We start from the raw sequence: 57,671 nt of genomic DNA on the forward strand, positions 1-57,671 counted from the left end.
TGTCCTCTTTCCATTTCTCCTCTTGTCCGTCAAAGGCGGTCAGAATCGATATTTTCAACTGAGGATACCGCTCCCTCAGCTCGATGGCCGTCTCGCAAGCCCACAGATCGACGCCGTATTGACCGGGGGTCACGATCCATTCCAGCCCTTCCTCGATCAGAGGGATCAGCCTCGTCTCGATCGCCCGGCGGATATACGGAATTCCTTTGTGCTTCTGGTCGAAGATGCCCAGCTCGTGCGCCCGATACCCGGTAATTAGCAAGTTTTTCATCCGTTCTCCTTCGTCTATCGCTTCGTTGCCAACAGTGTACCAGAAATCTCTCCAGGGATCATCGAAAAAAAGATCGGATTCGTCCGGTTCGCGCCTGCTTGATCTATTGAGAGTTGACGCGCTCTGCGCAATAATGGGAGCAAGTCATGCTGACGGTAAAGGAGGATTCTCTTGCGCAAAGCCGTCGCAGGACGGAACTGATCAGGGGCATCTATCTGAATTTCGGAGCATTCTAACCAGAAGGAGCGTGCAACCGATGTTTCCATTTCGAGCGGCGCTTAACGCGTCCACCTTGTTCCCGTACGAGCTTGGCATCCGGGAGCAAATCCGAGTCGCGGCCGAGGCCGGCTACGACGGAATCGAAATCTGGGTCAAAGATCTGCAGCAGTACGTCGCGGACGGAGGCACCGCGGCCGAGCTGCGCGAGGAAGCCGCCGCCGAAGGCATCGAGATCGCGAATGCGATCTCGTTCATTCCCTGGGCCGACGAAGACGAGGACGTCCGTCTCCGCGCTGCGGCGCAGACCGACCAGGAGCTGGCGCTGCTGGCCGAGCTGGGCTGCCCTTCGTTCGCCGCGCCGCCGTTCGGCAACGTCGCCGCCGCCACCCTGGACCGCATCGCGGTCCGCTTCGGAGAGCTGGCCAAGCAGGCGAGCGGTTACGGCGTCACGCCGATCGCCGAGTTCTGGGGCAGGTCCCCCAAGCTGTCCCGCCTGAGCGAAGCGGTCTACGTTGCGATGCAAAGCCGCGTACCGGGCGCCGCGATTTTGCTCGATCCGTTCCATATGTATACGGGCGGCAGCGATCTCGCCGATCTTGACTTCCTCTCCGGATCGCGCATCGGCATCGTGCATGCCAACGATTATCCCGAGCTTCCTCCGCGGGAGACGATCGGAGACGAGCACCGTCTATTTCCCGGGGACGGAATCGCCCCCTCCGGCGAATTCGCGCGGCGTCTGCACCGGCTCGGCTACCAAGGCTTCCTGTCGCTGGAGCTGTTCCTGCCGGACGTCGGGGGCTCGTCCCCACTGGAGCTGGCCAGACACGGCCTGGACAAAATGAAGCGGGCCTACTCCATCTAGAAGCTCCCGCGCAGAGAGGCAGGGAAGAGCGGCTTGCCGGCCCGGCTTCGGACCTTTAAGCCGCTCCGCGCCGACGCTCGCGGCAACCCCTCGCCTCTCTTCGTTGCGCCGGACCCTCCCGATGAGAGTCGGGGCTCGCCGCCTGTTCGACTTAGTACAGATCGAACATATTGATCTCGTACCCCAGAGTCTTCATGTAATTGAACAGCTGCCCGCGATGATGCTGGGCGTGCGTGACGATCTCGATCAGCCATTTGGCCTGCGTCACGCCGTGATCCAGGTAGAACGGCTTCGTTTTTTTGCGCAGAAAATCCTCGTTCGACAAGCTCTCCATATACCGCTTCAAATCCGCCTGACCCGACGCCATCCATGCCGCAAGCTTGTCCGCATCGCCGCCGTCGGCCTCGATGCGGGCTTCGAGCTCCCGGACTTCCTCCTGGATCTTTTCCTGCAAAATCAGCAAATCCACGGCAGGCACTCCCGCCAGATGCTGTGCAAGCTCCAGCAAGCTTCTCATATTGGCCGCCGGTCTGTACGCCCAATGCTCGGCCTTGATTTTGCCGAACAGATTGGAGGAAGTTCTGACGATCAGTTCCAGCTCCTCGAACAGCAATTGCTTCATTTCTTTCAGTTCGCTCACGATCATCTCTCCTTTATTCTGTGGACAACGTCTGCTGCGTTGGTCCTGCTCCCTACTATAGCTTATAATAGTGACAGCCTCTGTCATCATCCTAGCCGGAAAAACAGGAGAATAACCGATGCCGAAATCGAAGCGTTTGATGGAACTCATGATGACCGTGAACCGAATGCGCAAATTTACGGTAAAAGAACTGGCCGCCGAGTTCGGCGTCTCTCCCAGAACGATTCTGAGAGATTTGCAGGAGCTTGGCGAGCTCGGCGTCCCCCTCTATTCCGAAGTCGGACCGCATGGCGGATACCAGGTGCTGAAGGAGAGAATCCTCCCGCCGATCGCTTTCAGCGAGGACGAGGCGGTCGCCATGTTTTTCGCCAGTCATGCGCTGCGCCACTATCTGTCGCTTCCATTCGAGGCCGAAGCTTCCTCGGCGCTTCAGAAATTTTACTTCTACATGCCGGGAGACGTCAGAGACCGCATCGACGAGATAAAAAACCGGGTCGACTTCCACGCCCACGACCGGCACCAGAAGATCGAAGGACTCAGCCTTCTGCTTGAGGCGTCCGTCCGGCAGCGGGTCGTGACGATTCGCTACGAGAGCGTGCGCGATGACTCGGAGCGAAGCATCCAGCCCGTCGGCATCTATGCGAGCAACGGCTTCTGGTACTGCGTCGCCTACTGCTTCCTGCGCAAGGGCTTCCGCCTGTTCCGCTGCGACCGGATGCTCTCGGTCGCCTTCGACGAGACCGGCATCGAGCCGCTCGACCACCGTCATATTCATCTGGGCAACTGGGAGAAGCTCTGCGGCGAAAAGCGGGGCGAGGTCCGGATGATCGCCGAGCTGAGCCGGGAAGGCGTATCGAGATGTCAGGGAGAACTGTGGCCGGTTCCGCACATCGAGGTGCGCAGCGACGGAAGCGGGCGTCTCGATCAGCGTGTCCCGGAAAGCGAGCTTTCGTACTTCGCCAAATTTTTTCTCGGCTTGGGCAGCGAAGCGACCGTGGAGCAGCCTCCCGAGCTTGTCGCGGGCATCCGCCGGCTGCTGGCCGAACTGACGGCCAAGTATGGCGCCATGTGACAGAGTCGGATAGCCGAGGTACAATGAAAGGGCAAGCTCATGATCCGCATACGGAGGGGACCGCCATGAAATTTATCAGCAATGAGAACATCACCGATCCGACGCTGAACTTGGCGCTGGAAGAATATATTTTGCGCTCGCTTCCCGATACGGACGACTATCTGCTGTTCTATATTAACGAGCCGTCGATCATCATCGGCAAAAACCAAAACACCGTGGAGGAAATCAACGCGGAATACGTGGAGCAAAACGGCATTCACGTCGTGCGTAGGCTTTCCGGCGGGGGAGCGGTCTATCACGATCTGGGCAATTTGAACTTCAGCTTTATTCGGAAGGACGACGGACAGTCGTTCCATAACTTCAGGAAGTTTACCGAGCCGGTCATTCGCGCTTTGCGCCGGATGGGCGTGGAGGCCGAGCTGACCGGGCGCAACGATCTGCAGGTCGGAGAACGTAAAATATCCGGCAACGCGCAGTTCTCGACGAAGGGAAAAATGTTCAGCCACGGCACGCTGCTGTTCGATTCGGAGATCGAGAACGTCGTGTCGGCGCTGAAGGCGAACGCCGAGAAGTACGTCTCCAAAGCGACCAAGTCGATCCGCAGCAGAGTCGCGAACATCTCCGAATTTCTTCGGGAGCCGATGACGATCGTGCAGTTCCGGGAGAGGCTGCTCGTCTCCCTGTTCGAGGGGGAGCGCGAAATTCCGCGCTACGAGCTGACCGAGCAGGATTGGGACAACGTGCGCAGGCTGGCGGAAGAGCGCTACCGCAGCTGGGAGTGGAATTACGGCCGCTCTCCGGCGTTTAACGTGCGCCAGACGAAACGGATCGAGGGAGCCGGCACATTCGACGTGCGGCTGCAGGTCGAGGACGGCGTCATCGCCGGCGCCGCGATCTACGGCGACTTCTTCGGCCGCGGCGACATCGCCGAGCTGGCCGCCAAGTTCGCCGGCACTCGCTACGAGGCGGCGGCCCTCGGCGCTCTGCTGGACGGCATCGACCTCCCCTTCTACCTGGGCCCCGTCACGAAGGAGCAATGGCTGGAGCTGATGCTGTAGACAGATGCCGGAGGGGGGAACTTCTCGCGAGCTGCCGGCCGGCGAGAAGCCCCCTTCTTTTTCGCCCTTTTTCGGCATTTCCCGGGAAATTTCGCTGTCAGAGAGGATTTCGAACCCGGACGTGGAATTATGCAATGATTCCACCGCCGCATCCGCATATCATCCTAGTCCGTTCAGGAGAGATCAGCCTTGTCTACCGTTAAATCTCGCTTTCAGCTGAAACTGACCCTCGCCCTTATCCTTTTTGCCATGCTGGTGTCGATCTTGCTGGCCACTTCGGATCATCTGCGCATGCGAGAGCAAGCGATCTCCGGCACCGAGAGACAAATCGAGCTTTACGAAACTTCGGCCCGGCTTGCACTGGATGCGGTCGACAAAGCTTATTATCTCTTCGGAGAAAACATCGCGGCAGGCATGCGGAAGGCTTCCGCCGATCTGATCAGCCTGTACGAGGCGAATCCGAATCTGGACGAATGGGACTTGGAGAGCTTGAAGCAGACGTACCGGCTCGACATTTATTGGATTGACGAAACGAACACGATCACGCACAGCAGCTATGCCCCCGATATCGGCCTGGACTTCGACGAATGCTGCGGCAAACTGGCCCGAATTCTCGACGAGAGACGGTCGGACGGAGGTTTTTTTCACGACGGCATCGATCTGGAGCAGAATTCCGGTCAGCTGAAAAAATACAGCTATCAAGCGACGAAAGACAAAAAGCACATGATCCAGCTCGGCTATTCCCTCGAAGATAACGAGATCCTTCGCGAATTCGACTTTTTCAAAACGATCGATCTTCTGATTGATTTAAACCCGTCGATCAACGATATCCAGGTGCTGAACATCGGCGGTCTTCCCCTCGGAGCCACCGCCACCGCCAGCGCCGAAACGCTCAGCGGGGAGCGAAGAGCGGCCTTCGATGCCGCCTTCTCCTCCGGACTGACGGCCGAATACCGGGGAAGCTGGAAGGGCGAATCTGCCGTATACCGGTATGTGCGGTACGAATCCCGGTACGACGAGGGCTCCACACGCATCAAGATGCTCGAAATCGTCTACAACGAGAAGGAGCTGGAACGCGTTCTCGGCGTGAACACAAGGGCGTTCCTCGTGCAATTGGCCATCATCCTCGTCGTGGCGGCCGGCTTGTCGTCGCTCATCGCCAGATGGGTCGCGCGGCCCATGTATCTCGCTTTCCACGACAGTCTGACCGACTTGAAGAACAGAGCCTCCTTCGAGGAAGATATTCGAAAGAGCCTGGACAACAACAACAACAACGGCACGGTAGGCTTGCTCATGATCGATCTGGACAACTTTAAGCTCGTGAACGACCGGCTCGGCCATGAAGCCGGAGACCGGCTGCTGCGCGGCGTCGCCGGCGAAATGCGCGGCGCTTGCGGCCCGGGCTCATCCGTGTACAGACTCGGAGGCGACGAATTCGTGATGCTCCTGCCTTCCACGACCCGGGACGAGGCCGAGCAGGCGGCAGAGCGCGTGCTGCGCTCGGTGCGCGTGGCCATCTCCTCCGAGGCGGACACCTATCGCAGCGAAATTACGGTGAGCATCGGCATCGCCTTCGCTCCGGAGCACGGAAGCGACCCTTACGAGCTGTGCAGGCATGCGGACGCCGCCCTGTACCAGTCGAAGGAAGTCGGCAAAAATACGTACCGCGTCTACCGGCCCGCCGCCGCTCCTCCGGACGCCGGATAAGCGCAGCCGCCCGGGTGCGGCGCATTTTATCCTTTATGAATCACCGAACAATAGGCCGTCCGCCGGCTCGGAGGTTCACTCCTGTCGGCGGACGGCCTATTCCTTTTACACCATCACTTTGCAAATATCGTTCGTAAACTCGACCGGATCGCTGATCGGCAAGCCTTCGATCAGAAGCGCCTGATTGTACAGCAGGCTCGTGTACAGGTTCAGCTTCTCCCTGTCCTTGTCGTGGGCGCCCTTGAGCGATTGGAACACCGCGTGATTGACGTTGATCTCCAGCACCTTCTCGGCCTTCACGCCCGGGCTGCTCGGCATGGCGTTCAGCACCTTCTCCATCTCGATCGTCAGATCGCCCTCGGTGCTCAAGCAGACCGGGTGGCTCTTCAGACGCTTGGACGCCCGGACGCTCTTCACCTTGTCGCCGAGAATTTCCTTCATCGCCTCGAACAGCTCCTTGCTCTCGTCCGTCTCGCTCTCCTTGTCCTTCTCGTCCGCTTCGATCCCCAGATCGCTGCTGGAGACCGATTTGAATTCTTTCTCCTTGTACTTGGCGATCACTTTGACGGCGAATTCGTCGATATCGTCGGTCAGGTACAGAATCTCGTAGCCCTTGTCGGCGACAAGCTCCGTCTGCGGCAGCTTCTCGATCCGCTCCTTCGATTCCCCCGTCGCGTAGTAGATAAACTTCTGCTCCTCCGGCATGCGCGACACGTATTCGTCCAGCGTGACCATTTTCTTCTCCTTGGAGGAGTAGAACAGCAGCAGATCCTGCAGCACTTCCTTGTTCATGCCGTAGTCGTTGTATACGCCGAACTTGAGCTGACGGCCGAAGCCTTCGTAGAACTTCTCGTACTTCTCGCGCTCGTCCTTCAGCAGGCTCTGCAGCTGGCTCTTGATCTTGCTTTGGATATTTTTTGCGATTTGCTTCAGCTGCCGGTCGTGCTGCAGCATCTCCCTCGAGATGTTCAGCGACAGATCCTCGGAATCGACCATTCCTTTTACGAAGCTGAAGTAATCCGGCAGCAGATCGGCGCACTTCTCCATAATGAGCACGCCGTTGGAGTACAGCTCAAGCCCTTTTTCGAATTCCTTCGTATAATAATCGAACGGCGTATTTTCCGGAATGTACAGAATCGCCTGGTAACGAACGGCGCCGTCGACGCTCAGATGGATGTGCTTCAACGGCTTATCCCAGCCGTAGCGCTTCTCGTTGTAGAAGTTTTCGTAGTCGGCGTCGGTCAGCTCGTTTTTGTTTTTGCGCCAGATCGGCACCATGCTGTTGACGATCTGCTCCTCGGTGTACTCCTCGAACTCCTTGTCGTCGCCCTCCTTCGGGCGGCTGCTCGTCACGTCCATCTTGATCGGATAGCGGATAAAGTCGGAATATTTCTTAATGATCGCCTTGAGCCGGTACGTCTCCAAAAACTCGTCGTACTGGTCTTCTTCCGTGTTCGGCTTGATTTTCAGCACGATCTCCGTGCCGACGTCCGCCTTCTCCGCCGGCTCGATCGTATAGCCGTCCGCGCCGGTCGACTCCCACCGGTAAGCTTCGTCGCTGCCCAGCGCCTTGCTCGTCACGGTCACCTGGTCCGCAACCATGAACGCCGAGTAGAAGCCGACGCCGAATTGGCCGATGATGTTGTGGCCTTCCTGCGCCTCGTTCTCCTTCTTGAACGCGAGCGAGCCGCTCTTGGCGATGATGCCGAGATTGTTCTCCAGTTCTTCCTTCGTCATGCCGATGCCCGTGTCGGTCACGGTCAAGGTGCGAGCCTCTTTGTCTGCGGCTATCTTAATGTAGTAATCTTCTTTATTGAAGGTGAGGTTCTCGTCGGTCAACGCCTTGTAATAGATTTTGTCCACGGCGTCGCTGGCGTTGGAGATGAGCTCTCTCAGGAAAATCTCCCGCTGCGTGTAGATGGAGTTGATCATCATCTCGAGCAAACGCTTGGATTCCGCTTTGAACTGTTTCTTGGCCATGAATGTGACTCCTTTCGGGATATGTAAATGAGCTGTCATTGGCGCAATCGTCTAACGATTAGCACTCACTTCGATCGAGTGCCAACACAGCTTTATTTTTACATTAACCCGAATTCATGTCAAGACGGCTTGTGCATAAGCTGAACCCAAAACCAAAGATACGTCGAAGGACGGACCTCGGAGACCGGCTGACGAAAATTGACAATTCATAGCCATTCAAGGATAATAAAAGCAATAAATGTCGGGGAAGCGCCTCACAAAGATCAACACAGGACGTGTTTCTTTGCTGAGGTGCTCTTTTTTAAGCGAAGCGGAGAGAGAAGGTGCAGACATGAAAAAGAAAACGTACGAAGAGGTCGTCAAAGAGTCGCCCGTTACTTACGAGTTATACGCCAATATGATCGACGACGGCAATCGCTACGAGATTTCCGACGGCGTATTGGAGCTGATGAGCCCTTCGCCGACCTTTACGCATCAATCTATCATCTATGAGCTGCAGTATAAGCTCAACTCCAGATGCCGGAGCGAATTCATTATCGTAGCTTCGCCCATCGACGTCATCTTGTCCGATACGGAGGTGCGGCAGCCGGATATCGTCCTGATCCGCCGCAGCCGGGTGTCGATCATCAGCAACCGGGGCATTAACGGCGCTCCGGATCTCGTCGTGGAAGTCACGTCCGAGCATTCGCGCAGACGGGACAAGGTACGCAAGCGCATCGTCTACGCCAAGTACGGCGTTTCCGAATACTGGATCGTAGACCTCTCCAACCTTACCTTGGAGCAGTACGTGTTGGACGGAGAACGCTACGAGCTGATCGAGGTCTATGCGGAAGACGATCCGATCAGCTCGAAGACCGTGCCGTGCGCTTCGTTCAGCATGAACGAGATCGTACAGAGCCTGCCTGTGCATCCGGACCAATTGGAGTAAGCCTTCGCCAGCGGCTGAGCGGCTTAGCTTACCGCGGCGCCCCGGTCGTTCCGCGAACGACCAGTCGGGGAATGATCTCGTCCTTGACGAGCTCTCCCGGATTTCTCGGGAGCTCGCGCAGCAAGATTTCGATCGCCCGTCTGCCGATCTGCGCCGTATTCTGGTTGATCGTCGTCAGATGCGGATACGTGTAGGCGCTAATTCGGAGATCGTCATATCCGATGATGCTCACGTCCCGGGGCACCTCGAGCCCCATATCCTGCGCCGCCTTCAGCGCCCCGAGCGCCTTCAGATCGCTCGTGACGAAAACTGCCGTCGGCGGCTCTCCGCCGCGTCCGAACAGCTTCTTGAAGCCTTGGTAGCCCATCTCCGCGTTTTCGAACGGTCCGTCCATGACGCATACGAGCTCCGGCTCGAACGGAATTTGAAGCTGCTGCAGCGCCAATCGGTAGCCCTGCAGCCGTAGAGAAAACTCCTGGTTCAGATCGACGACGGATTTCCCGGTCAAAATGATGCCCGTCCTTCTATGGCCGAGCGACAACAGATGCTGCGTGGCGAGGTAGCCTCCGGTCAAATTGTCCGCGACGACGTACGGAACGGACAGGTGCGGGTAATAAAACTGCACGGTCACGAGCCGTTTGCCTTCGTCCCTCCACGCTTCGATAGACTTCTGGTCAAAGTTGTGCGGAGGGGTCACCAGCACGTAGGCCGCGCCCGGCTTCTCCGGCAGACGGTACCGTTCGTCGACTGCCCACAGATAGAAGTCGATCCCGTTCTCTTCGCAGACCTCCCTCATCGCTTCCAGCATATCGCTCCAATAACGATGGTTAAGCGAATCTACGGACAAGTTATGGTAGACGAAAAAAATGTGCCGAACGGGCAGCGAGCCCATTTTCTCCTCTTCGGCCTCCGGGCCGCGGACGAACGTTCCCTTGCCGCGTACCCTGTAGACGTAGCCTTCGTTGACCAGCTCGGTCAGCGCTCTCCTGGACGTAATCTCGCTCGCGTTGTACTGCTTGGCGAGCTCCTGCTGATTCGGCAGCGGCCAGCCCTGCGGATATTTGCCGCTGCGGATTTTCGCCTTCAGATCGTCGATCATGACCTGATACATCGGGGCGCCTTTGTCCGTCATGCGGATCACCTCATCTTCCCCTCCGCTCTACAGCTTCAAGGCGCCCTGCGTCATGCCTTGAATGTAATATTTCATCCCGAAGGAGAAAATGGCCAGCAGCGGCAAGGACGCGATCGTATACGCCGCGAACCGCGTTCCCAGATCGGTAATGCCGAACTGCTTGGTGAAGATCGTAAGCCCGACCGCGATCACTTGAAGATTGCTGTCCCGGATCGTAAGCAGCGGCCAAATATAATCGTTGTACACGCCGACGGACTGCATGATGAACAGCGTCGCCAGAATCGGCACGGACAGCGGAAGGACGACCTGCATAAACACGCGTCTCTCCGTCGCCCCGTCGATGCGCGCCGCCTCGAACAGCTCGCTGGGCAGGCCGGACATGAACGTTCGGCACAGAAACGTTCCGAAAATCTGTCCTCCGGCGGCGCAAGCGACGATGATCGCCCACGGCGTATTCGTCAGTCCCATATTTTCGTAGAGAACGTAGGAAGGAATGAGCGTCAGAATGCCCGGAACCATCATCATCGCCAACATAAGCATAAACAGAAAATCCTTGCCCGGGAACGTCTTCTTCGCGAACAGATAACCGGACACCGAAGACAGCGCCATGACGAGAACGCTTCCGACGACGGCGTAGACGAGCGTGTTGACGATATAGCGCCAGATGCTGTGGAAGGCTTCGCCGTAATTACCCCACCTGGCCGGCGCGGGCAGCCCCCAGAAGTTGCCCAAAATTTGCGCGTTGCTTTTCAGGGAGCTGACAAGCATGAACAAGATCGGCACGAGCGTCAGAAAGACGAGCGCCGCGAGCAGCGCAATGACGACGAGCTGGCGGACATGATTGATTTTGAACAACCGCATGGTCTCGTCCCCCTTATTGATCTTCCGTTTTGATGAATTTCAGGTTGATGACCGTAATGACGAGTATGACCGCGAACATGCTCACGCCAAGCGCCGACGCGTAACCGAGCTCGTTGAACTTGGTCGCCGCATAGTACATCTGCAGCGCGGGAACGTAAGTCGAATCCATCGGCCCGCCGCCCGTCACGATGAGAATGCCGTTGAAGTCCTGGATGATGCCGATCAACCCGAGGATGATCAGGAACTTGAATTGGCCGGCCAGCAGCGGCAGATGTATCGAACGGATAATGCGCGGCAGCGTCGCGCCGTCGATCTTGGCCGATTCGATCATCTCCTCCGAGATCGAGAGCAGCCCCGAGTAGAAGACGAGCAGCTGCAAGATGCCGACGAACGGGAAGCCGATGAAAATGAGCGCCCACAACGCCGTATCCGGGTCGCCGAGCCATCCGTGCGCCCAGGAGCCAAGTCCGATCAGCTTCAGGAAATTGTTGAACAGCCCCAGATTGGGATCGTAAAAATTTTGCCATATGAGCAGCCCCGCGACGCCCGGAATGACCATCGACGCCGTGAACGCGGTACGGAATCCGTATTGCAGCCTCTTGCTGCGCAGATGATAGATCAGCTCCGCGACGATTAGCGGGGGAATTAGCGTTTTGATCAGTCCCGTCACGATGAGAATGGCCAGATTGCCGAGGCCCTTCGTGACGAACGGGTCGTGCACCATGCGCTTGAAGTTGTCCAAGCCGATGAAGGTCGTCCTTCCGCCAGGCTGCCAATCATACAGCGAGTGGAACAGGCCGGAAAACGCGGGAAAGTACAGAAACGTGAAAATTAAAATAAAGCTTGGCGCAAGCCCGACATAGATCCATTTCGAACGCCAGACCTCCCGGAAAATGCCCAGCTTGTTCCTTCTTCTCATCCAGCCGAGCGCAAAAGCGATCAGCGCGAGCGCGGCGAGCACGGACACTCCCCAAAGCACGGTTTTCATTCGGGCTTCGCTCTTCGACTTGGCGACCGCGCTTCCGACGTCGAAGGCGACGATGCGGCCGTCGTTCGTGCCGCCGTACAGCGTCTTGCCCTCCGGATCGAAGGCCACTGCGCGGCCGTTGCTGCCGCCTTTGGATTCCCACAGCTTCGTCCCGTCGGCGTCGAAAATATAGAAGTAACCCGACAGATCGGATGCGCCGATCGTCGTTCCGTCGGCGGAAAAAGCGACGTCCGTCACGTGATCCCGCGTTTTGGCGGCGCTCGTCGGCTGGCCCTGCGGGTCGTACAGCTCCACCTCGTTCAGCTTCGTTCCGATGGCGACGGCCCCGTCGTTGGAGACGTCCATCGCCTGAATCTGCCCTTTGGCCCCGATCTTTACGACAATGCCGCCTTCCCGGTTCAGCAGATGCGCGAACTGGTCCGACGAGCCGACGGTCGTCCATTCCCCGTTCTCCGATATTTTGACCGTCCGCATCGTCGTGCTGATCGGAACGGCGCCGATCTGTTCTCCGGTTTTCCCGTCGATGTACAGAAGGTCGCCGTTGCGCTGCACGACGGCGGCGATCAGAGAGCCGTCGTCCGAAGCGGACATGCTCTTCACCTGGCGCTTCAAATCCGCTTCCCACAGCAGCTTGCCGTCGCGATCGTAGGCGTAAAGCCGCCGGTCGTCCGAAGCGGACAGCAGCGTGCCGTCCTCCAGCAGCTCAACCGCGTTCACGACGTTGCCGGCAGGCGCTTCGAAAGCCAGCCCCCCTTCCGCGTCGAAGACGAGCGCTTTGGCGTCCCGGCTGCCGACGGCGATACGGCTCCCGTCCGGCGACGCGGAGATGGACGTCATATCCGCTCCGCTCTCGGCGGACCACCCTTCCTGCGCCGAAGCGCCGCCGGGGAACGTCCCCGCCAGGACGAACAACGCCAACGCCAGCCATGCGATTTTTCTCATGCTGCCTTTCTCCCCTTCCCGCGCATGCTCCCCTGTCGTCATTAAGCGTTCAACGGCACGGGCCGATAATCGGTCCGTGCCGTCGCGTCCGCTTATTGCCGTTCAGGCGGCCGTCTTTCCGGCGTGTCCAGATCGGACAGCTCCTTCTTCGCTTGCTTCAGAGCCGGCTCCAAGTATTTGTCGATATTGGCCTGCAGCTCCTTCAAATACGCCTCCGTCGTCAGCTTGCCGTCGAAGAAGCGCTGTACGCTGCCGACCCAATCCTGCACGGACGGCTGGTAGTCCATCAATCCGCGAGCCAATTGGTTGCCCGGACTCAGATACCCTTCGGTATTGCCGATCGGAGCGAAGTCCGCGAAAGCGGAAGCCATTTCCGGAGGAAGCGTAATGTCCTTCAGGGCGGGAGAGCCCGACAGAGAAGCGTCGTCGCTCTCCTGGATCGCCTTAACGTATACGCCGTAGCCTTCCGGGCTCGTCAAATACATCATGAAGTCCGCGTTCAGCTCGTTCTGCTCCGCCGACTTGTTCACGAAGCCGTAGAAGCCGATCGGGATTTGAATCGTTCTGGCCGGAGCCATCACTTCGGGCCCCTCCATTGAAGGCATATTGAAGAATCCGTATTCGAACGGTTTTACGCCGCCCTTGGCGCCGGTTTTCTCCTCGTCGGCGAAATCCTTCGGCAGCTGGAAATAGTGGCCCGGCGTTCCCATCAGCGTAGCGGCCTTGCCCGTCAGGAACAGATTGTACGCTTGCTCGGCCTTGACGCCGAAGAAGCCTTCCGGGACGTATTGGAACAAGCGCTTCAAATTGTCGGCATAGGCGATCCACTTCGGATTGCCTTCGACCTGGTAAGGCCCTTCTTTGTCGCGAATCGCTCTCAGATGACGCATTTCGTTTTTCGTGACGTTGCTGTTCGAATCGTTGTAGGGGTCGGTCAAATCGTACTGCCAGACGCTGTCGATCTCCGGCACATACGAGTAGTCCTGCTCCTGCGAGCGGATGACGTTGATGAAGTCGCGCAAATATTGGTCCGCATAGATTCTGACGAGCCACCCGGCCTCTCCGCTCCACATCGAGGTCGAGTCGCCGGCCAGCGCGAGCGGCGTGTAGCCCTCGGCTTTGATTTTCTCAAACGCGTCGATCAGTTCGTCGAACGTCTTCGGCGCTTCCGCGATGCCGACCTTCTCGAAAATCTCTTTGTTGTAAACCCATACGATCTGCACGGATTCGAAGTTGAGATTGGCCAGGAAGTCCTCGGAGCTGACGCCCTCGAGGTTGATGCCCATCGCCCCGAGATCGAGCGATTCCACCCAAGGCTTGCCCGTGTAAGGATTCATTTTATCGAAATAGGCGTAATAATCCATGAACTTGCGTTCGTTGACCAGAGCGGCGACCTCGTTGTTCACGACCATGTCCACTTCAGGGGTGCCCGCGGCGAATTGGGCCGTCAGCCATTCCTTGTAGCCTTCCATCGGCTTGTTGTCGACCGTCACCTTGACTCCCGGATTTTTGGCCATGTAGGCGTTCGCGACCGCGTTCCATACGAAGGAGGAAGCGTTGGGCAAGGAAATGTTGATCGTTCCCTTCAGATCCCGGGCCGCTTCGGAAGGACTTTCGGAAGCGGTTTCCGAAGCCGGCGCGCTGGAGCCTGGGGCCGTTCCGGACGGACTCGGTTCGGCGTTGTTTTTGCTGCAAGCCGCCAGCAGCGAGGACAGCATAAGTATACCAAGTAATAAAGCCAGCCCCTTCTTTTTGAACATGTCGATCTCACCCTCGTTTTCGTCTTTTTTAGTGAAGCGCCTTCCTGCTTGGAGTTATTGGGATCGTCAACTTCGGGCTTTTCCGTTCTCGACGTCGAACAACCCCCATCCTCAATCTTAAGTAAAGTATAATGTATTTAATTTCGTATACTTTACACTTAAAAGAATACTATATAATTCGCCTAATCGCAATATCTTTTTCCGTCCCGTCAGAGTTTAGGTCCGGCGATTCGGAAAATCACAAGAAGGGCTGTCGCCAACTTTCCGACAGCCCAACGCCAGGAGCGAGCTCCAGCTATTCGATTACTTGCCGCCGGCCGTTCCCGGAGCCGGTCCCGTGCTCCCTCTCTGCACCAGAGTGGGCACGATCTCGTCCTTCAGCAGCCGGTTTTCCCCGTCCTTCATTTCGTACAGCAAAATTTCCGCGGCTCTCTGTCCAAGCTTATACGTATTCTGATTCACGGTAGAAAGCGTCGGATACGTATACTCGCTTATCTTCACGTCATCGTAGCCCATAATGCTGATCTCCTGCGGCACCTGCATCCCGAGCTCCTTGGCGGCGCTCATCGCGCCGAACGCCTTGTAATCGCTCGTCGCGAAAATCGCCGTCGGAGGGTCCTTCAACGCCATCAGCCGGCGAAAGCCGTCGTTGCCCATGCCGACTCTTTCGTGATCGCCGCTCATGATGGCAACCAGCTCGGAGTCGAAAGGAATTTGCCGCTGGGACAGGGCCAGCCGGTAGCCCTGCAGACGCAGGGAAAACTCCTGGTTGATCTCCAGAATCGAATTGCCGGTCAGGATGACCCCGATGCGCCGATGTCCCAGAGACAGCAAATGCTGCGTCGCCAGATAACCGCCGGTCAAGTTGTCCACGATGACGTAAGGAATGCCCAGATGCGGATAATAGAAGTGAACGGTAACGATTCGCCTCTTCTCGCGCTGCCAGGCGGACAGGCGCGTTTGGTCGAAGGAGTCCATCGTCGTCAGCAGCACGATGCCCGCGTGCGGATCCTCCGGCAGCTCGTAGCCGCTGCCGATGTTCCACATGTGGAAAGCGACTCCGTTCTCCTCGCACGTTGACTTGATGCCCTCGAACATGTCGGTGAAAAACGGGTGATTAAAGTCCGAAACCTCATGATTCTGATACGCGAAAAAGATCGTGCGAATCGGCTTCGGGCCGTCGGGGACGACATTTTCCCGAATGAAGGTCCCTTTCCCGCGTATGCGGTATACGTATCCCTCCTGAACGAGATCGGACAGCGCCCTGCGCGACGTGATCTCGCTCGTGTTGTATTCTTTGGCCAGATCGATCTGCGTCGGGAGCGGATCGTGCGCCTTCAGCTCTCCCGTCTCGATCTTGCGTTTAATATCGTTCATAATGTATCGATACATCGGAGTCTTGTCCGATCTATCCATGTCCATGCGACTACACTCCTCCCGAATTGGGATTAGTATACTTTAGCGTCGCATTTTTCGCAAGGGATTGTCGAATCCATGGGAAATCGCGGAAGCGGCGCTCCCTACTCCCCCGCTGGGATCGTATAGCGATAGTTCAGCCTGCCCGCGGGCGCGACGTCCCCGTATTGGTAGAAATCCATCGGGTCGCCCTCGTTCTGCAGATGATCCGCCCATTTGAACGACAGCTCCAGCTTCCGATCCGACCTCCCCATGCCGAGCAGCTTTCGCGGAATGGCCAGGTGAAGCTCGTTGCCCTGCACCGCATAACCGATCTCTCCGACCGTTTCCCAGCTCCAGCCGCCCAAACTCCGCTCCAGCAGCGCCGCGGATTCGCCCGGTGTCCTCCGATTGACGACGAAGTGGTAGCCTTCCCAGCCGGCATCGCCGCTATCTTCGACGCGAAGGAACAGCATCATCCAAGTCGGGTCGGTATGAGGGGACAAGTCGGCCTCCGCCGCCGCGTAGAAAAACAGCGCGTCGTCCGTATGCGCCGCCTTGAACGACACAAGCGCGTTGCGGCCGGTTTCGTTCTCGTAATGAAGCTGTCCGTAGCCCGGATGGTTTCTCGGCTTCGTTTTGCCGGGAAAATCCCTGTACGTCGCGCCGACCCCGCTCCACGGCTCGAAATCGGGAACGATCGGAATCGGCCGCTCAAGGCGGCAGCTCCGTTTCTCGCCGTCCGACATTCCCTTGAACCGCCGGATGCAGCCGATCATCTGCATATAATAGTTGTCTCCGTATCCTCCCTTCATCGGCTCGATATCGCGGCTGAAATTGAGCGTCGCCTGATCGACGAACAGCACCGGTCTTTCCGGCGGCCCCTGCAGCCGCATCGCGATCCATTCGTTCCAGCCCGTCACGAACACGAGCTCCGGGTCCTCGGCCAGCGCGAACGCCCACTGTTCCTCGACGTTGGCGCCCCGGACGATCGCCTGCTCCGAGTCGGTCTCCCCCGGCCCCGCGCCTTCGTAATACCCCCTTCCCCAGTTGCCTCCGTAACCGTAAAAGGGAGTGTCGCTCATCGCCACGCTGGGGTGCTGGGCGACGGATACGCTGATCGTTTCCTTCGCTCCTTCGTCGTTGTAAAACACCCGCTGCGGCCGCTGGAACTCGATCCACGGAAATCCGTTCGTTTTCGCCGGCTCGTTGGGCCATTGATTCAGCCGGAACGTGAAGAACGCCCGATGCTCCTCTTCGCATTGCGAAGGATCGCCGATGATCAGCGGCTTGCCCTTCCAGCGGAACCACAGATGCGGATAGCGGCCCGGTCTGTACACGTCCTCGTAAATATCCGCCACGGTCCGCCCCGATTCCGTATTTGTATAGAAGGCGAATCGCGGAACCTTGAAGCCTTGCCCGGCAAGCTCGTCGAGCACGCGGAACAGCCGATCGTATACGTTCTTGTAAGCGATCGCGTTCGTCGTATCGAAGACGAGAAAATCGACGCCCGCCGCCGTCAGAAGCTGCGCGTGCTTGCGCAGCACCCATTCGTCGTCGTTCAAGTAGTAGCCGTACAGCGGCTCTCCCCAGAAGTGAAACGATCTCGGCGGTCCCCATGCGGGATGCTTCGGGTCTCGAACCGCTTCCGGCCACCGTTCGAGGATGCGCGTATTGTCGTTTGGCCCCTCCGTTCCGTGCTGTCCCAGCCAGAGAAAATAAAACAGTCCGACGAACCGATCCGCGCGATAAGGCCCGGCTTCCTCTCTGGTCGGCAGCTTCCGTCCCAGGGCGTCGATGCCCGAGCAGCCGTCAAATCCGAGCTCCCTGTTTTCCATACGGTTTCTCTCCTTTATATGGCGAATGCCGCATACCGTTCCGGATATGCGGCATTCCGCTGTCTATTCCAATACCTATTCCACGCCGATCCGGTCGAGCTGAAATTCAGGATTCCAGGCCATATCGCTGCCGACCGCCCGGAAGGAGATTTCTATGTCGGTGACCGACGATCGGCCCGTCCAGGCCGATAGGTCGGCGGAGACGCGGTTCCACCGATCCGCGCTCATGGCGGACGTATAGCTAAAGCTGTCCGGGCCGCTCCTCAACGTCACCCGGGTCTCGTAGGTTGCCCCCGGAACGCCGCCGTAGCTGTTGATGTCGTACGAGAATACGGAAGCCCCGCTCAAATCGAACGGCCGCTCGGGCGTCGTCTTCACCGTCTTCCAGGCCGAAGCCGCCGCGATCGCCGAACGAGCCGACAACGCTTGCCGCCCTTCGCTCGGCACGCCGGGTCCGTTCGGGAACGACTGCACGGCGGCGACGCTGGCCACGTTCTCGCCCGCGCCCCAGCCCTGCGCTCCGTCCTCAAAGTCGTAAAGGATGCCGTCTTCCGGCGTAACCGGGGACTTGCCTTTTAACGGGAAGACAAACGTCCGATCTTCCAGCTTAATCGTCAGTTCAGGCTCTATCCCGTCCGTCGGCATATATTCGGATACGTGCAGCGAGAAGGTTCGGCTTTCCCCGGTTCGAATGCCGCCCGGATGAATGTCCTTCCGGGAAAGCTTCAGCCCGGGCGTCGTTTGCAGAATCAACTTCTTGTTCAGCTTGTCGGAGCCGAAGTTCGTTACCGTCACGGAAAACTCCGCCCCCGTTTCAAGTGCCGGAGAGACGAGCTTCGCCTCTACCTCGACGTTCGGGAACTTCTTCTCCTCCTTGAACTTCTTGACGAATTTCGCCTCGTCGATGCGGATTTCCCCTTGCCAAGGCGCTCCTCCGACGGAACGCACCCAGATTTTGACGCCGTCTACCGACCGGATGCCCTTCCAGCCCTTGAGCGGCAGCGCCAAATCGTTCCAGCCCTTCGACAGATCCAGTCTCGCCGTGCCTTCCACGCGTTCGGAGCCGCTGTAGACGATAAACTTCGCATAGTACGCATGGTTCGGATCGGCGTCCGGCAATTGAAGCGCCGCCGTGAAATACGGCGTCTTCTTCGCGTCGATCGGCTGCTCGAACTTCTTCTGTACGCCCGCCCAATTCAGCCGGTAGTCGCTGTTCACCGTAGCCGCGAGGTAGCCGCCGCCGCGGAACGCGTCTCCCTGCTCGGAGCGGATCGCGCTCACCTCGTCCGAAGCCGCGAATCCGTCCGTCCCGGCTTCGAAGCCTCCTTCCGGCCCGGCTTGATCGGCGCTTGCGGCAAACTCGAGACCGCTCGCCAGCGGCAGGCTCCGATCGGCCAGCCGCGCGGGATCGAAGCCCGGAATCGCCTGCTCCCAGCTCAGGATGCCGATGATCGCCTTCGCGAAATTCGTAACCTCCAAGGAGCGCTCCGTGTCGATATACTTAAACACGTCGTAGATCGCCTTGTGCCGATCCGGCGTCACGATCGAGGTCGGCGTATGCGTCCACAGGCCCAGGTTCAGCCCGCCCTCTTCGCCGTGATCGACGTGACGATGCAGGATAAAGGCGTCGATGCCGTCCAGGAACTTGATAATATAGTACGCATAGGCGTAAGCCGCAGCCTGAACCTTCTGATCCTCCTCCGAGTTCGTCAGACTGTGGAAGCCCTGCTCCGACAGGATAATGCGGCGCATCTCTCCGCCGTACGTATAATCGGGCTGCTTCATGTAGTCGACGAGCACGTCCAGATTTTTGAACGTAATCCGCTCCGTGTCGAAGGAATCGGTCGCCGTCGCGTCGTTCCAGAACCGGGGATTGAACAGATTTTCCGGATACGGATGGAACGCCACGTGCCAGCCGAAGTCCCCCTCCGCGCGCGTCAATTGCGTCAGCCGGTCGACGATCGCCTTATTGTCGTATTTCCACATGGAGTCGGCGCCCAAATTTTCGTTCCAGAAATGGTCGAGAGAAATGTACGTTCTGGCGTTAGCGTAAGACGTCTTCACGATCGTATCGACGAGGCGGAGCGTCTGGGCGTATTCGCGAACGTACTCCTCCAGTCTTTTCGGTCCCATGTTGTTCCATACTTTGTTCTGGCCGACCTCGTTGCCCACGATGTAATTGACCGCGCGTCCGAATTGCTGATCCGGCCTGGAGTAGCGCTCGGCCAGAAATTTCGTCGCCGCTTTCACGTACTCGACGCCGATCGCGTTGGACGTGTTCAGCGCGTAGACGGTGCCGCCGGGCTCCGCGTCGGGATGAAGCAAATATTCGTTCGCGGATTCCGGGTCCTTCGTGTCGTACATAATGAGAATGAGAGAGACGATAATCCCGTTGTCGGACAAGCTCTTGATCTGACGGTCCATCTGCTCGATCCGATCCTTGCGGAAAAAGTAGGTCTTCCCCTCGACTTCGAACGGGATCGAATGATTCGGGTGATTGCCGGTCTTGTACATGAGCTCGTTGTAGGGGACGTTCAGCGCCGCGTGGCTGATGCCGAGCTCCTGCGCGTCCCCTGTCATCTGCACCTGCAGCCCTTTGATGCTCTCGGCCTCCGGGAACGGCTCGAGGTTCGCGGAGAGCGATTCCGCGTTTGCGACGTATTGCGGAGCCGAGAGGAGCGTATATTCGCCTTCGTCCGAACGGGCCGCCACCGCGAACTTGGAATACAGCCGGCTTCTCGTACCGTCGTTCAGGCCGGTCTCGAACCGGAACGACTCGGCGAGTTCCGTATCGGCTAGCGGCGTATGCGACGGCAGCGCCGTAAGCGGGTCTTCGTAGGTGGCCAATTCGAACAGGTAGAGCCGAGCGCCCGGGCGCGCCGCGACGAATTCGGGCTTGACGGTTCCCTCGATGGCGATCAGCCCGCCCTGTTCGATGCGCGCCTGCGCCGTTCCGTCGAACGGCTTCTCGAGAACGGGCATCGATTTGGGCGCGATCTGATCGATCGACAGCGTGCCGGAAGAGGACGGAACGCTTAGGCGAAACGCCGTTACCGTCCCGCTCCAATCCTCGCGGTCCGAGAAGTTGAAGTCGCGGGTGAACGTGCCCGCAGCCGGAATGTCGAACGTTTTCGCGCGCATATCGTCCCAATCGGTTCCGGCCGTTCTCCACTGTACGGTCAGCTGCTCCGCCCCCGTTCCGTTCGTCATCGTCACGGACAGCCCGTTCCGCTGCGCCGCGTCGATCGTCAGCGCCGGAGATTCGAGCGTTCCGGCCGTTCCTCCCAACGTATAGACGAGTTGGCCGCCCGCGGCTTGCAAGCTTCCTCCGGCAGCGGTGAAGCCTTCCGTGTCGCCCTCGATGTCGAAGCTGAGGTCGCGCGCGTTCGTCGCCGTAATGTAATCGATCTGGAACCGGCCGTCCCAGTAATCATACCCTGGCGCTCCCGGCGCGATGCCCTCCAGGTCGAAATTCTGCATGAAGGAGATTTCCAGCTTCGTGACCTGGCTTCTTCCGGCCCAGTCGCTCAGGTCGATGAAGATCGGTCTCCAGGAATCCGGCCGGATCATGGCGACGCTTTCATAACGATCGTCCCCGCTTAGCAGAGCGACCTTAAGCGCGTAATCGGCCGTCGCCTGCCAGCCCCAGCTGTTGGCGGCCAGCGCCAAGTACCGGTAACCGCTCAAATCCAGCGGCTGTTCGTAGTCCCGATAGATCGACCTCCACTCGTATACTTTGACCTGCTCCGGGACCTGCTCCAAAGCGCCCGCTCCTTCGAACGGCTGATTGGGGCCGTTCAGCAGACTGGTCACATAATGGACCGAGTCCGTATTCTGTCCGGCCTTCCACGCCTGCACCGACTCCTCGTCGTTAAAATCGTCCAGCACGATCGCGGGATACATGTCTTTGCCCGTCGACACGCGATCCGACTGTCGGAGCTCCGGTTCGTATTTGCCCGCCGAGACGGCGGCGGCCAGCAACGATTGAAGCAGCAACAGCACGGCCAGTACAGCGGATACGTTACGCACTCGCGGCATAAATAGCCTCCTCTACATCGTTAAAGGATGGTTTTCGCAACTAAGATACCAAATAAGTATTCTTTATTCAATATAAATTTGATTAAGTATACATAAATACGGCTTTGGAACTATTTTGCATACGGAAGCGCGGGTCGCGCGGGGGGGCAATGTTGTCAGGTTAAGCAAACGATCAACAAGCGGCCTTGCAGGAATCGTCCCAGTTGCCGGCGGAGCCCCGACAGTCATCGCGAACAAAGGCCAACTCGTGCCAATCCACGCCAACCTATGCCAGCTCGCGTCAACCACCACGTCAACCCCCGCCAGTCCAGACTAACCTACGCACTCCGCTAACCCCCGCCAGTCCAGGCCAACCCCCGCGAGCCCCCGCCAGCCCAGGCCAACACACGCCAACCCCCGCGAGCCCCCGCCAGCCCACTAACGTAACGGTTGCCAGCGCCGCTAATTGTGCCCTTTTCGCAGTACGGAGGTTTTAACGGTTGCGGCAGCGGCTATTTCAGCCGAAAACGCGCGTTTTCGCTCGATAACCCCAAAATAAGCGCGGTGGCAACCGTTAGCTTTTCCTTTCTTAAGAAAACGATCGATTAAGCGCCACTGCAACCGTTAGACGTTGCCGGCAGGTTGCGCGCCTTCGATCGCATACGACCGGTCGCATCCCATCGACCGTATGCCGTCGATCGCATACGACAACGGCTTAACCTGACAACATTGGGGGCAAGGCCAAGTTATGAACTTGGCGGCGGGCGATCGGAGCGGGCGGCGGAGGCGAGGACCGAGTTTGTGATCCGATAAGGATAGCGAACTTTATACTTGCTGAAACAACAGAAAGACGGCCGGGCTTGGCCGTCTTCTTTGACTCCGTTTGTTTATACGCGGCTGTAATCGGACCGGGGCGCTGTAAAGGTCCCGCTGATTACGGTGGAATCCCCGTCTTTAACCGTTGCGACGTTATGGAGCGATTCGTCCGCGGACCATCCGAGGCCGGCCGGCAGCCGCGCTTCGAAGGCGAACTCGCCGCCTTCCTTCTCGGACCAGGCGGCCTCGATGTCCCCGACAGGGGTCGGGATCGTTCCTTCGGCCCAAGTCAGTCCTCCCGCCGCGAACGGGCGAAGCTCCACGATGCCTTCTCCCAGCTTGGACGTATCGACGCCCAGCACTTCGCGCGACAGTAAATAGGTCGGCGAAGCCCCCCACCCGTGGGAGAAGCTGACGGGGATGGCGGCCTGCATGTAAGTGGGCGTGTGTCCTAGATAGGGACTGGGAACCGTGCATTCGGGCAGCGTAGGATCGAACGTCTCCCACCAGGTCGTCGCGCCCCGGTCGAGCATGGCTCCCCAGAAATAACGGATTTCTTTCAGCGCTTCCTCTCTGTACGAGTAGGCGAACAGCGTCTCCAGCACGATATGATAGAAGAACGCCCCCTTGATCGGAGGAAGCTTTCCCGGCAAGTAGAAGTCCTCGATAAAGCTTCTCGTTTCTTCCGGCTCCATGATTCCGCACCATGCCGCGACGAAATTCGTCTGCGCCGTCACGCTCGCGGACAGTCCGTCCGCGGACAGGCTGTCCGCGAACAGCGGGCTTTCCGGAAGCCGCAGCCTGCGCCTTATCGTGACCCGCAGCCGGGCGGCTTTGGCTTCCAGCGTCTGCGCGCGCTCCTCCTCTCCCATGCGGCGCGCGAGAAGAGCGGCGGTAAGCAGGAACTTATAGTAATAGCAGGAGATCGCCGCAACCTTGTCCTTGCGCTCGATATCGTCCGACCAATCGATAAAGCACCACCAGCCTTCGCGATCGGCATTGGCGAACAGCCCCTCTTCGTCCTCCTGCGCCCGGAACCATGCCTCCAGCCTGCCGACGGAAGGCCACAGTTCGGTCAGAAACCTCTCGTCCCCGCTGTAGTCGACGTACTCCTTCACGCCGAACAGCCAATGCGCGCAGAAATCCGGAAGCATAAAGGCGTTGCTCTCCGGACCGGTGCCCGGAATCGATCCGTCCTTGTTCTGGATGCGGGAGATTTGCAGCAGACATTTGCGAACGAGCGCCAAATCTCCGAACGTCTGATAGACAACTCTGGCCATCACGACTGCATCCGCCACCCACAAGGCCGCTTCGCGATGGGGACAATCCTCGAAATGATCCTGACTGTTGACGACGGTCGTATATTTGCCCACCTCCCAGATCCGGTTGAGCCTCTTGTCGCTGCTGGCGAAGCGGCCTTGCTCCTGATACGGGTAATGCACGGACCTCAGCCGCACCGAACGAACCTCGACTGGGGCCGGAGTGCCTTGCAGCGCCAGCTTCATGAACCGGAACGACCTCCTGCCGAAAGATCGAACGCGATTGCTCCCTTTTCTCAGAACGAACGTATCGGTAAGCTCCAGCTCGAGCCCTTCTCCGTAAAACAGATGGGCGACTCCCCCTTCCGGCGCCTCGATCTCCAGCTCGGGATACCCGACGACCTCCGTTCCGAAATCGTAAGTCGCATTCGGATACGAGCCCGGAGCGGAGGCGTCGATGAGGATCCCGCCGGAACGTTCCGCGCCTTCCAGCACGGAGCTCGCGTCGTCGATCGCTCCGAGATAAGCCTGCTCGCCGACCAGCCGGACCGGCTGCAGCCAGGTCTGCTTCAGATAAGGAATTTCCCTGGCCAGAAGCTTGGGCCAAGGCGATTCCGCGCTGTTCGCCTCCGCGACGATCGTCGCGTGCGCCCAATCCGAATCGTCGTACTCGGGCCGTTCCCAGCCGTCCTCCTGGTCGGCCAAATAAATCTCCCGGTACCCGCCCCACATGTGCATGCGGATCGAGTCCGGTCTCCATCTCGGAGACACGCGGCACTTCCACCCCGTCCCCGTAGCCGCCGCGCAGACGCTCGCGCCGCCTTCCGCGTCCGGTCCCAGATCGATCTGGCACAGCAAGCCCCCCGGGCCTTGTCTCTGGCCGGTGACGATAGGATCCGTTCCGAAATTGTAGGCCAGTATGGCCACGACATTACGGCCCGGCTTCAGCAGCCCGGCCATTTCGTAACTATCGTAATATTGAGAGCCGTTATCGCTCGGCGAAGGGCCTCTTCCGATCTCGGCGCCGTTAACGAACAGCACGTATTCCTGATTCGCCGTTACGCGAAGCACCGCCCTCTCGGAAGACTCCTCAAGCTTGAACGAGCCGCGGGCTTCAACGTATTGGTTGTTTCTCCTCAGCCCTTCGTCCACCCAGATCCAGCTTGCTTCCCACTTCTCCATCTCTCCCCAACCTCCGGTGTTCTCTGTCGCTGATTTTCGTTATTTAGTATACTTAATGATACTTCAATATACTTTTGATGTCTATATGTAAGGGGAAGAAATACGCTGCCGCTCCGGCCCGTTCTGTCGCTTCTGGCGTGCTCTCATACATAAACGGCTTGTCCCCGTCCTTAGAATCGGCGAAAAAAGTCCGCGGACCCAAGGTCCGCGGACTTCCTCGTTATCTTATCGATCGACGCTTACGCTGCCTCCCTCCGATACCGTTACGGTGCCCGACGCAGATTCGATGTCGCGGACCGCCCAATGATTCAACGGAACGTCCGGCCATGAAGACGTCAAGACGTCGGACGTCGGCCGCTCGAGCAGCCGGTTCAGCACCCGTACAGCTTCCGCGCGGGTCAAGCTGCGATCGGGACGGAACGTGCCGTCCGGATAACCTTGCAGAATACCGGCCTGCAGCGCTTTGCCGATGGCGCTTGCCGCCCAGTGTCCCTGCGCATCCGCCGGGACGTCGGCCAGTTGGTTGCTCGCTCCCGACGGAAGCCGTCTGGCTACGATGCTCGCCATTTCCGCACGGGTAACTGCGGCTTCCGGACGGAACAGCCCTTTGTTGTCGCCGAGCATCAGCCCGGCGCGCTGCATCGAAGCGATCGCTTCCGCCGCCCAATGCGCGGTTGTAACATCCTTATAGCCGGAAGTTGGTCCGACGGCCTCCGCACTGCCCCAACCGAGACGATGCAGAATCGTCGCGAACTCGGAACGCTTGATCGATTGGGCCGGGCGGAAGCTGCCGTCCGGATAACCGGCCAAATACGGCTTCAGCGTGATCTCCGCGGCGTCGACGCTGCCGATCCGCACGATGGCGAACGTGCTGAACTTCTCGACATCAAAGGCAATGCCTGCCATGCCTCTGTCATCACGGATTTCTCCTTGAACCAGCTTCTTCTCTCCATCGCTATGCTCAATGTACACCGCCAGGTCGGACGAACTTCGTCCGGCTGCCGCTTCGTCGGCCGGCAGTCTCAGTCCGTCGACCCGCAGCAGCAGCTCCGTTCTGTAGCCGGAATAATTGGTTTCGATCTTGACCGGGCGCCCGGCCACCGATACCGGACGGCCATTCGCCGCTTGCTGAACCGGTTCCGCTTTCAGCACGCGCGCGTCCACTTGTTCGCGCTCGCTCGACTTCACGATCGGAACGATCCGGAAGTAAGCTTCTCTGCCCTGTTCGCCAAGCCGCTTCAGCGTATCGGTCCGTAAATCGATGACTCCCTCCGGCAGCTCGATCTGCAGCGATAGATCGTGATCCGCAAGCAGCGTCAAGGCCGCTGCGCTTAGACGAACCTGCCGTTCGTCGGCCGGATCGTCCGGCAGATCGGTCACTTGAATGCGGGCAACGCTGTTCTCGCTCTTCCGAGCCTCCTCCAATATGGTTCTAGTCTTGTCTGCGTCCAGCCTCACCGTATCGATGACGCTGCCGTCGGTCTCGATCGTCCGGACGATCGGAATTTGCACGGTCCAGTCGCCCGTCCCTCCGGTCACGTTCGATTGACGCACGATCTCCGTCGGACCGGAGCCGGAGCTGACGCGGGTCACGTCGATGGAATACGTCTGCGATACTTTCTGATCCGGCGACTCGACCCGAATGTTAATCGTATTCTGTCCAAGCGCCAGGCCAGCCGTGAAGCTGCCGCCTCCCTGCAACGTTTTGCCCATGACGGTGACCGTCGCCTGCGGGTCGCCGGCAATTGCCGTAATCGCCACGCTGCTCTGGCTCACGGACTGCTTCGTGCCGTAGCTCAGCTTAAATGGCGTAAAGCTGCCGTCGATCCGGGCGCTCGCTTCCAGGGCGGACAGCAGCGGCGGCGCTTCGGGAGAGCCCTTCTGGCGCAGAACGTAAAGCGTATAGTCGCGCGTGCCCCCGTCCTGCGCGCTGACCTCAATCTGCGCGGTCAGGCTGTCGCCGTCGTACGGAAGCGCCGCCGCGCTGCCGGTCAGCAGTTGGCCGTTAACGCGAACGGCCGCGTCCGGGTGGGCGACCGGCAGCAGCGTAAAGACCGCCGTCTCCTCCGGTACGTACACTTGATAATCGGCAATCTCCGGAGCGAAGCTCGGCGTTACCGCTGCGCCGCTCGTCTGAATGCCAAGCTGCCGCAGTTCGGCGTCGCCGCTTCCTTCGCGCCATACGACAACCTGGTATGTGCGCGTTTGCGCGCCGTCGGACGACGTAACGATCACCGGAATCCGATTTTCGCCGACTTGCAGATCGATCTGCGAAGAGGCTTGACCGTTCTGTACCGCGTGGCCGCCGACCGTTATCGTCGATCCGGCTCGCAATGCGATTGGCGTCAACGTCACGCCTTCCACCGTATGACCCGCATAGACTTCATAAGTCTCTTCCGTTCCCGCAAAAGGAGCTGCCGCAATCGTGTCTCCGGCTTGCGACTTCAATGTCAAGTCGCTTAGCTGGGCTACGCTCGAACCGCCGCTGATCTGCAGCGTATAGAGCTTCTGCGATCCTCCGCCCGCAGGTTGAACCCGGATTTGCACCGTTCTCCCTGCGTCGGGGACGCTCACCTCGACATAACCGCCAGCCGGAAGGGGCTGTCCGTCGATCGTTACCGTCGACGTTCCGACCATCGGAGCCGAGAAGACGCGCACCCGGTTCGAATCGGCTTTCGCTTCATAGGAAAGCTTCCCAAACTGATAGGCGGCGTCCAACGTTGCGCCCCCCACCGTCAGCGCAGCGAGATCGCCAGGGAAATCTTCCCACGTTCCGTCGCTGTCCTTCAGTACCTCAAAGCCATACTCCGTTGTGTTGCCTGCCGCATCGGAAGCGACAATCGTCATCGGAATCCGATCCGCCCCGCCGCTCCAATCGAGCGGAGCGTAGTATACGAAGCGGCCATCGTCATCCAAAGGCACGGTCGTGCCGCTGATGACCAACCTGGCCCCGATGTCCGTCTGTCCGGCAAGCAGCAGCTTGCCGGCGCTGTCCACCGAGCCGTTGAGCGAGATCGGCGCGCCGGTATCGTCCTTGCCGGAAACGATCAGCAGCGGTCCCGTGCGATCGACGAACAGGCTGCGGGTTTCGAAGCTGCGGTCGCCGCGCTCGTTCACCGCCTCGATCAGCAATTTGTATTCCCGCTCTTCCAGCGTACCGACATTCAGCAGCGCGTTCAGGTCGAACGCGTGGACGCCTCCCGCAGGCAGCGGAGCGCTGCTGCCGAGCGGCTGCCCGTCAATCGTCAAGTTCACCGCTGTCGTCTGATCGGCTTCGACGTTCAGCAGAGCCTGACCGGCGGCCGTGTGGAACAGCACCCGGTCGCTGCCGTCATACGCTTGGACGGTCTCGGTTGTGACCGCATCCGGGCTGCCGCCGGCATCCAGAGACACGGCAAGCGCGGCCGGCTGCGGATTCGGCAGCGTCGCGGCGACGCTGGCGGACATCGGGCTTAGCGCGACCCGGCCGGCCGACTGGCCAATCGCCGATACCGCCACCGTATAGTCGGCGTTCGTGGGCAGTCCGGAAATGACCGCTTGCTGGGTTGCGCCCGCCTGCGGCTCGATCTCCATGACCGGCGTAACCGGCTGGCTTCCCGCTCCTTCTCCGATCCATACCCGATATTTGTCCGCCTGGCCGGATACGGACTTGAAGCTCAGCGATATTTCGCCATTGCCCGTCGACAGCAGCTCCAGCTGGGTCGGAGCGGCTAACGCATAGGCGGATTTGACCTCCACCGTGCTCTCCGCAACGCCGTAAGCGGGCGCTTCGCCTTCGCTCGTCGCCGAAGCCGACAAATAATAGGTCCCGGGCAGCACCTCATCCGGAATATCGATCAGGATCATGCCGGACGCCGGCAAAGCTTCGGCAAGCGCATCCCCGATGTAATCTTCCTTGCCGCCGGTCAGCATCAGCGCGACCTCCGTTCCGGGAGCGGCGTTAGCCGTCGACCACGTCGCGCGAATGCGGTTGTCCGCCACCGCAGCGACGGAGACCTGCACCTCAGGCACAGGAATCAGCTTCTGAATGTCTACCTCCGCCCGCGTGCCGTTCTGCACCAGCCATCTTCCGGCAGGCGCGTCCAGCAGCGAGACGTACAGCATATCCCGGCCGTCCTCGGCTGGGTATGGCGTAGCGACCTGCGTCTGCTCCAGCGGGTCGCCGCCGGCGGCGCCGTCCGGCACCCGATCCGCAGCCGGCTGCACATAGGCGTTGCCGTTCGGATCGGCGAAGTCCAGCGTATAGCGGGAGCCGTCCGGCTTCAGAATGACCGTGTCGGCGCTGCCGCCGCTGACGGACAGCATGTAGTCGCCCTTTTCCAACACGTCGAAATATTTCGAATATCGGCCTTCGTTCATCAGCGGCTTGATCGACTTGAACTTCCGGTTTAATTGATAGGCCAGAATGCTCGTAAAGCGGCTGCCGACCGCCTTCCACTGGCCTTTCAGCTCGACCCCGTCGATCCACACGGTCATTTTCCGCTGCGCTTCGTCGTAGATCGCATTCATACCGCTGGCGGTCGAGTCGGGCTGAAGCGCGTACAGATCGCCTGCCGGCGTATACAGCTTCGTATGCTCGTCCGCTCCGTAGATTTCCACGATCGCCTGTCCGCTGCTCCAGCTGTTCAGCTCGAACGTCGTCGGGTACGCCCCGCTCTGCACCCATTGCTGGAGCTGATCCGCTGTCGCCTGCTCCGGCACGCGGCTCAAATGCGCCTGAGGGCTTGTATGGGCGACGATCAGCCATGTTCCCGTTTCGGCTGCGTCCAGCAAAAGGTGCCGATGGCCGTCGGCATCCGTAAACGAGTTCCAGCCGGGCTCGCTCGACGACGTTTCCAGATGATAAGGTCTGCCGTCCGGTTTATAGAGAATCATCTCGGCAGGGGCCTCGTCCACCCGCAGCGCATGAAGGCCGCGCTCCTCCACCAGCAAGGAGGTCACCTGCCGTTCGGCGGTCTGCGTCCACACCTGGGCGAGCTGATCCAGCGTCAGCGAACGGTTCGCGAACAGCAGCTCGTGAACGCGAATCCGACTGTCGGCGCCGGCCGTAAGCTTCCATATGCCTTTGCGCAAGGAAACCCGCATAAACGTAAGATCCGATCCGGCATCGTAGACCGTCTCCGCCTTCGTCGCGCTTTCGACTTTCGGATTGTCGACGGCGGAAACCTTCAGCGACGCGGACCGCTGATCTCCCGTCAGCACGATCAGCGCCTCATAGGCGCGATCCGACCGGAACGCGGAAGACGTCTGCCCTGCGGCCGCGCTCTGTACGGCCATCGGCAGCGCCTGCTCGACGGAGGTCAGCTGGCCGTCCGCGATACGCGCCTTCGCGCTTCGTTCCGCAGCGTCCTCCGGCTGCACGATTCCGCTGACCGGCGTCATCTCGTACACCTTCTCCATCTTGCCGCTTGCCGCCGTCAAGTCGGCAACCGCGTTGAACCGGGCAAAGTCGAAGCTCTTCGCCCAATCGTCTCCGGCCGCAAGCCTGAAGTCCGGCAGCTCGCCCGGTTCGGCGGCGCCGATCAGCTCCTCCAGAATGTCGCCCAGCGGCGCGGTTTTTTCGAAGAAATCATCGATTTTATTATACAGGTTGCCGACGAAGTCCAGCCCCTTCTGCCACCAGGATTTCTTCGGCGGCTCGGCCTCGACCTCGAACAAAATCGTATTGTTGCTGAACGTATACGACACTCTCGCATGAATTCCGTTATGCTGGAGCATCCCGATTATCTGCTTGTCGTTGACGCTTAATACGACATCGCGAACCGTTGCGCCGCCGATGCGCGGAATGCCCTTCGGCACGTATACGGTCGCTTTCACAACGCCGTCGTATCCTTTTTTATTGAAGGAATACGCCGCGATTTTGCCTTTGATCGTATCGAAGGCATTGAGATCTCCCGACGCCAGGAAGCCCGGCTTCGAGAAGCCGCTGATCCCGGCGATCGCAGGGTTGACGACCGCCTGCAGGCTCATGTTCTTGACCGGCAGCCAGTAGTAGTATTCGATTCCCGTCGCGTCGAAGCCGTAAGGCGTCAACTGGACGGCGATCTCGTCGGTGCCGAGCAGGTTGAATTTGTAGTTGGCCGTCGGATGCTTCAGCTGAGGGACGAGAACGTCCGTCACCGAACCGGATACCGGGAGACGCTGCGGAAATTGCGTCTTGCCGGCCAGCTTGTCCACGGTGCCGTACAAGTAGTCGATCTGCAAGCCCGTGGAGCCTAGAGTCGACCTGTTGAACATGCTGAAGCCGATCTCGTCGAGCCGCCCTTGCTTCAGCTTCATACGCAGGTCGAAGTCGCCAGCCGTTCCCGTCAGCTTGCCCTTGCCCTTGACGTTAACCATAGGATAACGGCTGTCGATGACAAAGGAAGTGTCGCTTACGTCGATCGGACCGACCTTAAAGCTCCTGTCCAGACTGTAATTGCCGACCAGCTCGAACCGGCCGTAGCGATACTGCAGGTCGTCGACGGCAATCGATTGGGCGATTTTCTGATTTCCGACCGCAAAGCCGAGCTCCAGGGAGCCCGCCAGCTTCACGCCGTCCTTGGCGAACGTCATCTTGGCCGGTTTAAAAGGCATATCGATTCCCAAATAATCGGCGGCTTTTCCGCCGCTCGATGCGACGGAGAAATCGTCCGAAGTCAGCTCGAAGCTTCCGTCGAACAACGTGTACGACGCGTTCGCCCCTTCGCCTCCCGTATTGACGTACAGGCGCCCTTCTCCGGTTATGACGGCCTGCGCCGAATTGCTCTTGTCCACCACAAGGCGGCTGCCCTTGAACATAACGGTATTGTTAATTGTAACGACCTCGGAAACGTCGTTAAGCTCGTATACGTTCGGCGCCTGCGGAGTTTCGGTGAACGGCCCTTGCAGCCTCAGCGCGCCAAGCTCGTTGGCCGAGGATGTGCTCGGCACGTCCACCCACGCGAAATCGCGCGGCTTGTAGAAGTCCGTCGCAATCAACTGCAGTCCTTCCGGGAACGTATATTTTTCGGACGTATCTTTATTAATTTCTTTATTATAGAAATCATGTTCTAGCACGACGTCATATTTCCCCGGCGGCAAATCCTCGGCCCAGGTCAACTCCAGTTGACGGCCGTTCAAAATACTATAATCCAGCGGATGCTTGGCAGCGCCGTTCTTCAGATGAAAATGAATTTCATTCAGCGGCTTGCGCAGCAAATTGGTCATGCCTTCGCCGACGGCAACGATCCGTTTCCTATCCTTCACATGGACGTAAGTCGCGCCGACGCGATCGAAACGAACCTCCGGCGGCAGTATGTACGGATCGTCCTTCAGCTCGAACGGCTTGACCTCGGTATAGCTCGTGCCTATTTCATTAACGGCAAAGCCCCGAGCCTCGTATTTGCGGTGCCATTCGAGCCCGGTCAGGATGACGGTGAACGAGCCGGTCCCTTGAGGATTCGTTTCCGTGTAGGGGACGGAAATCCATTCCTCCTCGCTGCCTTCCTCCGTATACGGCCGATACTCCACCCCTCTCGAGCTGATCGGTCTGCCGCCTGTAGATTGAATTTCCGTAATGATGCTGACGGTATCGTTAATATGTTCCGGATCGAAATTAAGAATCGGAACATCGACCATCTCGATGACCGGAGCGGACGGCGGCGTGTAGCCGAACGCCCACGTTTCGTTCATCAGGCCGGGAGGCACCGTATGATCCAGCGGCGACTCTCCCTGCGGCATCTGCGATTGATGCTTTTTGTAAACATTCACATAATCGCGATGCCCGCCGAAAACGATAAATTGCGTGCCGTCGAAAGCCATGCTTGCGCCCGTAATGGGAAAAGGCGTGATGTTCGGCCATAGCTGAAGCTGGCCGGGGTAACCGACGTCATCCATAAACGCCCCGTTCGACGCTCCAAACTGCGGATATTCCTCCCACCTGCCGTTGTTCCATCCATAGGCCAAGCCTGTCCTCGGAAACGGATACATGGAGGACGGCATTTTCAGATCCACTTCCACACTGTTCGTCGTCGCATGGATGTAGTCGCGCGCTCCGCTGAAAAAGACGGTTCTCCTGCCGTCGTAAGCCATCGCATGGTCCCAACGGCCAAAGGGCAGAGGCCCCGGCGTCGAGCTCCAGGTTTGCGTATCGGCATTCCAAATCCACAAATCCGGCGAGCTGTCTTTAATCGTATGACCGCTCTCCGTTTTGGTTCCCGTAATCCCTCCGTACAAGACGGCTGTCTGACCGTTAAAGCTCATCTGGCCGTTATAGGCGCCGGGCGGAGAGTCGCCCGGATCCGCCGGGGTCACGTTCGCCCAGGACGCTCCGTCCCACAGCCAGGTTTCGCGATTCGGCACCTTGGTCGAACCGCTAAGCGTGTATCCGCCGAATAAAATCAAATTCCGGCCGTCCGAGGCCATCTGCGCGCCGGCCCGCGGCGACGGAGACTGCGGCAGTCCGGCGACTTGCGTCCAGACGCTGCCGTTCCATTTCCACGTATCGCCGAGCAAGCCGGATTGCCCTTGCCCGCCGAAGAGGATAACGCTGTTGCTGACGGGATCGAAAGCCATTGCCGCCTGCTTGCGTTTGCCCGGCAGGACAGCCAGGTCGACCTCTTCCCAGGAATTGATGTCGCTCCCGGTCCATATCCAAGTATCGTTCAGCAGGCCGCTGTTCCCCTCGCCCCCGAACAATACGATATTTTTGAATGTCTCGTCATAGACCATGGCCGCGAATTGTCTCGCAGGCGGATTAAATACGCCCCCGGTCCGTTCCCAAGCGTAGTCGATCAAATGGTCGTTTCCATAGGTGGCGGACGTCACGCTAGGTCCGTAAGTGCTGAGCGTCACGCTGGTCGTCTCGTCAGGCTGCCATGGTCCGCGATCCGGCTCCTCGGCATAAGCGGCGATTCCTCCCCCGCCCAGGGGAACGCTTTGCAGCAGAAGCGCCAAAATTAATAGTCCGGCCAATCTCGAACTCCAACGTTTGCGTATCAAATCTTTTCCTCCATTCGTTTGACTGAACCAGGCTAGCTGACCCCTAATTGGATAAATCGACCTCATTCTACTTCATTGGCTATCAACAAATCATAAACAAATGCGGAATAGCGTTCGAGAAGCGGAACAGATTGTCGAATCTCCGTACAGAATCTGGTATGATTAGGAGACCTATGTTTTAGGCACCCCACTAGCAAATGAGAGGTACAACCATGACGCTCAAAACCAAATTTCTGATTTTAACGCTCGTGCTGGCGCTCGGAACGACAGCGATCGGCCTGCTGACGATCCGCTGGTACAACGGCTATTTCCCGTCTCTGCATCGGGCGGCGCCCGCCCTCGTGCAGGCGATCGCGCTGGACAAGTCTCCTTCGCTCTATTACGGGCTGAAGCCGACCCCGACGAGCCCGAACGGCGTTTATTACCGAGATCGCGTACTCGTGCTTATGTATCACGACGTCAGCCCGGAGCCGCAGGACAGCAAATCGCTCAGCGTCGCCAACTTCGAGAAGCAGCTGCAGCTTATGCAGGCCAACAACTTCAAGTGGATCACGATGGACGAATACAGAGATTTCATCCTTCATTCCGCTCCCGTGCCGGACAACGCCGTGCTGCTGACCTTCGACGACGGCTACGAATCGCTGTACAGCCATGCATACCCGCTGATGAAGCAATACGAAGCTCCGTCGGCCGCCTTCCTGATTGCAGGCAAAGTCGGGGACAGGAAGGGCGCTTTCCCGAAAGCGACTTGGGAGCAGGTCAAGGAAATGCAGCAGGGAGGAATCGATTTTTTCAGCCATACCTACGATTCCCATCGCTATATGCCGACCGCTCCGGACAACGAAGAGCTGAAGCCGGTGCTGGCGAAGCCGAGGTATTTGAAAAAGGAAAACCGGCTGGAAACCGAAGAGGAATACGAGAAGAGAGTTTACGAGGATTTGCGGCAGGCCAACGAGATTTTGCAGCGGGAGCTGGGCCGGACGAATTACGCTCTCGCCTTCCCGTACGGCGCGTTTTCCGAAACGGTGCTCGACGTCTGCAAGCGGCTCGGCATCGACGTCACCTTCACGGTGCGGCCCGGGCTTAACGCCGCGGGCCAGACGAACGGGTACCGGCTGAACGCGGGAGGCGCGGACAACGATCCGGATCTGCAGATCGAGCTGATGAAGAAGGCGGAGAAGCGGCTGGACGGCACGTTCTCTCCGTTCCTGTCCCCGGCCGAGCGGAAATCCGTGTTCCTGATTTCCGCGGCTGCCTGGCTGCTCGTCGGCCTTCTCTGGGTATGGACGGGGTGGAGGCTGCTCCAAGGACGCAAACGCAGCGCCGGCTTGTAGCAAAAGCAAAGGCATGGATCTCCCGATGCGCATCCGCGCTCTTGACTGGAGAGATCCATGCCTTTTTTACCGTTATTGTCCCTTGGCCCCGCGAGAACCGAGCCTGCCGTAATGCCGGGTGCGGAAATCGTCTATTTTCCCGCTCCAGTCCAGCCCGAAAGCGAAATCGTAATCGTTGCCTTCCGTATCGACGTGAACCTCCATATCGAAGGCCATATCTTCCGCCTGATCTTCTACGGTGCGCATATTGGCAGGCAGCTGCATCGGCAACAGTCCGGACGGCTCGGTTGCCCCGGTCAGAATGTCCATGATCGCCTGATCCTGAACGCCGAAGTGGACCAGAATTGCGTCGGCTGCGGGCTCAAATTCATGACAAACGGTCGGCTTCGCCAAGTGAAGCAGCACGATAACGGGCTTGCCGCCCATTGCGGCCCGCGCGTCCAGCACCATGTCCAAGTCGGCGCTGTTCTGCGCTTCAACCGTCTTGCCGCGATAGGAACGATTGCCCGAGTCCGGGTCCCTCGAATCCCCGGCGATGCTTCGCTCACGGGCGTGATTGGCGGTATACGGCCTGTACTGAAGACTGATCGGCACATACCCGTTTCCTCCCGCGGCCGCATCCTCCGGACTGTATCCGCTCCCCGAATCGGCTCCGCGGATGGCGACGAGAGCGAAGTCGGCGTCTTCCGGCGCAGCGGCAAGCTCGAAATATTTGGCCGCGACGTCCAGACTGACCGGATATTCCGTCCGCTCCGGGTACGGCGCGCCGAACCAGTCGACGCCTGCCGGCGTATACCTCTGAGGAATATAGACCTTGCTCCGCTTGGGAAGAGGCAGCGTTCCGTTCCGGTTCTTCAGAAGAACGACCGATTTCAACTGCGCCCTGTAGCCTTCCGTGACGAAATCCGCGCTGCCGACGATTCGAGCGCTCTCCCCGGGACGGAGATACGGGTTCTCGAACAGGCCGACACGAAAGAGGTTCGTCAGCAGTCGAACGGCCGAACGCTCGAAGCGCGCCCGCATGAACGCTTCGCCGTGCTTCTCCGTTCCGATCCGGTACGCTTCGAGAATCGGAGCGATCTCGCTGTTGCCGCCGAATTGATCGACGCCCGCCATTAAAATCTTGTAATGCCTCTCCGCGACGGTGAATCCTTCTTCGACCCCCCAGCAGCGTCCGCCAGGGAACAATCGCTCTATCCGAAGCGGCTCGTCGTCCGTAATTCCCCAATCCGTGCAGACGACGCCGTCGTATCCGTGCTTCTCCCGCAGCAAATCGTGGATGAGCCAGGAGCTATAAGCGTTGCCGACGTTCTCTCCGTTAACGCGGTCCTGGCCGTATGAAATCGTGTAGTAGGGCATAACCGCGGACGCCTGCCCGGTTCCGCCCTTCAGATCGAACGCTCCTTCCGTAAACGGAAGGAGGTGCTCCTCGAAGCTGCCTCCGGGGTAGACGGCATATTTGCCGTAGCCGAAATGGGCGTCGCGTCCGCCTTCGCCGGAGCCTCCTCCCGGCCAATGCTTCACCATCGCGTTGACGCTATCCCAGCCCCAGCCGCCGCGGATCTCCCGATCTCCCTTGGAGGTCTGGAACCCGTCGATATAGGCGCGGGCCATGTCTGCGGACAGGCGGGGATCTTCGCCGAACGTCCCGCTGAACCGGCTCCAGCGCGGGTCGGTGGCGATATCGACCTGGGGCGACAGAGCGGTCGCGATTCCCAGCGCGCGGTATTCGCGCGACGCGATCTCGCCGAACCGCTCCGCGACGGACGGATCGAACGTGGCGGCAAGACCGAGCGCTTCCGGCCACATCGAGATGGCTCCGCCGGAGCCGGCGTTGTACTCCGAGCTCGAAACGGTGCCGTGACGCGGATCGGAGCTGATATTGACCGGGATGCCGAACGGCAAAGCCTCGGCCAACCGTTGCAGGCGATTGTTCCATTCGGCTGCCGCTTGGGGGCTGGACACCGACATCACCAGCACGTGCCGGATATGGTCGTTCTCCAGAAAAGCGCGCTGCTGATCCGTCAGCTCCCCGTCTTCGGCGCCGCTTTGATCGTAAGGCAAACCGCCGTAGGTCGCCGGCAGAAACCCGAAAGTCGCCGGGACGGCTTGATGGGGGCTGTACAGCATCAGGCCCGCGATTTCCTCGATCGACAGGCGCGAGGCCAGGTCCCGCGCCCGTTCTTCGGCCGGGAGCCGCCAGTCTTCGTAGGGAAGCAGCCGTTCGGTTTTGCTGAGGCTTTTGAACCTCAAGCCGTCCTGCTCCACGATGCGGACGCCGGATGAGGCGGAATAGCCCAGCGTTGGGCCGCTCGGGTTCTCGACATAGCGAATGTCGGTCTGCTGCGCCGCGGATTTCCTGCCGCTCATTCCTGTCCCGTATTGCTCCTCCATCGTTTTCCACCCCTTATCTGATGATAGCGCAGAATGCTCATCCCGGCGTCAAGCCGGCCCGAAGGAACTGCTCGCGCGGAGCCTGCAGCTCTGACAAAGCCGAATGCAGCAATTCCTTCATGCGATTTCGCAAGTCCGGATGCGAATGCAGCAGATTCGAGCTTTGCCAAGGATCGTTCTTCAGATCGTACAGCTCGTTGGCGTAGCCGGCCTTCCGGAAGCCCGCGAACTCCGGCGGAACCTTCACCTCGTATCTCCAGACCGTCGCGTCCGTATAGGGCAGAAACTTCCCGCTCTCCACCTGATCGGGGACGTACCCCGGGAAGAAAAAAGCGATCGGGTTGATGTACATGGTGGAATAGTTGTACAGCGGAACGCTTTCGTCCGGCGCGACATGGTAGGTCAGCTCGCCGTCGGTAATGTTCAGGCTCTGGCCGAAATAGCCGTACACCGCCCAGTCCCGCACTTTGTCCGTTTTCCCTTGCAGCAGGGGAAGCAGGCTGCGGCTGTGGCTCGGCGAACGAACCTCCGCGCCGGTCGCCTCCACCATGGTCGCGTACAGGTCGATCGTGGAGGTAAGGGCAGACACTCTTTGGCCGTTATGAGCGCCCTGCGGATGCCAGATCATGAGCGGTATATTCGCCAGCACGTTGTAATTGTTGTAGAACGGCTTGCCGATCAAGCCTCTGTCGCCCAAATAATGGCCGTGATCCGAGGTGAGGATGACCATCGTGTCGTCCCACAGCCGGTGCTCGTCCAGCTTGTCGAACACTTTGCCGAGCCACTTGTCGACCAGCGTGATCTTGGCGGCGTACTGCGCGCGCAGGAAAGCAAGCTGCCTCTCCGATAACCGGCCGCTCCCCTCGTCCGTCCTGCCCGAATGCGCCCAGACCGGAAGATCGGGATCATGGATGTTCTCGTCGGTGTACAGGCCCGCGACGCTGTCCGGATTATGGAACGGCTCGTGGACGTCAAAGCTGTCGATGGTGAGCATGAACTTCTCGTGCGCGCGATTGTCCTCCAGCCATTGCTCGGCGGTCTTGAACACTCTCGGCGCGAAGAAATCCTCCTCCTTGGCGAAATGCTTGACGTTCCTGGCGTAAGCGCCGCGGCTGAACGGCTCCGGCGCGTGCGGGTTATGCAGGATGCGCTTCAGAAACTCCCGGTCGCTCTCCCCGAGCGGAGCCGTCTTCCAAGGGTCCAGCTCGTGCCCGCGAATCAGCTCGAAGCCTCTGTAATCGTCGTAATATCCGTGGCTGTACCCGAGAAAAAAGTGAAACTGGTCTGTAATAAACTGCGTTGTGTAGCCCTGTTCGTTGGCTGCCCGGGCGATCGGCGTATCGAACGGCTCCACCGGCCCCCACGACCGCCACAGAAACTCCTGCGTGCCCGTATAAAGCTCTCTTCTTGCCGGCATGCACGGCAGGCTTCCGGAGTAATGGCGGTCAAATACGGCCGACTTGGCCGCGAACCTGTCGATGTTGGGCGTCCGCACGTCCAGATCGACCGGTTGTCCGTACGCCTTCAAGTAATGCTTGTTCAGGCTGTCTATCGTAATCATGATAATATTCAAAAGGGTGCCGCCTCCTAACTTCATCATAGTCAGAGTGTCGTCGAAGCTCCCCCGCCCTCGTAAAATCGGCGGTCCTTTAACGCTTCCGCGCTGTCGAACGACAAGACGTGCTCCGAAGCCAGCAGGCTGTCGTACAAGTCGATCAATTGCCTCGTGCGCGGCTTCAGCAGTTTGATGCGCAAAATCCGAACGGAGTCCTCCAGCTTGTCGCCCGTCTCCGTCTCCAACGACAAGTGAACGATGGTCAAGCCGCTCGCTTCGAACAGATCGGCGATGCCTCCGACGCTGCCCGGCCGATTAACGATTCTGATCCTTACCTCGTTTTTGGCCCGGCTGTCATGCATGCGCTTCTCCAGCTTGTTGAGCAGAAACAGGCTGATCAGCACGAAGACGGTCACGAGTCCCGCTCCGTAGAAGAAGCCCGCTCCCACGCACAAGCCGATCGCCGCCACGACCCAGATCGAGGCCGCCGTAGTCAGCCCGGTGATGTTGACCCCTGTCCGGATGATCGCTCCCGCGCCCAGAAAGCCGATGCCCGATACGACCTGAGCGGCAAGCCGTGCCGGATCCATGCGCACGTTGTATTCGTGGGCGAATTCTCCGAACCCGTAGATGGACAACAGCATAATAGCGGTCGATCCGACGCAGACGAGAATATGCGTACGAAGTCCGGCGGCGTGGTTGTGCCATTCGCGCTCAAGCCCGATCAACCCGCCCAACACGAGCGAAGCCACGATTCTTAGCGACAGATCAACGTATGAAATCGTCCATATATCCGTCTCGATGACGCTCATTGTCTTTCACCCGCTCGCTCTGCCCGATAGAAGGGACGGCTCGAGCCCGCTGCCGCTCCGTCCCCCATGCGAGAAGCTTTCCTTTACTGCAGCGTCTGCGCCCAAGCGTCCAGCTGCCGCTGCTTCTCTGCGATGATCTTGTCCATTCCGGCCTGCTTCAGACGGTCCAGAAATTCCGGAAGCACCTTGTCCGGGTCGAGCGTACCCGACTCCAGACCGCCCTTGAACTGCTGCTTGACGTTGTTCACGGCGCCTACTTCGGACTTGACCGGCGTCGTGTCGAACGTAAAGCCGAGCGCCTTCGATTTTTCCGCGCTGCGGTTGAACTGCTCCGTCTGCTCCCAGATGTCGGGAAGCTGATTCGGCCAGACGTAGTTCAGAAACTGATTGCCGAACATGAAGCTTTGGTTGTTCGTCGTATATTTGACGCTCCGAATATCGACGCCTTCCGGATAGTCGATGACGTCATCCGCTTTCTTCACGTAATGCTCGCCTTCAATGCCCCAATTCAACAGGTTGATCAATTCTTTGTCCGTGTAGAGCAAATCCATGAACATCATCGCTCTTTCCGGATCTTTCGAACCGAGAGGAATGGAATGCATGAAGTTGGCAACATGCGACGTCGTAGAATAAGCTTTCGTCAGAGGAATGGCGATCATCGGCATGCCCGTCCGGATCGTCTGGGACTCCGACGAGCCCACTTTCATTGCGTTAAAGAAGGAAAATGCCCGGCCCGCCTTCACGAGCTCTGCCGGAGGTTCCGTATTCGTGGCGGCGTCCTTGGAGAAATAGCCTTTTTGGTACCATTCCCGCATCTTTTTCAGCAATTCCGCATATTCCGGACGCTCGTATGGATTTTCGATTTTAAGCCCGTTATCGTAGCCGGGAAGCACGCCGATTCCGTCCACCAATTGGTCGCTCGTCGACAGCATATCGACCGGGCTCAGCGTATTGGGCGTGGCAATCGCGACGGGAAGCAGGCTCGGCTCGTTTTTCTTGATCGTCTCGAATACGGCGTCCAGGTCGTCCAGAGACTGGATCGCGGACACGTCGATGCCGTGCTTGTCGGCCAAATCCTTCCGCAGGATGATGCCTCCTTGCGTCGCCATATCTTTGTTGACCGGAATCGCGTATTGAGCGCCGTTGACCTTCCCTGCCCCCAAGTAAGCTTTATCCATCAAATCGGAGATGCCTTGCCCGTACTTGGCCAGCAGCTCGTCCAGAGACAGCAAGTTGCCGCTGGTCGCCTGGGTCGAGAAGCCGTAGATCGAAGAGGTCATAATGACGTCTATTTTTTCCTGGCTGGCCAGCATCAAGTTGACCTGTTGGGACCACGCGCCCGCGTTGATCGGCATCAGCTTGACGGTCGCGTTAATTTTTTCCTTCGTAATTTTGCTCATCGCCTCCGCGACCCTCTGCTGGTCCTCTGACTCGTTCGCCATATAGACCATCGTAATCTCGTACGGCGGCAAATCGGCCTTTCCCTGATTTTCGTTATGGCCGGAGGACGAGGCGGCCTGGGACGGCGAGCTGGCCGGGTTGCCCCCTTCCTTCCCGCTCGAACAGCCCGCCGCAAGGATGGCGAATGCGAGTACAAGGAGAAGCGACAGCTTGATCTTTGCGTTCATATGAAACCCTCCCGTAGTTGGTTGATCTATGCTTATCCGGCTTTAAAGCCGGGTTCAGCCTATCCTTTAACCGCGCCGACGGTCAGCCCTTGCACGAAGAAGCGTTGGAAAAACGGGTAGATGACCAGGATCGGAATGACTCCGATGACCGCAATCGCCAGCCGGACGGTCATCGTCGGAATTCCCGCCAGCAGCTCGCCCTGAGCCGTCCCGAAATCCATCGTCGACAGAAACTGGGCATCCAGCAAAATCCGGTTAAGCAGGTTTTGAATGCTGTACAAGCTGCTGTCCGTCAAAAAGATAAGGCCGTTGAACCAGTCGTTCCAGAAGTGGATCGTCTGAAACAATCCGACCGTAGCCAAAATCGGAAGCGACAGAGGGAGCACGATCCGGTAGAAGATTTTGAACTCCCCGGCGCCGTCGATTTTGCCCGATTCGATCACCTCGATCGGGATCGTGGATTGGAAGAACGTTCTCGTAATGATGACATAGAAGGCGTTAACCAGAGCGATCGGCACGATAAGCGCCCAAAGCGTATTTTTGAAATCGAATAGCTTCGTATAAACGAGGTAGAGCGGAACGAGGCCGCCGTTGAACAGCATCGTGAAAAAGATATAGAAGGAAAAGAAGTTGCGGTGGGGCAGATCCTTCCGGGATAGCGGATAAGCCACAAGCGTCGTCATCGCCAGACTGGCTGCCGTGCCGATCGCCGTAACCGTAACGGTAACGCCGTAAGCCCTGACGATGCTGGCGGCATCGTTCAGCAAGTACTCGTAAGCCTCGAAATCGATCTTGGACGGGATAAAACGGTATCCGCTGACGATGATTTCGGACTGCGCTGTAATCGACGAGGAGAACAGCAGAACGAAAGGCAGGACGCACAGAAGCGAGAGCAGACCCATCGTTAGATTGACAAGCGATTGGTACATTCGTTCTTTGGCTCGCATGACGCGCACCTCCTTTTTTAGAACAACGCATTGTCTCGGTTTATTTTTCGGGTCACGAGATTCGCGGTAATGACCAGCACGAACCCGACGAGCGATTGGTAAACCCCGGCGGCGGAGGACATGGCGATATCCCCCAGATTGATCAAGGCGCGGAAAACATACGTGTCGATGACGTTCGTCGTATCCAGGATGGCGCCGGAATTAAGCGGCACCTGATAGAACAGTCCGAAATCGGAATAGAAGATTCTTCCGATCTGCAGCAGGGTCATAATCATAATGACGGGCATGATCAACGGAATCGTAATGCCCCGGATCTGCTGCCATTTCGAAGCGCCGTCGATCGTCGAGGCTTCGTAATACTCCTTGTCGATGCCGACGATCGATGCCAGGAATACGACGCACAGGTATCCGGCCTGCTTCCAGATGCTGACGATCGGCAGAATGAATGGCCAGTATTGGGGCTCGGAATACCAGGAAATCTCGTCCAGACCGAGCAGGGGCAGCACCGTCTTGTTCATGAAGCCGGTGTCCATATTCAGAAAAGCGTAAACGAGATAGCCGATGATGACGCTGGAAATCAGATGAGGCAGCAGGAGGAGGCTTTGATAGACCCTCTTGAAAAACCGGTTCGCCACTTCGTTAAGAAGGATCGCCGCCGCAAGCGCAAAAAACAAATTCAGGAAAATAAACGAACCGTTGTATAGGATGGTGTTCCTTGTGATGATCCATGCGTCGCGCGTTTTGAACAGGTATTCGAAGTTTTTGAAGCCCGCCCAGTCGCTGTTTAAGATGCCTTTGGCAAAGTTGACGTCCTTGAAGGCGATGACGATGCCCAGCATCGGCAAGTAGTTGTTGATCAGGAAGTAGACCAGCGCCGGGACCATCATCAAGTAGAGAACGCCGTATTTGGAGTATTTCTTGTACGCGCTCACGTCGTTTGCTCCTCTCCTCTTTTGCGGTTAACAACATCATAGATGACGCAACGTTCCCCTTCTAACGCAAATCAGACCTGTCATTATAAAAATACGGATCTGTGCGCGAACGGCAAAAAACCTTGCGAGAGGCAAGGTTCAAGCGGGTGGCAGCGGCCGGCGGCTCCGCCGGAGGGCGTCAAAGCCGTTCGCGGAACTCCTGGGGAGTGACTCCGTATTGGGTTTTGAACGTCTTCGAGAAGTACGAGAAGCTGGAGTAGCCGACCGCCGACGCGATCGCCCCGATCGGAACTCCGCCGCGTTCGAGCATCTCCTTCGCCAGCCGCATCCGTTCGTTGACGACGTAGTCGGTAAGCGCGATTCCCGTCGTTTTCTTGAACAGCTTGGCGAGGTAATCGGGGTTGAGATAGACGTGCTGGGCCAGCTCCTTGCGCGTTAACGGCTGGTCGAGATGCTCGGCGATGAATCGCCTTACTTTGTCCACTACGGCCCGGCTTTCGTCCGGCGGACCGACTTCCGAATCCTCCAGGAAATATTCGCCGCCGGCCGTCTGGGCGTGTCTTCTGTGGAAGACGAGCAGCTTGTCCAGCATTCCGGCCATCTCCTGGATGCGGGACGGATGACCCACGTACAAAGACACGTCGCAAAACAGGTGCCGACTGCAAAAGGCGATACAGGAACGGCAGCGCTCCCTCAATTCATCTTCCGTATCCGCCGCCGAGTCGGTCCAGGGCAGTATGGCCAGCAGCAGTCCGGCATCCCGTCGGATCACCTGTCCCATGTCCTGCCCGGGGATCAAGCTGTAAGCCACGGCGTTGCGGATGCCGTACTCGATGATTTTCTCGTCCCGCGTCGACAGCGTCCGATGCCATCGCTGCACTCGAACGAGCACCGGCCTGAACAACGACTGCTCCGTGTAGGAAGCCTTGCTCGGACTCAGCGTTCTTCGGAGCTCCTCCGGAATGGAGGACGGATTCCGGCTCAGCAGATCCTGCCAGAACCGCTCGACGAGAAGCGGCTCGTGGCTTTTCCACAAGCGATAATAGTGATCGTACGTTCGATTGAAGCGGTCCTGCTGTCTCTTCTGCTCCACCTTGTCCAGCGCTTTCTCGATGACCTTCTCCAGCTCGCTGTACCGGACCGGCTTCAGCAGGTAGTCGAGGCTGCCCAACTGGATCGCCTGCTTGGCAAACCCGAAGTCGGAATGGCAGGTAAGAAAAACGGACTCCTTGTCCGGGTAATGCTCCCTGACCCATCGGAGCAGCTCGATGCCGCTTCCTTCCGGCATTTCGATGTCGCAGATCATAAAGTCGACCGGATGGTTGTTCAGCACTTCCTTGGCCTGGCGGATATTGTAAGCGGCGTGAATGGCGCCGATCCCGAACTTGTCCCAATTGACGCCGGACTGCAATCCTTGAATGGCGTGGTATTCGTCATCGACGAGCAGCACTTGATACATCGGCCCCCGCCTCCTCTCTCTCGCTGTCTCTTATGGGCAAGCGGATCTGCACGACCGCTCCTTGGTTAGGGCCGTTGGCAAAGCCGAGGTCCGCGTCTCCGTCGGGATAAAGCAGACGCAAGCGGTTCCGGATGTTCCATATGCCGATATGAACTCCCTGCCCCTCTCCGATATCGTCTTTTCTGCCCAATCGCTCCAGCACCTCCGGCGGAAAGCCTCTGCCCGTATCGCGAATCTCGATCCGCATATACCGCGGATCTGCCCGGTCGACGGACACCTTTACCGTAATGCGCAAAGATCCGTCCATCGATATCGCATGCTTGATCGCGTTTTCCACGAACGTTTGGCAGACGAGCGGAGGCACCGTCTTCTCCAGCAATCGATCCTCCACCGACACCTCGGAGCTCAGCTTCTCGGGAAAACGCATCTCCTGAATCCGCAAGTAATTGCGCGTATGCTCAAGCTCGTCCCGGACGGACACGAACGACAGATTGCTGCGGAACATAAAACGGAAGTACTGCACCAGGCTGAGCGCGATTTCCTGAATGAGCGAATAATTTTTGACCTCTGCCAGGTGATAGACGATATTCAGGGAATTCAGGAAAAAATGGGGATTGATCTGAAGCTGAAGATGCTTTAATTCCGCCTTCTGGCTGTTGAGCTGCTCTTCGTAGACGTTGATCTTCAGCTCCTTGATCTGGGAGACCATCGTATTGAAGGTTTCGTTAATAATCGAAAACTCGCGGGACGAGGCCGGACCGCTCAGACGCGTCTCCCAATCCCCGGCCCGGATTTTCCGCATCGCCGAGATGATCCGCTTCATCGGAACGAGCACGATCCGTCGCAAAAACAAGTAGACGACAGGCAGCACGATCACCGTCGCTACGGCAATCAGCCAGACAAGCCTTCGCAAATACGGAATGTTCTCCATGATAGGCTTGTCGGAGATGAGCGCCACGACGCCGAACTGTCCCTGGCGGGAGCGTTCTCCGACGGCCATGAAGCGGTTTTTCGATCCCGTCATCTCGTACGCGCTCTTGAAGGCGCCTTGGAGCTGCAAATCCGGCTCGTCGGCCTCCGGTCCATTCGTCACCGGTTGATACTCGCTGTCGAGCATCAATATTTTTCCGTCCTCTCCGAGATCGGTGGATTCGAACGGGACCATCAGCCTGCCGATATTCATCAGCGCCCCGATATACACGTCCCCGTAACGAATGACCCGGTAAAGGGACGGAAACTCGCGGGAACGGTGCAGAAACCATTCGCTGCCTTCGGGAACGCCGGCCCGATCGAACAAGGCGACGATCTCGTTTTTCAGGCTCTCCTTTTCCTGATAGGGCATCAACTGCGTTTCCACGGCCAGCAGGTCTTCGTTCCGGAGGGAATAAATAAAAAACATTTCGACCTTGTCGTAGTAGACGACATTAGCCAGCAATCGGTTGCTCAGCCGGATTCTCGCCAAATGGTACGCTTCGGGATCGTCCGCTTCCGACACGTTCAGCGCCAGAAGATCGGGTTCCTGCGCCACCAGGCTGAACAAGTATTTATTGACATCCTCCAATTCGCGATCAATCGTCCCCATATACATTCTCAACAGGTTGCCGTTAGAATGGGCAACTTGGTTGCGAATGACTTCTCCGGAATAGAAATTGTAATAAATCAGAAGAACGAATAAGGGGAGAATCAGAATGACAAAAACGAACAGGATCTTGTTTTGCAGAGATTTAAACAGCTTTTGCATCGTCTTGTATCCTCTGCGCATCCCTTCAACTCCTTTGTTGATAGTATTGTATAGGAGTGAAGCGCTTTCATCAAGACGCCTGTTCCGTCCCCTTCTTCTTCTTACTGCCCATCAGGCTGGATCGGTATAACGAGCTGCAGCCCGACCGGGTCGGGCTGCAGCGGAAAACGCGGTATGACGGCGCTGCAGGCCTCTGCCGAAAACCGCTTGGGCTTACACAGGTCAGCCCCGCAGAAAAGCAGAGGACGCAGCTTACTATCCTTTGACCGCCCCGGCGGTCATTCCCTTCATGATCTGCTCCTGGAACATCAGGAACGCGACGATCGTCGGAATGACGGCGATCGTCATCGCGGCCATCGTCAGCTTGTAATCGGTGGAATAGCCGGTGGCGAATACCGACAGGCTGAGCGGAACCGTCTTGAGCGCCGGCTTGCTGATGAAAATCAGCGCGAACGCGAAGTCGTTCCAGAACCGCAGGAAGCCGAGAATCGCTACCGTCGACAGAGCCGGAAGGCTGAGCGGAAGCATCATCCGGAAGAAAATGCCCCAGTAGCCGGTGCCGTCGATGAGCGCGGCCTCCTCGATCTCCTTCGGAATCGCCGTCAGGAAGGCCGCCGTTACGAAGATCGCAAGCGGGAGCTCGAACGCCGTGTAAGGCAATATCAGCGCCCAGTACGTATCGAGCAGCGACACCTTCTTCAGCATGATGAACAGCGGAACGAGCGTGCTGTGAATCGGAATGAGCATGCCCAGCAGGAACAGGCCCATGAGGAAGGCCTTCAGCCGGAACTGAAAACGCGCGAGCACGTAAGCGGCCAGCGCGCCGAGCAGCAGCGTCAGCGCGAGGGCGGCGATCGTCACGATCGTCGAGTTGATCAGCGAGGCGCCCATCGCCGACACTTCCCAAGCCCGCGACAGGTTGCCCCACTGCCAGACCTCGGGCAGGAAAAACGGCCGCGAATCGAATTCCTCGTTCGTCTTGAAGGCACTGGTGAACAGCCAGAACAGCGGATACAGCGTCACGATCGCGTACAGGGACAATCCGATATGGATCAACCCGCGGCTTATTTTCGCCCAGCCCCGTCCCGGATTAAAGGGAAGCTTCTGCTCCATCTGCATGTGTATCGCCTCCTATCGATAATCCCGTTTCATGAGGTATTGGCTGCCGAGGATCAATATCAGGCTTAAAATAATGATCGACGTCGATATCGCGCTGCCGTACCCGAACCGGTACACGTTAAAGGTGCTGTTGTACATATATGAGGCAAGCACCTCCGTCGTATGCGCCGGCCCGCCGCCGGTCATGACGTAGATCAGATCGAACGCCTTCAGGCTGCCCGAGATGCACAGGACGACGACGACCTTAATCGTATCCCAGATCATCGGAAGCGTAATCCGGAACAGCTTGCGGACCGAGCCAACGCCGTCGATCTGCGCGGCGTCGTTGATCTCGGAAGGGATGTTCTGCAGCGCCGCGATAAAGATGATCATATACGGCCCGATATAGTTCCAGATAATCGGAAGCATGATCATGTACATGGAAATGCTCGGTTCGGACAGCCAAGCTTTCTTGAGCGTCTCCAGCCCGACCGAATCGAGCAGGAAGTTCAAAATGCCGATCTGCGGATGATAAATATAGCTCCAGATAATGCCCACGACGACGGACGACAGCACCATCGGCATGAACACCGAAGCCCGTATGATCTTCTGGAAAAGATTCGTCCGCGTCAGCAGCAGCGCCAGAATCATGGCGATCGGCACCTGTCCGAACACGGAAGCGGCGACGATCAGCATGTTGTTCTTGAAGCCTCTCCAGAAGATCGGATCCCGAACCACTTCCGCGTAATTGTCGAATCCGATCCATTTGGCTGCTCCGATGCCCTTCCAATCGAAAAACCCGTAATAGGCGGACCAGAAGATCGGAACGACGACGAAAAACAAATAAAGCAGCAGAGCGGGCAATATTCCGATCGCGATAAATCCCTTGATTCGCGCTGAAGTTGTCATGGTTCCCTCCTTGCATGCGGCGCGGCTTCGCCGTCCTCGGGACAGCGGACTCGCGAGCTGAGAAACGAACCGATTCCAGCGCCGGAAAGTCCGGCAGCTGGAATCGCGATTCCCGCTTCTTTATTTCGCCGCAGCCAGCTCCTTCTCGTGCGCGTCCTGAATCTTCTTGGCGATCGCTTCGGGAGAACCGCCCATGAGCAGCTCCTGCAGGCCGTTGTTCATGACGTCCGCGACCGCGGAGCTCAGGCGCCCGTCGTAAACCGGCGTCGTCGTAACGGTGCCCAGCAAGCTGTAAACTTCCGCGAAAATCGGGGAAACTTTGGATGTATCCAGATCGACCTTGTAGCTGACCAACTGATTGCCCTCCAGCGTTTTCTTCTGAACTTCCGGGCTGGCCATCTCGTAGATCAGCTTGAAGGCGGCTTCCCTGCGGGCGCCTTCCACGTTTTTGCTCAGACCGAGACCCGTGCCGACGACTCCGGACAGAGAGTTCGGATCGCCTTTGCCGTTCGGTACGGACGGCAGCACCGTGGCGCCCATATCGGCGAGAGCTTCGGGCGAAGCGTTGGCTGCCAGATTGGTCAGCGCCCAGCCGCCGTCGATCATCATCGCGGCTTTGCCCTGCGCGAACATCTGCTCCATCTGCGTATTGTCGATGCTGTTGAAGCCGTCCTGGAACGCCTTGGCGTCGGCCAGCTGCTTCAAATAGGTCAGCGCTTGAACGAATTCCGGATCGGTGAACTTCGCTCCGTCTCCCGCCACCGCTTTAAGGAACCATTCCGTGCCCGTCACCCGGTCTCCCAGGGAGCTGAGGATGCTCGATTGCGCCAGCCATGCCGCCTTGTTGCCGAGCGCGATCGGAGTGATCTTCGCCTTGTTGAACGTATCGACGAGATTCATCAAGTCGTCCCACGTCTTCGGAGGCTGTGCGTTGTGGTCCGCGAACAGCTTCTTGTTGTAGTACAGAATCGACGTCGGCGACAGCGCCATCGGCACGGCGTAGATGCCGCCGTCGATCGTAAAATCGTTAAAGGAGTTCGGAAGGAATCCTTCCTTCCATTCCGGCTTGCTGTCGATCAGCTCGTTGATCGGCTGCAGCAGATCCCCGCCGTGGAATTCCTTCGTCATAATTCCGGGCCACATGACGAACAGGTCCGGCATTTCGTTCGCCGCGGCCACCGTCTTAAGGCGCGCCCGATAACCGTCGGGCGGAATGCCTTGAACCTCCAATTGAATGTTCGGGTTGTCTTTCTGGAACTGCTCCAGCGTGGCCCGCATCGTCTGCGCCCGCAGGTCGTCGCCCGTATAGTTGTGCCAGATGGACAGCTTGACCTTCTCGCCGGAAGCGTTCGCCGGCGAAGCCCCGCTCTCTGCCGGGGAGGGGCTGCTCTCGCCCGCGCCGCACCCGATCAGCGATACGGCCATGCCTGCGGCCAGCAGCGCCGTTAACCCTGCTTTCTTCATGCGTTATGCCCTCCTTGTCTCTCGTTACACGTTCAGTATAAAGGGCGGATGCGTTCGGGATAACGGGATAAACTTCGGAGCGACGGGGGTCAATATTCAGCTTCCTTCGGAGACTGGCGGTATTCGGACGGCGTTTTGCCGGTGTGCTTCTTGAACTGCTGAGTAAAATATTTGATGTCCACGTAACCTACGCGATGGGCGATTTCGGCTACCTTGATCGGAGTTCCGTGCAGCATTTCGGCCGCTTTGCGCATTCGCTCCCGGGTGACGAACTCCAAGTAGGTCATCCCCGTCTCCCGCTTGAACACCTCGCTGAAATGATTCGGATTCGAGTGCACGAATCCGGCCACCTGCTGCAGCGAGAGCGGCTGATCGAGATGCTCGCGAATGTAGTCGATCGCCTTGCGGATGTACGAAAACCGATTCCGGTCCATCGCCTCGCGATAAGCCGCCATGACCGCGGACAAGCTTTTGAACACTTCGTCCTCCGGGCGTCCTCCCCAGTCGTAGACGGGGTCCGCGGGCAGGTGCGGCGTCTGGGGGGAAGCCGCTTCCCCGGTTCGCGTTCTCTCCAGCCAGCGGAAGCCCGCGAGCACGACGGAACGAAGATAGGCCTGCAGCGTCGCCGGAGTCGCGGTGGGGTTTTCCACTTGCGCTCTTACCGTCCGGTTCGTCCAATGTCTCAGTCCCGTCGCGTCGCCGCTCATCAGAATCGCCGACAGCTCCGCCTCCTCCTGATCGGAGCAGAGCGTTCTTCCTCCCGTTCTCCCTTTCAGATCCTCGGAAGAAAACAATCCGCTGCCTCCGATCAAGCCCTTGAACGAATAGATCCGTTCCGCCTCCGCATACGATTCTGGCCATTCCTCGAATCGATTTGTCGGGCTGCCGATCGCTGCGAACGTCTCGCATTTCAAGATTTGCCCTACGCGCTTCAGCGCTCTCGGCAAAGCGGCTTCCCCGCCGGCCTCCGCTTCCTCGCGCAGCACGACGACGAGGCGTTCCCGGTCGGCCAGCGTGATGCAGGTCAGCAGCTCGTTCATCATGTTGTCCACCGCGCCGATCAGCAAATCCTCGAATCGTTGGCCGCCCCACCCGGAAGCGGATACGATCGCGACGCGAGCCGCACCCCCGCCGTCGAACCGGCCGTCCCCTCGCCTGCGCAGCCAGTCGCGAATGCGGTCGAACTCGGCCGCTCCCGCTTCCGGCAAAGCTTTGTTCAGCAGCTTCATCAACGTTTGTTTGTTCAGCTCGTCGAGCTGTCTTCTCTCCTGCCTCAGCAGCTCTCTTTTTTCCACGATGTTCTGCTTCGCCTTCAGCGCGGCCTTGATGATTTCCTCCGGACGGCTCGTCTTCAGCAAATAATCGGTCACCCCGCCCCGAAGCGCCTGTTGAGCGTACGAGAAGTCGTCATAACCGGTCAGAATGATCACCTCGGCGTCCGGCAGCGCCGCTTTCACTTCCTTCGCCAGCTCGATGCCGTCCATTCCCGACATGCGAATGTCGGTAAGCAGAATGTCCGGCCTCTCTTCCGGAATCCGCTCCAGCGCCTCTTCGGCGGAAGCCGCGGGAGGAACGAGCTCGAGGCCGAGCTCCTTCCAGTCGATTACCGTGCACAGGCCGTTGCGGATAATGACCTCGTCGTCCACGATCATAATTTTCACGGTTGTCCCTCCTTAATCGGAATCCTAAACGAGATTCGCGCGCCGCGCCCCGGCTGGCTGTCGATCGTCAGACCGGAACCGCTTCCATAATGCAGTCTGAGCCGCCGATGAACGTTCAGCAGCCCGTAGCTGCCTGCATTCGGCTTCGCCGATTCTCCGGCCTGCGGACCGGGATCGGCGTCCGCCGTCATTCGGGTCCGGATTCTCCGAAGTGTCGCTTCGTCGATGCCGATTCCCGTATCCTCCACGACGAACTTCATGGCGTCTCCGTCCCGTTCGCCATGCACGAACACATGCCCCTTCTCCTTCTTTTTCTGAATGCCGTGAATCAGACTGTTCTCGATAAGCGGCTGAAGCAGCAGCTTCAGAATGGGGAGATCCATCAGGTCGGGGTCGACGAAAAACTCGATCTCGAACTGGTCCGGAAAACGGATGGACTGAATATACGCGTAATTTTGCGCATGCGCGATCTCCTGGCGAACCTGGCAGTACTCCTCGCCCTTGTTCAGGCTGAATCTCATAAAATCGCTGAGCGCGCCGACCATTTCGGCAATCTGCTTGTCCTTGTTCATCAGCGCGATCCACTGGATCGACGAGAGCGTATTGTACAGAAAATGCGGATTGATCTGCGCCTGGAGCGCCTGCATGTCCGCTTCTTTTTTCTTGGCTTCGTTTTTCTGAACCTGGGTTTTGAGTAGATCGATCTTGTCGCCGAGCTTGTTGTAGCTGCGAACGAGCAGTCCGATCTCGTCCGTGCTTCGAATGGGGTAAAGCGGCATCGGGTCGTCCGGGTTCACGTCCTTCAAGTATTTCGTCAACCCGGTCAGCGGCTTGGTCACCCATTGAACGAACAGCAGCATAAGCCCGACGGCGAGCAAGAGCGCGATTCCGGTCGCGAACGCCGTTACGTTGAGCACGTATGCGTTCTGAGCCCCGTACACCTGCGTCGGGATGAACCCGACCAGCTTCCATCCCAGGCTCGGAATCGTGTTGTACAAAATCGTCTTCTGCTCTTTTCCTTTTCCGTATTGGAGCACTCCGCCGGCTTCGTTCAGCCGCTCCATATCCGGCATCACCTCGGCCACGGGCTTGGACAGCCACGACGGATCGCCGCCGGAAACGGATATGATTCGGTCCTCCTTGTCCAGAAGCAGAACGTATCCGCTTCTTTCCCAGGCGGCCTCGTTAATGAACCGCTCGATCTCCTTCTGGTCGAGGCTGACCGCGATCCATCCGATCTCCCGGAAATTGTAGAAATTGCGAATCGGCCGCACGATCGAAATCACCTGCTTCACGCCTTCGTTGGTCCGGTTGGCGTAGAGGGAGGTCCACCATTTCGAGGTTGTCCGGTAATCCATCTTGAACTGCTCCAGCAGCGGGGGCAGCCCGGATTCGAGGATGGTCGAGTTGGACAGCTCCGGCTTGCCGTTCAGCGGCTTGATCGTAATGTTCGAGATATATTTCTTGGAAAACGCCAAATTCGTCAGCGTCCCGATAATTAGCGAGTAGCGGGTGACGTCCTCCGTCTCGTTGTCCAGATAAAGCTGGATATCCTTCTCCCCGATCAGGAAGATGGACATGTTCTCCACGTCCTGAATGACGAATTCGAGCTTGTCCTTGATCTGCTTCAGCGTATTCATCCCCGACTGCTTCGCCTTCTCCTCCGTTACGGAGGCGGCGATCCGGTAGGACACGACGCCGGTGATCAGCATCGGAAGCAGTATGGCGAATACGAGCAGCAGCGTTAATTTTCGTTTCAACGAATTCGCGAACCAGCGTCTCATCTCGCACCTCCCCCTCCGTTCATTCGACATGAACGGCCGAATTCCTCGCGCTTGCAGGCTTGCTCAACCGACGGTTGCAACCGTCCGTTTTACATTCAACTTCTTATCGGATTATTTTCGTTCCAGTACATGCTATAGTTTAAGTACGCGTTTTCTGTCCTCTAGACGCAGAATCGCGTTTTGTCGGAGGTGAGTTCAGAAAAGTATAGCGGATTTTATATTTTCTGAATCACTAAAAGAAAAAAGGCGTCCGCTTACCTCCCGGTCCAGCGAAGCCCCTTCGGAAAATGGTTTTTGAGCGTGCCGTCCGCCACCTTGCCCCAACCGATCGAATAGCCGTCGACCTCGACGAGGCGCCAGCCCTTCGGCCCCTCGGCCTCCAGCGCTTCGCCCTTGAGGTAGGCTAGCATTTGCGGCGACTCGGCGGGCAGGCTCAAGCGGTTGCGGACCTCGTCCCCCTTAAGCGACAGAGCCAGCGCATGCGAAGGCTCGAAGCGGTTTTTCTTGAGCGTGCCCAGGTGCCATCCCGGGCGGACAACCTTCAGCTGGTCGAGCGAAAGCATCCCGGAAGGCAGCAGGTACAACTGATCCCCGAACAAGGTGAATTCTCCCGCAGGCGTAACCGTCAGCGCCTCATCCGCGAACGAGAAATAGTCCTTCAGAGCCTTGAGATCGTTGAACCCTTTCGCATGCTTCCTTCTGACAGGCAGCTCCTCGCCGTCCGCCTTCCTCAGCACGGCGGCGTAGTGTCCCTCCCCGCGAATGCGGTGCGGCCACAGCCGCAGCGTCTCGCCGATGCCGGGAGCGGCGTCCGCGGTCCAATCCGCCCGGCCGCGGTCGAACCCTTCGTAAGCCTGAGCGTCCTCGATCGCAAACTCCGGGTGCCGCTCCGCAAATCTGCTGATCGTTCCTTCGTTCTCCTCCGGCGAAAACGTACACGTCGAATAGACGAGCCGGCCGCCGGGCTTCAGCATCTTCGCGGCGCTCTCCAGAATGTCGAGCTGCCGGTCCGCGCACATCGTCACGTGTTCGGGGCTCCATTCCGCGCAGGCGTCGGGATCTTTGCGGAACATGCCTTCGCCCGAGCAGGGAGCGTCGACCAGAATTCGGTCGAAGAATGCCGGGAACCTGGCGGCGAGCTTGTCCGGCATCTCGTTCGTCACGACCGCGTTGCGGACGCCCAGACGCTCGACGTTCTGGGACAGGATCTTGGCCCGGGCGGGGTGAGGCTCGTTGGCGACGAGCAGCCCCTCCCCGTTCATTCGGCCGGCCAAATGCGTCGTCTTCCCTCCCGGCGCGGCGCACAAATCGAGCACCGTCTCTCCCGGCCGAGGATCGACGAGCGCTCCGACGGCCATCGCGCTGGGCTCCTGGATATAGATCAGCCCGGCCTCGTGATAGGGGTGCTTGCCCGGCCGATCCTCCTTGCCGTAGTAGAATCCCTCGGAGACCCACGGCACCTCGGTCAATTCGAAAGGCGCGATCCGAAGAAAATCCCGAACGGGCGCCTTTAACGGATTCACCCTCAGCCCCCGGGCTTTCTCTTCCTCGTAACTGGCGACGAACGCCGCGTATTGTTCGCGGAGAAGGTCTTTCATTTTATCCAAAAAAAGCTGCGGCAGCTGCATGGCGGTACCCTCGATCGTCTATTTTGGGATTAATCTTACTATAACTCGGCCGATCGTCACAACAAGGAACCTGAAATCGCGGAACGACTCGAAAGGAGGTGTTTTTACGTGATGAGCTTGGCGGTTTGGGTGAAAAGGAGGCAGCAGAGCCGGGAGAGAGGTCGGTGCGGAAGGAAAGCGAGGCTGTCGGGGCGAATCGCCGCAGGCACGGGCTTTCGGTTCCCGCGCTGCGGCAATGGAGCGTGCTCGGGCTTAAACCTCCCGCGTCTCGATCTGCGCCCCGTTTCGGATCGTGTTGCCGATCGTGCATACCTCTTCGGCGGCCTCGATCAGCTCCCGCTTGTAGGCCTCGTCCAGCGAGGCGGGCAGCTTGATCGTCACCTTGAAGTCCGTGAACCGGTCCGTTACGTCCTTCGCCTTGCTCGCCGCCACCTCGATCTCGATCTCCGAAGCGTCGTAGTCGATTTCGTCGCGGGCGAGCTTTTTCTGCATCGAGATCGAGACGCACAGCCCGAGCGCGGCTTCCAGCAGCTCCTTCGGATTGAGCCCGCTGCGGTTCGGCCCCGTGCTTCCGATCACCTGCAATCCGGCTCCGTTATAGATTACGTTCTGGCCTTGCGTAATTTTCACCGTTGTCATCGCTGTATCTCTCCTTGGGAAGTGATTAGACGTAATGGCACGCCACCCGGTGGCCCGCCCGCGTTTCCCGAACGGCTGGCGGCTCGGCCCGGCACTTGTCCGTCGCCAGCGGACAGCGCGTGCGGAAGACGCAGCCTTGCGGCGGGGACAGCGGAGAAGGAATCTCGCCCTTCAGAATGATCCGCTCCTTCAGCCGGCTGCGGGTATAATCGGGCACGGCCGACAGCAGCGCCTTCGTGTAAGGATGCTGGGGAGCCTGAAACAGATCGTCCGTCGGCGCCTCTTCGACGATCGTCCCCAGGTACATGATGCCGATGCGGTCCGAAATGTAGCGGACGACGCTGATGTCGTGCGTGATGAACAGCATCGTCAAGCCCAGCTCCGTCTGCAGCTCGCGCAGCATGTTCAAAATTTGCGACTGAATGGACACGTCCAATGCGGAGACCGGCTCGTCGCAGATCATGATTTTCGGATTCACGATCAGCGCGCGGGCCAGTCCGATCCGCTGCCGCTGCCCCCCGGAAAATTCGTGCGGATAGCGAAAATAATGCTCCGGCTGCAGGCCGACGACTTCAAGAATCCGGAACACCTGCTCCTGGCGCTGCTGCCGGTTGCCGATCTTGTGAATGATAAGCGGCTCTTCGAGAATGTCCCCGATTCGCTTCCGCGGATTCAAGGAAGAGAGCGGGTCCTGGAAGACGAACTGAATGTCGTTGCGGAACTTGCGCAGCTCCCGCTTCGACAGCTTGACGAGGTCTTGCCCCCGGTAGAGCACCTCCCCCGAGCTGGCGGGCGTCAGGCCGAGAATCGCGCGCCCTGTCGTGCTCTTGCCCGAGCCCGACTCGCCGACGAGGCCGTACGTCTCCCCATCGTAGAGGCGAAAGGACGCTTCCCTGACCGCGTTCACATAAGCCTTAGGTCCGAGCAGCTTTCCGAACGAGCCGTAGACCGGAAACTTCTTCGCCAGACCGTTTACTTCCAAAATCGGTTCAGCCGCCGGCCGCTTCGCCATCTCCGCTCCTCCTCTCTTCCAAACTTCTGATCTTCTCGTAGTGCCAGCATTTGACCCGGTGCCGTTCGTCCGCCTGAACCATGTCCGGGTCCTCGTTCCGGCACTTCTCGTCGGCGTAAGGGCACCGGGTCGAAAAGCCGCAGCCTCGCGGAATGTCGGACAACGAAGGAACCGTCCCTTCGATGACGTGCAGCTTCTCGCGGCGGTCCCCTTCCAGCTTCGGAATCGACTTGAGCAGCCCTTGCGTATACGGATGCAGCGGAGAGCGGAACAGACGCTCCGTCGTTGTCTCCTCGACGATCCGCCCCAAATACATGACTTTGACCCCGGTGCAGACTTCCGATACGACTCCGAGATCGTGCGTAATGAACAATACGGCCATGCCGAGCGTCCGGTTCAGCTCCGTGATCAGCTCCAGAATTTGCGCCTGGATCGTCACGTCCAGCGCCGTCGTCGGCTCGTCGGCGATCAGCAGCTTCGGCTCGCAGGCCAGCGCCATGGCGATCATCGCCCGCTGCTGCATGCCGCCGGACAATTGATGCGGATAATCGTCCACGCGGGTTTCCGGGGAAGGAATGCCGGTCAGGCCCAAAATCTCGATCGCCTTCCTGCGCGCTTCTTTCTTGGACAGCTTGCGGTGGAGACGGAGCGCCTCCTCGATCTGATTGCCGATCGTATACACCGGGTTAAGCGAGGTGAGCGGGTCCTGAAAAATCATCGAGATGTCGTTGCCCCGGACGGCCCGCAGCTTGGACAGCGGCAGGTTCAGCAAATTTTCGCCCTCGA

General features: G+C 58.6%; 35 protein-coding genes (2 of these 35 cut by a window edge). 6 read left to right on the forward strand and 29 right to left on the reverse strand.

Features of this window, described 5'->3' with window-relative positions:
* Positions 1-271, reverse strand: partial view of an SLOG family protein gene (locus ACFO3S_RS10460; RefSeq protein ID WP_378095139.1) — the beginning only. Its footprint begins 287 nt before the window's first position; 271 of the gene's 558 nt are visible here — the first part of the coding sequence; it begins with the start codon at positions 269-271; its stop codon lies beyond the left edge, outside the window.
* A 256-nt stretch (positions 272-527) separates the two neighbouring features.
* Between ACFO3S_RS10460 and ACFO3S_RS10465 the strand changes: the two genes are divergently transcribed.
* Positions 528-1,352 (forward strand): sugar phosphate isomerase/epimerase family protein, encoded by an 825-nt coding sequence (locus ACFO3S_RS10465; RefSeq protein WP_378095141.1) that lies wholly within the window; start codon positions 528-530, stop codon positions 1,350-1,352.
* A 151-nt stretch (positions 1,353-1,503) separates the two neighbouring features.
* On the opposite strand, the gene ACFO3S_RS10470 is transcribed toward ACFO3S_RS10465, so the two are convergent.
* Positions 1,504-1,992 (reverse strand): DinB family protein, encoded by a 489-nt coding sequence (locus ACFO3S_RS10470; protein WP_378095143.1) that lies wholly within the window; start codon positions 1,990-1,992, stop codon positions 1,504-1,506.
* Between the two features lie 118 nt (positions 1,993-2,110).
* Here ACFO3S_RS10470 and ACFO3S_RS10475 point away from each other — a divergent pair, with 118 nt between their 5' ends.
* The 3 genes from ACFO3S_RS10475 (at position 2,111) to ACFO3S_RS10485 (ending at position 5,829) form a co-directional block, all read left to right on the forward strand.
* Complete coding sequence (locus ACFO3S_RS10475) at positions 2,111-3,064, forward strand: helix-turn-helix transcriptional regulator (protein ID WP_378095145.1); 954 nt, start codon at positions 2,111-2,113, stop codon at positions 3,062-3,064.
* 65 nt (positions 3,065-3,129) lie between these two features.
* Entirely contained in the window at positions 3,130-4,122 is a 993-nt protein-coding gene (locus ACFO3S_RS10480; RefSeq protein WP_378095147.1) for a lipoate--protein ligase, read from the forward strand.
* 189 nt (positions 4,123-4,311) lie between these two features.
* Entirely contained in the window at positions 4,312-5,829 is a 1,518-nt protein-coding gene (locus ACFO3S_RS10485) for a diguanylate cyclase domain-containing protein (RefSeq protein WP_378095149.1), read from the forward strand.
* A 105-nt stretch (positions 5,830-5,934) separates the two neighbouring features.
* Here ACFO3S_RS10485 and htpG read toward each other — a convergent pair whose 3' ends face one another.
* The gene (gene htpG, locus ACFO3S_RS10490; RefSeq protein ID WP_378095151.1) at positions 5,935-7,809 is read right to left on the reverse strand and encodes a molecular chaperone HtpG; all 1,875 of its coding nucleotides are present in this window, start codon (positions 7,807-7,809) and stop codon (positions 5,935-5,937) included.
* Between the two features lie 331 nt (positions 7,810-8,140).
* On the opposite strand from htpG, the gene ACFO3S_RS10495 reads away from it, so the two are divergent.
* Entirely contained in the window at positions 8,141-8,737 is a 597-nt protein-coding gene (locus ACFO3S_RS10495; protein ID WP_378095153.1) for a Uma2 family endonuclease, read from the forward strand.
* A 28-nt stretch (positions 8,738-8,765) separates the two neighbouring features.
* Here ACFO3S_RS10495 and ACFO3S_RS10500 read toward each other — a convergent pair whose 3' ends face one another.
* From ACFO3S_RS10500 to ACFO3S_RS10540, 9 genes are all read right to left on the reverse strand, one after another.
* Positions 8,766-9,869 (reverse strand): GntR family transcriptional regulator, encoded by a 1,104-nt coding sequence (locus ACFO3S_RS10500; RefSeq protein ID WP_378095155.1) that lies wholly within the window; start codon positions 9,867-9,869, stop codon positions 8,766-8,768.
* A 27-nt stretch (positions 9,870-9,896) separates the two neighbouring features.
* On the reverse strand, positions 9,897-10,730 hold the full coding sequence (locus ACFO3S_RS10505) for a carbohydrate ABC transporter permease (protein WP_378095157.1): 834 nt from the start codon (positions 10,728-10,730) through the stop codon (positions 9,897-9,899).
* Between the two features lie 13 nt (positions 10,731-10,743).
* Positions 10,744-12,660, reverse strand: a complete 1,917-nt coding sequence (locus tag ACFO3S_RS10510; RefSeq protein ID WP_378095159.1) for an outer membrane protein assembly factor BamB family protein — start codon at positions 12,658-12,660, stop codon at positions 10,744-10,746.
* Between the two features lie 92 nt (positions 12,661-12,752).
* The gene (locus ACFO3S_RS10515; RefSeq protein ID WP_378095161.1) at positions 12,753-14,420 is read right to left on the reverse strand and encodes an ABC transporter substrate-binding protein; all 1,668 of its coding nucleotides are present in this window, start codon (positions 14,418-14,420) and stop codon (positions 12,753-12,755) included.
* A gap of 303 nt (positions 14,421-14,723) precedes the next feature.
* A complete protein-coding gene (locus ACFO3S_RS10520; RefSeq protein WP_378095163.1) occupies positions 14,724-15,842 on the reverse strand; it encodes a GntR family transcriptional regulator in 1,119 nt (372 codons plus the stop codon).
* A gap of 98 nt (positions 15,843-15,940) precedes the next feature.
* Positions 15,941-17,653 (reverse strand): glycoside hydrolase family 71/99 protein, encoded by a 1,713-nt coding sequence (locus ACFO3S_RS10525; protein ID WP_378095165.1) that lies wholly within the window; start codon positions 17,651-17,653, stop codon positions 15,941-15,943.
* A gap of 75 nt (positions 17,654-17,728) precedes the next feature.
* A complete protein-coding gene (locus ACFO3S_RS10530) occupies positions 17,729-21,691 on the reverse strand; it encodes a DUF5722 domain-containing protein (protein ID WP_378095167.1) in 3,963 nt (1,320 codons plus the stop codon).
* Between the two features lie 866 nt (positions 21,692-22,557).
* Entirely contained in the window at positions 22,558-24,927 is a 2,370-nt protein-coding gene (locus tag ACFO3S_RS10535; protein WP_378095169.1) for an alpha-L-rhamnosidase-related protein, read from the reverse strand.
* A 225-nt stretch (positions 24,928-25,152) separates the two neighbouring features.
* Complete coding sequence (locus ACFO3S_RS10540; RefSeq protein WP_378095171.1) at positions 25,153-33,888, reverse strand: cadherin-like beta sandwich domain-containing protein; 8,736 nt, start codon at positions 33,886-33,888, stop codon at positions 25,153-25,155.
* A gap of 212 nt (positions 33,889-34,100) precedes the next feature.
* Here ACFO3S_RS10540 and ACFO3S_RS10545 point away from each other — a divergent pair, with 212 nt between their 5' ends.
* Positions 34,101-35,222 carry a polysaccharide deacetylase family protein gene (locus tag ACFO3S_RS10545; protein WP_378095173.1) on the forward strand — a complete coding sequence of 374 codons (1,122 nt, stop codon included), beginning with the start codon at positions 34,101-34,103 and terminating at the stop codon, positions 35,220-35,222.
* Positions 35,223-35,294: 72 nt separating this feature from the next.
* On the opposite strand, the gene ACFO3S_RS10550 is transcribed toward ACFO3S_RS10545, so the two are convergent.
* The 17 genes from ACFO3S_RS10550 to ACFO3S_RS10630 all read right to left on the reverse strand — a co-directional run.
* Positions 35,295-37,616 carry a glycoside hydrolase family 3 protein gene (locus ACFO3S_RS10550; RefSeq protein WP_378095175.1) on the reverse strand — a complete coding sequence of 774 codons (2,322 nt, stop codon included), beginning with the start codon at positions 37,614-37,616 and terminating at the stop codon, positions 35,295-35,297.
* Between the two features lie 37 nt (positions 37,617-37,653).
* Positions 37,654-39,189, reverse strand: coding sequence for a sulfatase (locus ACFO3S_RS10555; RefSeq protein ID WP_378095177.1), 1,536 nt, complete (start codon positions 39,187-39,189; stop codon positions 37,654-37,656).
* A 29-nt stretch (positions 39,190-39,218) separates the two neighbouring features.
* Positions 39,219-39,983, reverse strand: coding sequence for an MgtC/SapB family protein (locus ACFO3S_RS10560; RefSeq protein WP_378095179.1), 765 nt, complete (start codon positions 39,981-39,983; stop codon positions 39,219-39,221).
* Between the two features lie 83 nt (positions 39,984-40,066).
* Positions 40,067-41,611: an ABC transporter substrate-binding protein gene (locus ACFO3S_RS10565; RefSeq protein ID WP_378095181.1), complete on the reverse strand. Its 1,545-nt coding sequence runs from the start codon at positions 41,609-41,611 to the stop codon at positions 40,067-40,069.
* Positions 41,612-41,670: 59 nt separating this feature from the next.
* Positions 41,671-42,558: a carbohydrate ABC transporter permease gene (locus ACFO3S_RS10570; protein WP_378095183.1), complete on the reverse strand. Its 888-nt coding sequence runs from the start codon at positions 42,556-42,558 to the stop codon at positions 41,671-41,673.
* 17 nt (positions 42,559-42,575) lie between these two features.
* Positions 42,576-43,445: an ABC transporter permease gene (locus tag ACFO3S_RS10575; protein WP_378095415.1), complete on the reverse strand. Its 870-nt coding sequence runs from the start codon at positions 43,443-43,445 to the stop codon at positions 42,576-42,578.
* A 223-nt stretch (positions 43,446-43,668) separates the two neighbouring features.
* A complete protein-coding gene (locus ACFO3S_RS10580) occupies positions 43,669-44,949 on the reverse strand; it encodes a response regulator transcription factor (RefSeq protein WP_378095185.1) in 1,281 nt (426 codons plus the stop codon).
* Entirely contained in the window at positions 44,924-46,711 is a 1,788-nt protein-coding gene (locus ACFO3S_RS10585) for a sensor histidine kinase (protein WP_378095187.1), read from the reverse strand. Before ACFO3S_RS10585 ends, ACFO3S_RS10580 begins: the two co-directional genes overlap by 26 nt.
* Positions 46,712-46,945: 234 nt before the next feature.
* Positions 46,946-47,803: a carbohydrate ABC transporter permease gene (locus ACFO3S_RS10590; RefSeq protein ID WP_378095417.1), complete on the reverse strand. Its 858-nt coding sequence runs from the start codon at positions 47,801-47,803 to the stop codon at positions 46,946-46,948.
* Between the two features lie 18 nt (positions 47,804-47,821).
* Entirely contained in the window at positions 47,822-48,697 is an 876-nt protein-coding gene (locus tag ACFO3S_RS10595) for a carbohydrate ABC transporter permease (protein ID WP_378095192.1), read from the reverse strand.
* Positions 48,698-48,817: 120 nt separating this feature from the next.
* Positions 48,818-50,161 (reverse strand): extracellular solute-binding protein, encoded by a 1,344-nt coding sequence (locus ACFO3S_RS10600; RefSeq protein ID WP_378095195.1) that lies wholly within the window; start codon positions 50,159-50,161, stop codon positions 48,818-48,820.
* Positions 50,162-50,250: 89 nt separating this feature from the next.
* Positions 50,251-51,813: a response regulator transcription factor gene (locus ACFO3S_RS10605; protein ID WP_378095419.1), complete on the reverse strand. Its 1,563-nt coding sequence runs from the start codon at positions 51,811-51,813 to the stop codon at positions 50,251-50,253.
* A gap of 5 nt (positions 51,814-51,818) precedes the next feature.
* Positions 51,819-53,606 (reverse strand): cache domain-containing sensor histidine kinase, encoded by a 1,788-nt coding sequence (locus ACFO3S_RS10610; protein ID WP_378095197.1) that lies wholly within the window; start codon positions 53,604-53,606, stop codon positions 51,819-51,821.
* 254 nt (positions 53,607-53,860) lie between these two features.
* Positions 53,861-55,234, reverse strand: a complete 1,374-nt coding sequence (locus ACFO3S_RS10615; protein ID WP_378095199.1) for an RsmF rRNA methyltransferase first C-terminal domain-containing protein — start codon at positions 55,232-55,234, stop codon at positions 53,861-53,863.
* A 252-nt stretch (positions 55,235-55,486) separates the two neighbouring features.
* Entirely contained in the window at positions 55,487-55,873 is a 387-nt protein-coding gene (locus ACFO3S_RS10620) for an OsmC family protein (RefSeq protein ID WP_378095201.1), read from the reverse strand.
* A 25-nt stretch (positions 55,874-55,898) separates the two neighbouring features.
* On the reverse strand, positions 55,899-56,885 hold the full coding sequence (locus tag ACFO3S_RS10625) for an ABC transporter ATP-binding protein (RefSeq protein WP_378095203.1): 987 nt from the start codon (positions 56,883-56,885) through the stop codon (positions 55,899-55,901).
* Positions 56,863-57,671, reverse strand: the 3' portion of a protein-coding gene (locus tag ACFO3S_RS10630; RefSeq protein WP_378095205.1) for an ABC transporter ATP-binding protein. 223 nt of this gene lie beyond the right edge of the window; the window shows 809 of its 1,032 coding nt (coding positions 224-1,032); the start codon falls outside the window, past its right edge; it ends in the stop codon at positions 56,863-56,865. Before ACFO3S_RS10630 ends, ACFO3S_RS10625 begins: the two co-directional genes overlap by 23 nt.

It is taken from the genome of Cohnella hongkongensis (assembly GCF_042654645.1).
Classification (GTDB): Bacteria; Bacillota; Bacilli; order Paenibacillales; family Paenibacillaceae; genus Cohnella; species Cohnella hongkongensis.

Bases quoted from the DNA above. Each gene is read 5' to 3' on its own strand.
- ACFO3S_RS10465 (WP_378095141.1), top strand. From the start codon at position 528: ATGTTTCCATTTCGAGCGGCGCTTAACGCGTCCACCTTGTTCCCGTAC.
- ACFO3S_RS10475 (WP_378095145.1), top strand. From the start codon at position 2,111: ATGCCGAAATCGAAGCGTTTGATGGAACTCATGATGACCGTGAACCGA.
- ACFO3S_RS10480 (WP_378095147.1), top strand. From the start codon at position 3,130: ATGAAATTTATCAGCAATGAGAACATCACCGATCCGACGCTGAACTTG.
- htpG (WP_378095151.1), bottom strand. From the start codon at position 7,809: ATGGCCAAGAAACAGTTCAAAGCGGAATCCAAGCGTTTGCTCGAGATG.
- ACFO3S_RS10495 (WP_378095153.1), top strand. From the start codon at position 8,141: ATGAAAAAGAAAACGTACGAAGAGGTCGTCAAAGAGTCGCCCGTTACT.
- ACFO3S_RS10500 (WP_378095155.1), bottom strand. From the start codon at position 9,869: ATGACGGACAAAGGCGCCCCGATGTATCAGGTCATGATCGACGATCTG.
- ACFO3S_RS10505 (WP_378095157.1), bottom strand. From the start codon at position 10,730: ATGCGGTTGTTCAAAATCAATCATGTCCGCCAGCTCGTCGTCATTGCG.
- ACFO3S_RS10510 (WP_378095159.1), bottom strand. From the start codon at position 12,660: ATGAGAAAAATCGCATGGCTGGCGTTGGCGTTGTTCGTCCTGGCGGGG.
- ACFO3S_RS10515 (WP_378095161.1), bottom strand. From the start codon at position 14,420: ATGTTCAAAAAGAAGGGGCTGGCTTTATTACTTGGTATACTTATGCTG.
- ACFO3S_RS10520 (WP_378095163.1), bottom strand. From the start codon at position 15,842: ATGGACATGGATAGATCGGACAAGACTCCGATGTATCGATACATTATG.
- ACFO3S_RS10525 (WP_378095165.1), bottom strand. From the start codon at position 17,653: ATGGAAAACAGGGAGCTCGGATTTGACGGCTGCTCGGGCATCGACGCC.
- ACFO3S_RS10530 (WP_378095167.1), bottom strand. From the start codon at position 21,691: ATGCCGCGAGTGCGTAACGTATCCGCTGTACTGGCCGTGCTGTTGCTG.
- ACFO3S_RS10535 (WP_378095169.1), bottom strand. From the start codon at position 24,927: ATGGAGAAGTGGGAAGCAAGCTGGATCTGGGTGGACGAAGGGCTGAGG.
- ACFO3S_RS10545 (WP_378095173.1), top strand. From the start codon at position 34,101: ATGACGCTCAAAACCAAATTTCTGATTTTAACGCTCGTGCTGGCGCTC.
- ACFO3S_RS10550 (WP_378095175.1), bottom strand. From the start codon at position 37,616: ATGGAGGAGCAATACGGGACAGGAATGAGCGGCAGGAAATCCGCGGCG.
- ACFO3S_RS10560 (WP_378095179.1), bottom strand. From the start codon at position 39,983: ATGAGCGTCATCGAGACGGATATATGGACGATTTCATACGTTGATCTG.
- ACFO3S_RS10565 (WP_378095181.1), bottom strand. From the start codon at position 41,611: ATGAACGCAAAGATCAAGCTGTCGCTTCTCCTTGTACTCGCATTCGCC.
- ACFO3S_RS10570 (WP_378095183.1), bottom strand. From the start codon at position 42,558: ATGCGAGCCAAAGAACGAATGTACCAATCGCTTGTCAATCTAACGATG.
- ACFO3S_RS10575 (WP_378095415.1), bottom strand. From the start codon at position 43,445: ATGATGGTCCCGGCGCTGGTCTACTTCCTGATCAACAACTACTTGCCG.
- ACFO3S_RS10580 (WP_378095185.1), bottom strand. From the start codon at position 44,949: ATGTATCAAGTGCTGCTCGTCGATGACGAATACCACGCCATTCAAGGA.
- ACFO3S_RS10585 (WP_378095187.1), bottom strand. From the start codon at position 46,711: ATGCGCAGAGGATACAAGACGATGCAAAAGCTGTTTAAATCTCTGCAA.
- ACFO3S_RS10590 (WP_378095417.1), bottom strand. From the start codon at position 47,803: ATGGAGCAGAAGCTTCCCTTTAATCCGGGACGGGGCTGGGCGAAAATA.
- ACFO3S_RS10595 (WP_378095192.1), bottom strand. From the start codon at position 48,697: ATGACAACTTCAGCGCGAATCAAGGGATTTATCGCGATCGGAATATTG.
- ACFO3S_RS10600 (WP_378095195.1), bottom strand. From the start codon at position 50,161: ATGAAGAAAGCAGGGTTAACGGCGCTGCTGGCCGCAGGCATGGCCGTA.
- ACFO3S_RS10605 (WP_378095419.1), bottom strand. From the start codon at position 51,813: ATGATCGTGGACGACGAGGTCATTATCCGCAACGGCCTGTGCACGGTA.
- ACFO3S_RS10610 (WP_378095197.1), bottom strand. From the start codon at position 53,606: ATGAGACGCTGGTTCGCGAATTCGTTGAAACGAAAATTAACGCTGCTG.
- ACFO3S_RS10615 (WP_378095199.1), bottom strand. From the start codon at position 55,234: ATGCAGCTGCCGCAGCTTTTTTTGGATAAAATGAAAGACCTTCTCCGC.
- ACFO3S_RS10620 (WP_378095201.1), bottom strand. From the start codon at position 55,873: ATGACAACGGTGAAAATTACGCAAGGCCAGAACGTAATCTATAACGGA.
- ACFO3S_RS10625 (WP_378095203.1), bottom strand. From the start codon at position 56,885: ATGGCGAAGCGGCCGGCGGCTGAACCGATTTTGGAAGTAAACGGTCTG.